This window comes from Stenotrophomonas sp. 99219_Sma, from assembly GCF_056480785.1.
Window position 1 is genome coordinate 955,925 of sequence record NZ_CM151117.1, and the last position, 55,448, is coordinate 1,011,372.

General features: G+C 63.4%; 53 protein-coding genes, 2 tRNA genes and 1 pseudogene (2 of these 56 running past the window's edge). 34 read left to right on the forward strand and 22 right to left on the reverse strand.

What is annotated here, in order from left to right:
• Positions 1–2,282, forward strand: a pseudogene (locus ACZK13_RS04380) (autotransporter-associated beta strand repeat-containing protein) (it extends 8,598 nt beyond the left edge of the window).
• A gap of 57 nt (positions 2,283–2,339) precedes the next feature.
• Here ACZK13_RS04380 and ACZK13_RS04385 read toward each other — a convergent pair.
• Both ACZK13_RS04385 and ACZK13_RS04390 read right to left on the reverse strand, forming a co-directional pair.
• Positions 2,340–2,783 (reverse strand): GNAT family N-acetyltransferase, encoded by a 444-nt coding sequence (locus ACZK13_RS04385; protein WP_329893391.1) that lies wholly within the window; start codon positions 2,781–2,783, stop codon positions 2,340–2,342.
• A gap of 75 nt (positions 2,784–2,858) precedes the next feature.
• Positions 2,859–4,046, reverse strand: coding sequence for a DUF3667 domain-containing protein (locus ACZK13_RS04390; protein WP_478482284.1), 1,188 nt, complete (start codon positions 4,044–4,046; stop codon positions 2,859–2,861).
• Positions 4,047–4,787: 741 nt separating this feature from the next.
• On the opposite strand from ACZK13_RS04390, the gene ACZK13_RS04395 reads away from it, so the two are divergent.
• The 3 genes from ACZK13_RS04395 to ACZK13_RS04405 all read left to right on the forward strand — a co-directional run bounded on the left by ACZK13_RS04395 (position 4,788) and on the right by ACZK13_RS04405 (position 7,181).
• Complete coding sequence (locus ACZK13_RS04395) at positions 4,788–5,372, forward strand: hypothetical protein (protein ID WP_478482285.1); 585 nt, start codon at positions 4,788–4,790, stop codon at positions 5,370–5,372.
• A complete protein-coding gene (locus ACZK13_RS04400) occupies positions 5,369–6,289 on the forward strand; it encodes a Kiwa anti-phage protein KwaB-like domain-containing protein (RefSeq protein WP_478482286.1) in 921 nt (306 codons plus the stop codon). Before ACZK13_RS04395 ends, ACZK13_RS04400 begins: the two co-directional genes overlap by 4 nt.
• A gap of 625 nt (positions 6,290–6,914) precedes the next feature.
• A complete protein-coding gene (locus ACZK13_RS04405) occupies positions 6,915–7,181 on the forward strand; it encodes a hypothetical protein (RefSeq protein WP_478482287.1) in 267 nt (88 codons plus the stop codon).
• Between the two features lie 67 nt (positions 7,182–7,248).
• Here the strand turns inward: ACZK13_RS04405 and ACZK13_RS04410 are convergent, their stop codons facing one another.
• From ACZK13_RS04410 to ACZK13_RS04425, 4 genes are all read right to left on the reverse strand, one after another.
• Positions 7,249–7,986 (reverse strand): NYN domain-containing protein, encoded by a 738-nt coding sequence (locus ACZK13_RS04410; RefSeq protein ID WP_478482508.1) that lies wholly within the window; start codon positions 7,984–7,986, stop codon positions 7,249–7,251.
• 84 nt (positions 7,987–8,070) lie between these two features.
• Positions 8,071–9,636 carry a hypothetical protein gene (locus tag ACZK13_RS04415; protein ID WP_478482288.1) on the reverse strand — a complete coding sequence of 522 codons (1,566 nt, stop codon included), beginning with the start codon at positions 9,634–9,636 and terminating at the stop codon, positions 8,071–8,073.
• Positions 9,637–9,693: 57 nt separating this feature from the next.
• Entirely contained in the window at positions 9,694–11,091 is a 1,398-nt protein-coding gene (locus tag ACZK13_RS04420; protein WP_478482289.1) for a site-specific integrase, read from the reverse strand.
• A gap of 1,466 nt (positions 11,092–12,557) precedes the next feature.
• Positions 12,558–13,127: a helix-turn-helix domain-containing protein gene (locus ACZK13_RS04425; RefSeq protein ID WP_478482290.1), complete on the reverse strand. Its 570-nt coding sequence runs from the start codon at positions 13,125–13,127 to the stop codon at positions 12,558–12,560.
• On the opposite strand from ACZK13_RS04425, the gene ACZK13_RS04430 reads away from it, so the two are divergent.
• From ACZK13_RS04430 to ACZK13_RS04440, 3 genes are read left to right on the forward strand one after another with little or no spacing between them, the layout of a single operon-like run.
• Positions 13,009–13,467, forward strand: coding sequence for a hypothetical protein (locus ACZK13_RS04430; protein ID WP_478482291.1), 459 nt, complete (start codon positions 13,009–13,011; stop codon positions 13,465–13,467). The two genes, ACZK13_RS04425 and ACZK13_RS04430, sit on opposite strands and share 119 nt — an antisense overlap.
• 13 nt (positions 13,468–13,480) lie before the next feature.
• The gene (locus ACZK13_RS04435) at positions 13,481–13,780 is read left to right on the forward strand and encodes a hypothetical protein (RefSeq protein WP_478482292.1); all 300 of its coding nucleotides are present in this window, start codon (positions 13,481–13,483) and stop codon (positions 13,778–13,780) included.
• A 38-nt stretch (positions 13,781–13,818) separates the two neighbouring features.
• Complete coding sequence (locus ACZK13_RS04440; RefSeq protein ID WP_461291588.1) at positions 13,819–14,037, forward strand: hypothetical protein; 219 nt, start codon at positions 13,819–13,821, stop codon at positions 14,035–14,037.
• A 160-nt stretch (positions 14,038–14,197) separates the two neighbouring features.
• Here the strand turns inward: ACZK13_RS04440 and ACZK13_RS04445 are convergent, their stop codons facing one another.
• Together ACZK13_RS04445 and ACZK13_RS04450 are read right to left on the reverse strand one after the other, a co-directional pair.
• Positions 14,198–16,165: an ATP-dependent nuclease gene (locus ACZK13_RS04445; protein WP_478482293.1), complete on the reverse strand. Its 1,968-nt coding sequence runs from the start codon at positions 16,163–16,165 to the stop codon at positions 14,198–14,200.
• A 62-nt stretch (positions 16,166–16,227) separates the two neighbouring features.
• The gene (locus tag ACZK13_RS04450; protein ID WP_478441296.1) at positions 16,228–16,524 is read right to left on the reverse strand and encodes a hypothetical protein; all 297 of its coding nucleotides are present in this window, start codon (positions 16,522–16,524) and stop codon (positions 16,228–16,230) included.
• A 469-nt stretch (positions 16,525–16,993) separates the two neighbouring features.
• Here ACZK13_RS04450 and ACZK13_RS04455 point away from each other — a divergent pair, with 469 nt between their 5' ends.
• Positions 16,994–17,749 (forward strand): reverse transcriptase domain-containing protein, encoded by a 756-nt coding sequence (locus ACZK13_RS04455; RefSeq protein WP_478482294.1) that lies wholly within the window; start codon positions 16,994–16,996, stop codon positions 17,747–17,749.
• A gap of 44 nt (positions 17,750–17,793) precedes the next feature.
• Here ACZK13_RS04455 and ACZK13_RS04460 read toward each other — a convergent pair whose 3' ends face one another.
• Positions 17,794–18,084 carry a hypothetical protein gene (locus tag ACZK13_RS04460; RefSeq protein ID WP_478482295.1) on the reverse strand — a complete coding sequence of 97 codons (291 nt, stop codon included), beginning with the start codon at positions 18,082–18,084 and terminating at the stop codon, positions 17,794–17,796.
• Between the two features lie 312 nt (positions 18,085–18,396).
• Between ACZK13_RS04460 and ACZK13_RS04465 the strand changes: the two genes are divergently transcribed.
• Positions 18,397–19,965 (forward strand): MobA/MobL family protein, encoded by a 1,569-nt coding sequence (locus tag ACZK13_RS04465; protein ID WP_478482296.1) that lies wholly within the window; start codon positions 18,397–18,399, stop codon positions 19,963–19,965.
• A gap of 495 nt (positions 19,966–20,460) precedes the next feature.
• Here ACZK13_RS04465 and ACZK13_RS04470 read toward each other — a convergent pair whose 3' ends face one another.
• Together ACZK13_RS04470 and ACZK13_RS04475 are read right to left on the reverse strand one after the other, a co-directional pair.
• Positions 20,461–21,882, reverse strand: coding sequence for a DUF6538 domain-containing protein (locus tag ACZK13_RS04470; RefSeq protein WP_478482297.1), 1,422 nt, complete (start codon positions 21,880–21,882; stop codon positions 20,461–20,463).
• Between the two features lie 82 nt (positions 21,883–21,964).
• Positions 21,965–22,057 (reverse strand) — tRNA-Ser (locus ACZK13_RS04475).
• A gap of 162 nt (positions 22,058–22,219) precedes the next feature.
• Between ACZK13_RS04475 and dnaX the strand changes: the two genes are divergently transcribed.
• The 4 genes from dnaX (at position 22,220) to ACZK13_RS04495 (ending at position 25,750) form a co-directional block, all read left to right on the forward strand.
• Complete coding sequence (gene dnaX / locus ACZK13_RS04480) at positions 22,220–24,256, forward strand: DNA polymerase III subunit gamma/tau (RefSeq protein WP_183080197.1); 2,037 nt, start codon at positions 22,220–22,222, stop codon at positions 24,254–24,256.
• Positions 24,257–24,262: 6 nt separating this feature from the next.
• Positions 24,263–24,583, forward strand: coding sequence for a YbaB/EbfC family nucleoid-associated protein (locus tag ACZK13_RS04485; RefSeq protein ID WP_004154630.1), 321 nt, complete (start codon positions 24,263–24,265; stop codon positions 24,581–24,583).
• A gap of 141 nt (positions 24,584–24,724) precedes the next feature.
• Entirely contained in the window at positions 24,725–25,324 is a 600-nt protein-coding gene (recR, locus tag ACZK13_RS04490; protein WP_121504037.1) for a recombination mediator RecR, read from the forward strand.
• A gap of 66 nt (positions 25,325–25,390) precedes the next feature.
• Positions 25,391–25,750 carry a histidine triad nucleotide-binding protein gene (locus tag ACZK13_RS04495; protein WP_014646179.1) on the forward strand — a complete coding sequence of 120 codons (360 nt, stop codon included), beginning with the start codon at positions 25,391–25,393 and terminating at the stop codon, positions 25,748–25,750.
• 98 nt (positions 25,751–25,848) lie between these two features.
• Here the strand turns inward: ACZK13_RS04495 and ACZK13_RS04500 are convergent, their stop codons facing one another.
• The 4 genes from ACZK13_RS04500 to ACZK13_RS04515 are packed head-to-tail and all read right to left on the reverse strand — an operon-like array spanning position 25,849 to position 30,215.
• Positions 25,849–26,376: a Slp family lipoprotein gene (locus ACZK13_RS04500; RefSeq protein WP_032127773.1), complete on the reverse strand. Its 528-nt coding sequence runs from the start codon at positions 26,374–26,376 to the stop codon at positions 25,849–25,851.
• Positions 26,373–28,322: a transglutaminase TgpA family protein gene (locus ACZK13_RS04505; protein WP_253143541.1), complete on the reverse strand. Its 1,950-nt coding sequence runs from the start codon at positions 28,320–28,322 to the stop codon at positions 26,373–26,375. The genes ACZK13_RS04500 and ACZK13_RS04505 overlap by 4 nt, the downstream gene beginning before the upstream one ends.
• Positions 28,315–29,238 (reverse strand): DUF58 domain-containing protein, encoded by a 924-nt coding sequence (locus ACZK13_RS04510; protein WP_185749964.1) that lies wholly within the window; start codon positions 29,236–29,238, stop codon positions 28,315–28,317. Before ACZK13_RS04510 ends, ACZK13_RS04505 begins: the two co-directional genes overlap by 8 nt.
• Before the next feature lie 23 nt (positions 29,239–29,261).
• Positions 29,262–30,215, reverse strand: a complete 954-nt coding sequence (locus ACZK13_RS04515) for an AAA family ATPase (RefSeq protein WP_032127770.1) — start codon at positions 30,213–30,215, stop codon at positions 29,262–29,264.
• 42 nt (positions 30,216–30,257) lie between these two features.
• Between ACZK13_RS04515 and ACZK13_RS04520 the strand changes: the two genes are divergently transcribed.
• Entirely contained in the window at positions 30,258–32,093 is a 1,836-nt protein-coding gene (locus tag ACZK13_RS04520) for a glycosyltransferase family 39 protein (protein WP_253143542.1), read from the forward strand.
• Positions 32,094–32,211: 118 nt separating this feature from the next.
• Here the strand turns inward: ACZK13_RS04520 and ACZK13_RS04525 are convergent, their stop codons facing one another.
• Positions 32,212–32,781, reverse strand: a complete 570-nt coding sequence (locus ACZK13_RS04525; protein ID WP_180838179.1) for a Maf family protein — start codon at positions 32,779–32,781, stop codon at positions 32,212–32,214.
• 113 nt (positions 32,782–32,894) lie between these two features.
• Here ACZK13_RS04525 and ACZK13_RS04530 point away from each other — a divergent pair, with 113 nt between their 5' ends.
• The 14 genes from ACZK13_RS04530 to ACZK13_RS04595 all read left to right on the forward strand — a co-directional run bounded on the left by ACZK13_RS04530 (position 32,895) and on the right by ACZK13_RS04595 (position 44,308).
• Positions 32,895–33,404 carry a YceD family protein gene (locus ACZK13_RS04530; protein ID WP_032127767.1) on the forward strand — a complete coding sequence of 170 codons (510 nt, stop codon included), beginning with the start codon at positions 32,895–32,897 and terminating at the stop codon, positions 33,402–33,404.
• A 107-nt stretch (positions 33,405–33,511) separates the two neighbouring features.
• On the forward strand, positions 33,512–33,706 hold the full coding sequence (gene rpmF / locus ACZK13_RS04535; protein ID WP_004154640.1) for a 50S ribosomal protein L32: 195 nt from the start codon (positions 33,512–33,514) through the stop codon (positions 33,704–33,706).
• Positions 33,707–33,797: 91 nt separating this feature from the next.
• Positions 33,798–34,775 carry a beta-ketoacyl-ACP synthase III gene (locus tag ACZK13_RS04540; protein WP_032127766.1) on the forward strand — a complete coding sequence of 326 codons (978 nt, stop codon included), beginning with the start codon at positions 33,798–33,800 and terminating at the stop codon, positions 34,773–34,775.
• 77 nt (positions 34,776–34,852) lie between these two features.
• Positions 34,853–35,635 carry a BUD32 family EKC/KEOPS complex subunit gene (locus tag ACZK13_RS04545; protein ID WP_125895270.1) on the forward strand — a complete coding sequence of 261 codons (783 nt, stop codon included), beginning with the start codon at positions 34,853–34,855 and terminating at the stop codon, positions 35,633–35,635.
• Between the two features lie 135 nt (positions 35,636–35,770).
• On the forward strand, positions 35,771–36,715 hold the full coding sequence (gene fabD / locus ACZK13_RS04550; protein WP_032127764.1) for an ACP S-malonyltransferase: 945 nt from the start codon (positions 35,771–35,773) through the stop codon (positions 36,713–36,715).
• 82 nt (positions 36,716–36,797) lie between these two features.
• Complete coding sequence (fabG, locus tag ACZK13_RS04555; RefSeq protein ID WP_004146899.1) at positions 36,798–37,541, forward strand: 3-oxoacyl-ACP reductase FabG; 744 nt, start codon at positions 36,798–36,800, stop codon at positions 37,539–37,541.
• A 152-nt stretch (positions 37,542–37,693) separates the two neighbouring features.
• Positions 37,694–37,933 carry an acyl carrier protein gene (gene acpP, locus ACZK13_RS04560; protein WP_005415509.1) on the forward strand — a complete coding sequence of 80 codons (240 nt, stop codon included), beginning with the start codon at positions 37,694–37,696 and terminating at the stop codon, positions 37,931–37,933.
• A gap of 143 nt (positions 37,934–38,076) precedes the next feature.
• Positions 38,077–39,339: a beta-ketoacyl-ACP synthase II gene (gene fabF, locus ACZK13_RS04565; RefSeq protein ID WP_049463472.1), complete on the forward strand. Its 1,263-nt coding sequence runs from the start codon at positions 38,077–38,079 to the stop codon at positions 39,337–39,339.
• A gap of 156 nt (positions 39,340–39,495) precedes the next feature.
• Complete coding sequence (locus ACZK13_RS04570) at positions 39,496–40,860, forward strand: aminodeoxychorismate synthase component I (protein ID WP_253143543.1); 1,365 nt, start codon at positions 39,496–39,498, stop codon at positions 40,858–40,860.
• Between the two features lie 211 nt (positions 40,861–41,071).
• Positions 41,072–42,133 carry an endolytic transglycosylase MltG gene (mltG, locus tag ACZK13_RS04575; RefSeq protein ID WP_049400647.1) on the forward strand — a complete coding sequence of 354 codons (1,062 nt, stop codon included), beginning with the start codon at positions 41,072–41,074 and terminating at the stop codon, positions 42,131–42,133.
• Positions 42,130–42,795, forward strand: coding sequence for a dTMP kinase (tmk, locus tag ACZK13_RS04580; RefSeq protein WP_197655865.1), 666 nt, complete (start codon positions 42,130–42,132; stop codon positions 42,793–42,795). The genes mltG and tmk overlap by 4 nt, the downstream gene beginning before the upstream one ends.
• A complete protein-coding gene (locus ACZK13_RS04585; protein ID WP_121504033.1) occupies positions 42,792–43,748 on the forward strand; it encodes a DNA polymerase III subunit delta' in 957 nt (318 codons plus the stop codon). The genes tmk and ACZK13_RS04585 overlap by 4 nt, the downstream gene beginning before the upstream one ends.
• Positions 43,745–44,098 carry a PilZ domain-containing protein gene (locus tag ACZK13_RS04590; protein WP_005412452.1) on the forward strand — a complete coding sequence of 118 codons (354 nt, stop codon included), beginning with the start codon at positions 43,745–43,747 and terminating at the stop codon, positions 44,096–44,098. Before ACZK13_RS04585 ends, ACZK13_RS04590 begins: the two co-directional genes overlap by 4 nt.
• A 135-nt stretch (positions 44,099–44,233) precedes the next feature.
• Positions 44,234–44,308 (forward strand) — tRNA-Val (locus ACZK13_RS04595).
• A gap of 84 nt (positions 44,309–44,392) precedes the next feature.
• Here ACZK13_RS04595 and ACZK13_RS04600 read toward each other — a convergent pair.
• Positions 44,393–44,956, reverse strand: a complete 564-nt coding sequence (locus ACZK13_RS04600; protein ID WP_478482298.1) for a hypothetical protein — start codon at positions 44,954–44,956, stop codon at positions 44,393–44,395.
• A gap of 288 nt (positions 44,957–45,244) precedes the next feature.
• On the opposite strand from ACZK13_RS04600, the gene ACZK13_RS04605 reads away from it, so the two are divergent.
• The 4 genes from ACZK13_RS04605 to ACZK13_RS04620 all read left to right on the forward strand — a co-directional run bounded on the left by ACZK13_RS04605 (position 45,245) and on the right by ACZK13_RS04620 (position 50,023).
• Positions 45,245–45,625: a tautomerase family protein gene (locus ACZK13_RS04605; RefSeq protein ID WP_253143544.1), complete on the forward strand. Its 381-nt coding sequence runs from the start codon at positions 45,245–45,247 to the stop codon at positions 45,623–45,625.
• 216 nt (positions 45,626–45,841) lie between these two features.
• Positions 45,842–46,237: a DUF2946 family protein gene (locus ACZK13_RS04610; RefSeq protein ID WP_478482509.1), complete on the forward strand. Its 396-nt coding sequence runs from the start codon at positions 45,842–45,844 to the stop codon at positions 46,235–46,237.
• Between the two features lie 130 nt (positions 46,238–46,367).
• Positions 46,368–48,506 (forward strand): TonB-dependent receptor, encoded by a 2,139-nt coding sequence (locus ACZK13_RS04615; RefSeq protein ID WP_478482299.1) that lies wholly within the window; start codon positions 46,368–46,370, stop codon positions 48,504–48,506.
• An 11-nt stretch (positions 48,507–48,517) separates the two neighbouring features.
• Entirely contained in the window at positions 48,518–50,023 is a 1,506-nt protein-coding gene (locus ACZK13_RS04620) for a PepSY domain-containing protein (RefSeq protein WP_285302773.1), read from the forward strand.
• 9 nt (positions 50,024–50,032) lie between these two features.
• Here ACZK13_RS04620 and ACZK13_RS04625 read toward each other — a convergent pair whose 3' ends face one another.
• Positions 50,033–51,166 carry an MFS transporter gene (locus ACZK13_RS04625; protein WP_285302774.1) on the reverse strand — a complete coding sequence of 378 codons (1,134 nt, stop codon included), beginning with the start codon at positions 51,164–51,166 and terminating at the stop codon, positions 50,033–50,035.
• An 11-nt stretch (positions 51,167–51,177) separates the two neighbouring features.
• Positions 51,178–51,954, reverse strand: coding sequence for a DeoR/GlpR family DNA-binding transcription regulator (locus tag ACZK13_RS04630; RefSeq protein WP_423163216.1), 777 nt, complete (start codon positions 51,952–51,954; stop codon positions 51,178–51,180).
• A gap of 159 nt (positions 51,955–52,113) precedes the next feature.
• On the opposite strand from ACZK13_RS04630, the gene smqnr reads away from it, so the two are divergent.
• Positions 52,114–52,761: a SmQnr family pentapeptide repeat protein gene (smqnr, locus tag ACZK13_RS04635; protein WP_032127748.1), complete on the forward strand. Its 648-nt coding sequence runs from the start codon at positions 52,114–52,116 to the stop codon at positions 52,759–52,761.
• 3 nt (positions 52,762–52,764) lie between these two features.
• Here the strand turns inward: smqnr and ACZK13_RS04640 are convergent, their stop codons facing one another.
• Both ACZK13_RS04640 and ACZK13_RS04645 read right to left on the reverse strand, forming a co-directional pair.
• Positions 52,765–53,439 (reverse strand): class I SAM-dependent methyltransferase, encoded by a 675-nt coding sequence (locus ACZK13_RS04640; RefSeq protein WP_478482300.1) that lies wholly within the window; start codon positions 53,437–53,439, stop codon positions 52,765–52,767.
• A gap of 87 nt (positions 53,440–53,526) precedes the next feature.
• Entirely contained in the window at positions 53,527–54,225 is a 699-nt protein-coding gene (locus ACZK13_RS04645) for a glutathione S-transferase family protein (protein WP_100437431.1), read from the reverse strand.
• Between the two features lie 100 nt (positions 54,226–54,325).
• Here ACZK13_RS04645 and ACZK13_RS04650 point away from each other — a divergent pair, with 100 nt between their 5' ends.
• Positions 54,326–55,285, forward strand: a complete 960-nt coding sequence (locus ACZK13_RS04650; RefSeq protein ID WP_478482301.1) for a LysR substrate-binding domain-containing protein — start codon at positions 54,326–54,328, stop codon at positions 55,283–55,285.
• On the opposite strand, the gene ACZK13_RS04655 is transcribed toward ACZK13_RS04650, so the two are convergent.
• On the reverse strand, positions 55,224–55,448 hold the 3' end of the coding sequence (locus ACZK13_RS04655) for an aminotransferase-like domain-containing protein (protein WP_478482302.1). The gene runs 1,155 nt beyond the window's last position; 225 of the gene's 1,380 nt are visible here — the last part of the coding sequence; its start codon lies beyond the right edge, outside the window; the stop codon is at positions 55,224–55,226. The two genes, ACZK13_RS04650 and ACZK13_RS04655, sit on opposite strands and share 62 nt — an antisense overlap.

The window sequence follows — 55,448 nt, forward strand, 5'->3', positions numbered from 1 at the left end:
ACCATCAGCGGCAGCGGTGGCCTGACCCAGGCCGGCAGCGGCACACTGACCGTGACCGGCGACAACACCTACTCCGGCCCGACCACCATCACTGCCGGTGGCACCCTGCAGGTGGGCAATGGCGGCGCGACCGGTGCGATTGGCGGCAGCGTCACCAACAACGGCAGCCTGATCTTCAACGTGGGTGGCAACACCACCGTCGGCGGCGCCATCAGCGGCAGCGGTGGCCTGACCCAGGCCGGCAGCGGCACGCTGATCCTGGGCGGCAACAACACCTATAGCGGCGGCACCACCATCAACACCGGCGGCACGCTGCAGGTCGGGAACGGCGGCGCGAGCGGATCGATTGCCGGCAACGTCAGCAACAACGGCAGCCTGGTGTTCAACGTCGGTGGCAATACCACCGTTGGCGGCACCATCAGCGGCAGCGGTGGCCTGACCCAGGCCGGCGCTGGCACCATCACCCTGACCGGCAACAACACCTACACCGGCGGCACCACCATCAACGCCGGTGGCACCGTGCAGGTTGGCAATGGCGGCGCCAGTGGCTCGATCACCGGCAACATCACCAACAACGGTGGGCTGATCATCAACACCGGTGGCAGCACCACGCTGGGCGGCAGCATCAGCGGTGGCGGCAGCATCGTGCAGGCCGGTCCGGGGGGCTGAACCTTGGCGGCAACAGCGGTGGTTTCAGCGGTACCGGCCAGGTCACCGGCGGTGGCCTGAATGTCACCGGCAACATCGGCGGCCAGTGGACCATCGGCAGCGGTACCACGCTGTCCGGCACCGGCACCATCGGGGGTACCGGTGGTGGCGTGACGGTATCCAGTGGCGGCGTGCTGTCGCCGGGTAATGGCCCAGGCAATGGCAGCGGTGCGGGCAATGGCACCGGCACGATCACGGTGGGTGGCAACCTGACCTTGTCGCCGGGCAGCACGCTGGGCATCGATCTGGGTGCCACCGGCAGCGACACGGTGCAGGTGGGTGGCAGTGCCAACGTGGGTGGCAGCAGCGTGCAGGTGAATACCATCTCGCCGAGCACCAGCTACCAGCAGGGCCAGCAGTACACCGTGGTCAATGCGGGCGGTGGCGTGAGCGGGCAGTTCGCTTCGGCGAAGACGCCGTCGGCCTTCCTGACCATCACCCCGGTCTACACGGCGAACACGGCCAATCTGCAGATCGATGTGGCGCAGACCGCAGCCTTCACCACGGCGGCGAAGACGCGCAACCAGTACAACACCGCCGCAGCGCTGGACAGCCTGCCGCAGAGTGGTCCGGCACTGGGCCTGTACAACACGCTGCTGATGTATGACGCGGGTACCGCGCGCGCGGCCTTCGACCAGCTGTCCGGTGAAGTGCATGCGGCCAGCCGTGCGGTGCTGTTGTACGACAATTACCTGGAAGAGGGTATCCGCCAGCGCCTGGGCAGTGAGCTGCCGACCGTGCGCGGTGAGCGTGCCTCGGCCTGGCTGGCCGGCAGCGGCAAGGTGTTCAGGCAGGATGGTGATGGCAACGGCGACGACATCCGCTCCAACCGCAATGCGCTGATGGCCGGCGTGGACTGGCAGCTGGGCGAGCACGTGGTGCTGGGTGCAGCGGCCGGCAACGAACGGCTGGATACGCGCCTGTACGATCGCAGCTCGCGCGCCCGCCTGCGTGGCAACACCTTCGGCCTGTATGCGCAGGGCCAGTGGAACAACGGCTTTGCGGTCGGTGGCAGCGTGTCGCGCGGCGACTACCGCACGCGCACCACACGTGAGGTGCCGCTGCTGGGCCAGACCCTGTACAGCCGCCAGGACTCGGATGTGACCATCGCCCAGGTGGAAGGCAGCTGGACCTGGACCCACGGCAGGACCCAGCTGCAGCCGTATGTGCAGTTCACCAAGCACTGGGTCGACAGTGATCGCGCGGTGGAGCAGGGCGGCACTGCTGCGCTGGAGCTGGAAGGCGGCAAGGACACGCTCAATGTCAGCACCGTGGGCGTGCGGGGCCGCTGGGACGTGGGCAGCGGCGAGCGCTTCCCTGCACAGCTGACGGTCGGCCTCGGCTGGCAGCATGCTTCGGGTGACACCGACGTGGCCAGCCGCAACCGCTTCGCGGTCGGCGGCAATGCGTTCGATGTGTACAGCGCGGTGATGGCACGCAACGCGCTGGTCAGCCAGCTGGGCGTGGCGGTTGGGCTCGGCCGCAACAGCCAGCTGTCGATGTTCGTGCAGGGCCAGCACGGCGACGGTCGCCGCGATGTCGGCGGGCAGATCAACCTGCGCGTGGGCTTCTGAGGGGAGCGGGCCAGCGGTAGAACCACGGCGGGCGTGGATGGGACCGGGGCGGGAGCGCTAGAGCTCCCGCTCCATTTCCACAGCGTCGATCCCGGCGCCGTGGCCATCGGGCACCACACGTATCACCTGGAAGCCCAGGCCGGCGTAGAAGCCCTGGGTGTGCTGGCTGGTGCTGAGCGTGACGCGATTGATCGAGGGATCCGCTTCGGCCTGGCGCAGGCGCGCCAGCGCCAGTTCGCGTCCCAATCCATGCCGGTGCAGCGCGTGCTGCACCATGCCCCAGCAGAAACCGGCACTGCCATCACCGCGTCGCGACAGGCCGCCACAGGCCACGATGCGGTGGTCGCGCTCGATCACCTGGAAGGCGCAGTCCATGGCCTGCTCACGCAGGAAGCGTTCAAGGTCGCTGCGCTCTTCGGGCGCGAAGTAGGTGGGCACGTTGCTGTCGAAAATCGACAGGCAGGCGCTGGCATCTGCGGGTCGGTAGAGGCGGAGGTTCATGGGCCCACGATAGACGATCGTCAGTAGATCCACGCTACACGTGGATTCATGGGCCGGATGCCGTGCGTGTATCCCTCAGGCCGAGATTCCCGCCAGCACCGCATACATCACCACGAAGCTCACCAGGAACAGGTAGACGCCGCCGATGGCAAGGTAGCGCAACACGGTCAGCGCCTTGTTGCCGCCATACACGCGTTGCTGCATCCACAGCAGATAGACCGGGACCGCCAGCCACAGCAGGGCATACAGCCATTGGCTGGCGGCGGCGAAGGCGGGGGATGCGAGCGCGCTGCTGATGCCGGCGATGAGGAAGGTTGCCAGCAGCACCATCATCAGCCAGCAGTGGCTGTACAGCGCCACCACCAGATGTTCCAGATACCCCATCTGCCGTGGCACGTAGGCGATGCGCAGTACCAGCGCGAACACCGGCATCAGGAAGAACAGGGCACCGGGCAATGCGGTCAGGATCGCCTGCATGTACAGATCGGTCTTGCCCCCCATGCGCTGGATGTTGGCGTTGCCGTTGTGCAGGCGCTTGTTGAGCCAGTTGTTGGCGAACCGGGGCCAGCCTGCCACCACGATGGGGTTGGTGTCAGCGTCCCACGGTTTGCCGTTGACGGTGTGGTTGAAGAAGGTGCCGGGCTCGGTCGTGGCGACCTCCTTGCTGGTGCCGGTGAGCTCGCCTTTGCGCTGTGCGGCTGCCGCATTCACCGCCGCTCTGGCCATGGCGAAGCCGGCGTTGCCGGTAGCAGGTGAGCTGGCCTGCTGTTGATCGATCATCGTCAGCTGTTTCGCGCGTGCGGCCTCGACCTGTTCAACGGTGATGGACTTGGCATACAGCGAATTGCCTCCGCCCATGCGGATGTCGTCGACGTGCACGAACAGTTTGCCGATGAAGAACGTAAACAGGGTGAGGATGACGAACAGCCGCAAAGGCTGCACGTATCCGACCCGGCGGCCCTTGAGGTAGTTCTGCGTGATGCGGCCGGGAACCCAAAGATCGCGCAGCGTGCGGAAGATGCGCCCGTCCAGGTGCCAGAAGGATTCGAACACTTCTTCGATGGCATGGCCCACGTGCTTGAGCGGGTTGTGCGCCGATTGCCCGCAGCGATGGCAGTAGTGGCCCTGCAGGGCGGTGTTGCAGTTCTCGCAGTCGGCGTGAGCGCTGTCGGTCGAACTCATGGGCAATGGGCCAGGCGTCGGATGAAGGCGTCTACGATAGCGAATTTTCAGGTTTCGTTCAGCTTTGTTTTGGAGTGCCAACGAGCGTGCGTAAGGCGATCAAAAGCATCCACGCGTGGCGTGGATCTACTGATGGATCTGGAGGAACAAGTCCCTCTGTTGAGGGGCTGCCCCGACAGGGGCGGGGAGAGGCAGGCGAAGGGAGGGGCCCAATGGTTGCACAGCAACGTTTGGGGCGAAGCGCGCGCAGCGCACTTCGCGTCCCGCGCCAGATAACTGAAAAAGGCCGCCCCTGGGGGCAGCCTTTTTCAGTTATCTGGCGGAGAGAGGGGGATTGTCGTGTGCATCCATGCACCCGATCCCGATGCGCGTTGCGCCTCGGGACCCGCCTGCGGCGGTCCGGTTCTGCTCCTGCAGAACCGTCGAACCCCGGCGTGGCTTCTCACCACCCATCCCATCCGCCAGACAAACGCAAAAGGGCCACCCTGTGGGCGGCCCTTTTGCGTTTGTCTGGCGGAGAGAGGGGGAAGCAGTACCTTGACCGTCCCGCTTAGCTCCGGAGGCGTCCACAAACCGGATTTGTGTCCTGTGGTGTGTCCCGGATGCTACCCAAGTTCGCACCATGATGCGAGCAGGGGTACGGCCTGGAGTTCGTCGGATTGGGCCGTCCTAAAGATCCCCGCAGGCGAGCCGCTATCTGTGAGGGCCTCTAATCAATGGGCATCTTTAGCTGGCGTCCTTGACCCGGCGGAGTTCTCGGTCGATGAGACGAGGCCGGTCTATGCTTGGCAACAGAGGGGTGAACTAGAGGGAAATACCGGAATGCAATTTCGGATTTGGTCAGCAGGAGTGCTTTTTCTAGGGTCGTATGCCCCGCTGGCCTTTGTACTGGCGGCGCAAGACATCAAAAAAGAGCTGTGGGGAGAGCCCGTATGTGGTTGGAGAGGACAGTTTGATTGCGAACTTCAGATCTTTGAGCACCCTTGGGCATCCTTGGCCGCAATAGTGGTTACATCAGCCGCACTGTGGCTGACGATGTATTCCATAAAGGCTGTCCGATTGAAGAGCGAAGCTGAAGTTCTGTCCGCGAAACCCGTTCCGAATGACCTGATTAATTATGTTTTCCCCTACGTTGTATCATTCATGGGGTTGAGTTACGGAGATCCACAGAAGTTGGCGGGATTCTTCGTTTTTCTTGTGCTCTTGTTTTTGATTACGTATAGGTCGGGGCAGATTCTGATGAACCCCGTATTGATTGCTTTCGGCTGGCGACTGTATGAGGTTGATATTGCTGTCGGTGGGAAACAGGTCCGTAAGACCGTGCGCGCGCTGAAGCAAGGAAAGCTGTTGCCTGGCAAGCAGCTTATTGAGGATGTTCAGGAAGTATACTTGATGGGGGACCCATGAGCGATTTGGCATTGAAAAGCCTCAAGGCATTTGACCTCGCCGGGTCAAACGTGTTCCTTTGGGTGTTTAAGAGGAGCGCTGGCACCAAGAAATTCAAGGCGTTCTACATCAAGACGGATCCAGTCCTGGATAACGCTCTCAAGGGTTTTGCGGAAAATGAGAGGGCCCGAATTAACGAGTGGATTCCATATGGGCATCTCTCTCAGCCCACCGATGATGGATGCCTGACTATTGCTGTGGGTGATACCGACTTTCAGGTTCTAAAGGATCTCGTTGACGAGCCGGAGTCTGACCATGCGACTAATGATCTTAAGAAGCTCAAGGGCGCTGTCGGCTACCTGGTGAAGTTTGTAAAGGATGGGAAGACCCTCTACGCCACGCGGCGCACTCCGATGACGTGGAAGCCGGTATATATAAAGAAGAATGTAATTAATGCAATTTTTAAGAACGGTCAGCTGTCGGCCGTAGCGGGTGATGAGTTCACTCTTGAGCCCCGGTTTGACATATTTGCCTTGGATGGTGTTCTTTTGGTGTCGAACAAGAAGGGCTTTGAGTCAATGATGCAGTATCGAGCCGGTTACGCCCAGGCGTTCGAAAAGCTGAAGTTGGAGCCTGCCTTCTCCGCTCTCTTTACTAACATGCAACCCCTGTTGGACTATGTTGGCGAGAACGGAACGCATCTGAAGAGGATGACGGTGATTCAGGACAAGAATCTGTATTCCAATCCCAAATATTTGAAGGCGCTCAAGACTGTTGCGACGAAGCGGAAGTGGGGTGTCTCTTTCGATAAGGCGGGGAAAATTATCCCGACCGCTGAGACCGCCAAGGTCATCATGACATTGCTGTTGGATCACCGTCTTGTTAGTGAAATCACCGATATCATGTATGACGTTCCTGATGGGGTGAGGGTCGTCTAAAGTCATTGGGCTTTCAAGCTGGCCTGGAGAGACGCAATGGACTGTAAAATATGTAGAAGATTGGCAGGATGCGTTAAGAGTATATTTTTATGGGTCGCCAAGTTGCCTGAACGATTCGAGGCAAAATTGGCTGCCTATTTGGACGTAATTCCACGAGTGGCTTTTGTTGCGAGTGCATTTTTTTCTTCTTCTGTCTCTTGCTCTGATAACTCTCTTCTGGGAGAGGTTTGACTCGACAGGTCGATTTTCTGCTGCAAATATTTTCCTGCTATTTTTTGTTATATTTTTTACGGTTGTAGGATTGTGTCCGAAATTGAATGCGCGATTCTGGACAATTTTTGGTGGCGTGATTGGTGTCATTCTGTGGTATGCCTCTTCTGGCTGAGAGGCGTGAGATCATGGAGTTCTTAGTATTATTGATGTCACGATGCCCATTGCACCACCCGAAATTAATCCGAAAGTGAAAGCGATAAGCATGGATATCGATGTTTTTCTTTCTGAATTCTTATTCATGCTCATCGCCCCCATTTTTTCTTAAACTTAAATCGACTATTAATCTTGTCAAGTGCGCCTGTTGGGTATTTGACGGTTGATAAGGGGGAGCGCTGTGTCTGTCCTTTGTGTTATGTCTGATGAGTCTTTGGATAATATCCTTAATTCCGAAATTAAAGATTTGAATGCAATTCAAATTGCTATCAGGCGGGCCTTGGAAGCTGGTAATCCTCCGGATGAACTCGCGGCTTTGGCTCAGCGAGCTCGCATCAATGTGGAGATTGCAGAAGCGGCCAAAAAAGCCTCGAATGGCTTGCATAGTCCGAGCGCCGGTGATGGTGAGCATCCCCAAACTGAAAAATACGAGATTGGTGAAAATGGCCGTGTGCGTCTGATCTAATGGCCTAAGCCCCGCAGATGCGGGGCCTTTTTTTGGGCAATACGCCAAACGGCAGTGGTGGCCAGCCTCAGGCTGCCTCTGGCTTAGGCGCCAAGCTTACAGACCACTGCCCATTGTCTTCCTGCTTGAGCGACAGGAGATCGTAGGTCTTCACCATGTTGAGAAGACCGGAATGTCCATATATGCCAGGGGAGAACCCGGAATTCGCTCGCTTTAGATAGGAGCCCAAGGAGTTGAGGCTTACCTTTCCCTCTGGCGTGCTACCGGCGAGCAGTGAGACGGCCTCGATGACGAACCGAGGACGGCGCTTTGGGAGCGGAGCGCTGCCGGTGGTCTTGGCTTCGCTACTGTGGTCAGCAGGATGTGGCGGGTCCTGAAGATCGGGCGGCTCTGGCGATGAGGCATCTTGTGCGGACCACTCGAAGAACTGATCACAGGCATTACGCAGAGCGTCGGGGGTCTTTGCTTCGCCTACGATCAGAACCGTGGCGCCGCGCTCTCGGAGCTTCCTGCAGAGGTAGGCGAAGTCAGAGTCGCTGGTCACCAGGCAGAAGATGTCGGCACGCTGATCGAAGAGCGCTTCCAGGGCATCCAAGGCCAGGGCGATATCGGAGGTGTTCTTCTTCGCTGCGTATTGAAACTGAAGGCATGGAGTGAATGCCTGGCGAACCAGCGCCTCTTGCCAAGAGTTGCCTAAGGTAGTGCGATTGCCATAGCCGCGCCGAAGCGTTACGCGCCCGGCCTGTGCAGCCATGAGGAGCGCGAAATCCACGATTTCGGGAGCAACGTTGTCGCAGTCAATCATTACGGCAACGGTCGATTCTTGCGGTTGAGCCATGTTGATTTCCTTATCGCGTAGAGCATATATGGTGCGACAGCTTGCCGATGACTACGTCTTCCGTCGAACGATATGGTCCCCGGCTGCATCATGTTTCTTGTAGCTAACCCAAGCTTGCCCGTTGCTACCTTTGACAATCCTGAGCTTATCGGGGTCTGCGGTGCTTTCAAAAGCATAGCCAGTCATATGGATCTCGACCGGGAAGTGACCGAGCGCCTTTCCAGCCACATCCAGTTGCCAATGTGTCTGAATGAGAAATTCGCCAGGCGCCTTCATTGCCGCTCGTGCATCTGGGGTGACTGAATCGACCTCGAACCTATGAATGGAGATTGGGCGTTGGGCGCCCCTCAGAAGGTCGAAGCCAAAGTCAATGTCTTCAAAGTTCTCGTCAGAAAGGTAGTCTGACGATTCTAAGGTAAAGTCGGATTTGAGCGCGCGCGCGACCATGTGCAGCCTGCTCAAGCTTCTAATGTGTTGAAATACAGGGAGCATCTTTTTAATGGGTGAAACCGGGGGCGTCAGGGTCTGACGGGCATCGTTGAATTCTATAGTCAGCAGCATTGCGTCCTCGGCGGCGATCTGGTCCGCCCAAGTTGCCAAAGGGGCGAGATAATTCACCTCTTTTAAAGGCACTCCGTATATCTCGTTTCCCCTGATGCCCAAGCTGATCTCTGTCTCCAATGTCGAGCCAGCAACGGTCCCACGGATTATTATGTTAAGTGCGGATGGGAGAAGTTCATTGGTGATGCCTATCCCGGCGGCGCCGTTGAACAGCTGGGCAGCTAGGCTTAGCTCCTGCGCCAGGACCGAGTATTCTTGGCCGGGGCAAATGATGACGTGGCCTTGGACGTAAGTGTTTGACCTCATGGTCACCTTGCCATGAGCAAGTATTGGCTTCGTTTGATCCTCGAAGCCGGGGAGGGGGCCGAGTTTGAAGTCCTTCACATCAAATGTGCGTGGGAGGCCATACAGATATGCGTCCCGGACAAGGGCGGTGTTCTCGGCGGTTCCGACCGAGGTGAAGGATAGTTCCAACAGAGAAAGCCTCTTCGAGAGCTCCTGCACTTTCTGAGTCTTGTTCTCGCCGGAGCCGGGGGGCGCTCTTCGGGCGCTGTGCTTTGCTAGATCAATAGCTGGCTGATGCCCGATGGATAACGGATCTCGGGTTTGAAGAATAGGCTCTACGATGTCCCACAGATAGCGTTCAAAGCCTTCACGGTCACTGAGGACCTTTGAATGGTCGAACGTGACCACGCCTTTGCCATCGCCGATCAGCTTTTCTTGATTGCCCTTCGCCCACTCTTGAGCGTGAATCCAATAGATGGAACGGTCGGGGGTCACCCTCAAAATGAAGACTGGGAGCACATTGTTCGCATACTGCCGTAATCTGCTTTTGGAAACTTGAGCGGTGAGGCGGCCTTTTCTGGGCTCGACAGAGGTCCCTTTCACTTGTGCTAGAAAGTGAATGCCGTGGTAGACCGTGTGATCGGGGGTGATGCAGAGGTCGTAACCAATGTCTATCTGATCGTGCCCAACATTCCAGTTCCAATCTACGAAGGCTTGTTCTACTACAAGCTCTGCTTGTCGACCAGTCTTCTGAGATTTAGGGAAGTTCATCGGCCAGAACGATAAAGGGTTGCAAGGATGACAGCCTACCACTGACTTTCGGACACATCATGGATAGAACTTCCTCTTGTCCTTCAAGCATCGCTTGAACTGCCCCTTGGCATAGACCGGAAGCGCGACTGCAGGTAGGTATTTCTCCAAGGTCTCTATCTGCTTCCTGCGCATCACGGCGGGCTTCTTGTGGAAGTAGGCCTCGTGAAGCACGGGCACGCGCTTGCTGACAGAGTGGCCGGTGATCAGAGCAATGTCTTCGTCAGGGACGTTCTGATGGTGGAGCTCTGTGGCGATGGTGTGGCGGAAGGCATGGAACCCAACACCTCTAGGGAATCCAAGGTCCTTCATGTAGCGGCTGAACTGGCTAAGCGCTGCCAGGCTGTAGCGAGCATTGGTCTCGCCAGTCTTACGGTTCACACCAGCGGATAGGTGTGGGAAGAGGCGAGGGTGGCCGCATTCTCTAATGTCATCCATGAAGTCCAGGAAGCCTGCGTCCAACAGGGGCTTCGGGATGGGGATCGTTCGGATAGATGCCTTGCCTTTTAGGCTTTGTCGACTCCGTAGCCGGTTCCGGTGCGCTAGGTCAGGGTCTACTGTCTTCTGGATGCGGATACACCAGACATCACTCTCCTGGACGATGTCGGCGACCTTCAGCTGAGCGACTTCGTTGATGCGGGCACCCGTATACAGACCGATCATAGGAAGCCACCATCGATGCGGATACTTGCTCGCCCAAGGAATGAAGGTCTTTGGGTCGAAGATACGCCTTAGGTCTTCCTCATCAAAGAGGCGCTCAGGCTTGTTGGGATCGGTGACCAGGTCTTTCTTGATCTCCGCGAACGCGGCCATGGGGGACGCTTCAATGGCTTTCGTCTTGACCAGCTGATTGAAGAAGGAGACCAGGAAGCGTCGATGTCGTTCGAGCGTCGCAGGGGCAAGCTGAGGAACATCTAGCTCCTTGCCGCAGGCAATGGCTTCGTCATAGCTGATCCCTCGATAGGCGGGGTCAGAAAAGAGGCCCGGAGGTGACCAGCGCATGAGGTCCCAGAGGCGATAAATGTGGGGGTGGTCAATGCGTGAGACGGGGATGTCGCCGCAGGTCATCTGGAGAAGCCGCAGGGTTCGGGCTGTGGAGTCGATGGTCTCTTGTGCGAGGCAGCGGCGCTCTCTATCTCCCAGATAGTCCTTGATCTCTACGGAAAGAAGCCGGGCGGGGTGGCCTGCGGATAGGGGCTCAAGGTAGCGCGTGCCTGCGGCATTGATGCGAGAGCGTCGAGAGCGCTCCATAGCCGCGTTGAGGATCTCTTGCGCATGGATGGCCGCTTCGCGTCCGGTGATGACCAGTTCATCAATCCGGAAGCGCCCGATCCTGATGCCCTTAAGTTGCAGCGTGTCATCGGCGTCGGGATTGAAAGGGAAGTCTTGAAGGAAGTTCTTTACTGTTTTTGGCATTGCGCTGTCTCCGTAGATGATGGGAGCAGTGCTAAGGCCTAGTGATGATTCGTCAAACGAGATCTAGAGGGTTGCCGCGTTGCTTAGGCATTCGCCGGAACGTTGGAATTAGCGCGAAAACTTTTAGAGGAGATTAGTGGGATGTGCGTTGCCAAGCGCTGTGGCGCAAGGGTTTGCCTTTGGTGACCGCTTCTATCTTGCAGTCATTTTTGTACTGTACGATTTTGAGTGTACTTACGCCTAAGCGTGCTTTCTTACACTAATGGCATTTAGGCATTGCGACCGGCATCACATTATTTAAGCGCTGGCTAATTTTGCTGAACGTGTGTCGCAACACCAGCTCGCGGTCATGAGTCTGACGACCTCTTCTCATTGATCCGTATTGCGGACAAATCCAACATGATGAACTGAGTTTACGTCTGCAGTGAAGCGGCCTGACGCAGATTCGCGAGCACGGTCGAAGAGCAAGAGATAGTGGCCAACCAGGTCATGAATGCTGTCTAGCCGATACCTTTGCACGATGGCGTCGGCGTGGCTCTGGTGAATCGAGATGCGGAAGCTGCTGTTTTCGGCGCCAAAGTTTGAGTAGTAGCTACTGCCAAGGGGCCAAAAGCTAAAAGAGCGCACTATTCCCCAGAATCCAAGCCAACGCTCCGTATGTAGATCGACTCGGGCGTCCTCAAACCGTACAAAGGCGTCATGGACCGGCACCTCCGTCTGAGCAGGATCTGGGAGCCGTATCCGAACTGGACTGGTTTTGAAGCTTGGCCAGTGAACTAATTGTTCAAGTAGCCGTTGCGGCCCGCGAGATATAGTCGTCGACCGGCGTGTTCGGGAGGCCGAGCCTCCGCCAGCTCTGCTGCCTTCGTCAGCATCTTCGCCTTCTTCAGAATTCACCTCCGAAGATTCGACTGGCGTCTGAATTCTGACAATCAGAGTCTGATTGCGTTCCACCCATTGAGCGACAGTCGCATCACTCTCATTTGTTTCCCATGGATCTGCGTTGCGCTGGATGAGGCTGCAGTTGGGCGCATGCGGACGACAATAGAAGTGCGCAATTCTCCCATTCCTTCCAGGACTTGGATCAGTCTTTCGGCGAAAGTGCGCGGTAGATTCACAGCCTAAACACTTTAAGTGGCCCCTCAAGGGCTCCCGCTGGGCCTCCGTGAGCAGTGAAATCTCTAAAGCGGTGTATTCGTGATTAGTTCTTCGATCCAGAGCTTCTTGCATCCTTCAAGTCCCCTGTGACTCGTTCCCGATGCTCTTAGATTAACTCCTGCTTGGTCAACCGCGCCAGACCTATGCTTGTTCTAATCGGTGTTCCGGCTGAAAAGCACTAATGGATCCGCTTCGCGTCTGGTCTTTAAAGAGAGTACCACTGTCATTCGCTTGAAAAATCGCGGAAGCTGGTTCTTTCTGCAAGGTGATCCCCGACAACATTCCGGCTCAAGACATGCGATGAAAGGCTAGGGCGCAGCAAGCTGCTTTAGCAGTGCTAGTGCTTCTTTCTGCTTCCTAGCATCAAGCTGCGATAGCACCAGGATGGCTTCAGCCATTGTGTCGGAGGCAGCAAGAAAGTAAGCCGCTGGAAGATCCAGCAGTTCCGCAAGTCTCTCGATGGTCGCCAGATCGGGCTTGTGCATGCCTCGTTCGTAACGGCTGATGCGGGGAGCCACCGTGTTCGGGTCGTCCACGCCCAAAAGCAATTCCCCAAGCTGCGCCTGCGTCCACCCCTTAGCCACACGGGCGGCGCGAAGACGTTGGCCAAGAACAGTAGGCGTAGGTTGAGGGGCGGGCATCCAAGAACAACAAAGACGTTGACTCCCAGAAGTGTGCCCATCTAAGCTTAGCTGGTCATTTGCGTTCAACGCAAATATTCGTCGGAGAGCTAATCGTATGGATATGAGGTGCTGGGCAGTGGTGGGTCTCCTGTCGTTCGCTGCTTCTGCCGAGGCTGCGAACAGCCTGTCGTGCCAACTGCAGAGCGGCCAGTTTCGGGTGGATGGGGGAGGGCGTCCTAAAGTCTCTGAGTTCATCTGGGCCACCGGACACGCCTCCGTTCCCCCCACCGGCCCCATCCGAACGCGGATCGGCCGGATCGACCCTGCAGATGGGCCGGACTACAAACGGATGCTCAAGCTGGACGGCAAGCCCGTTCTGCTGCCTCCCGAAGCGCATAGCGTCATTGGCTTCGGCAAGGTCTATGACTTCAAGGACGCCATCGCTCTGGCTTACCTCGGCGAGCGTGAGGAGGACTCCTCTGCGCGGCCTAGTCAGATCGTGATCGTCATCAATAAGGCCGGGTCAGTGATCGATAGCGAAGTCCTGCCTGGCACTGCAACGAATCCGGGCAGTCACTGCCTACTCATCGACTGATCAAGGAGCTGACATGAAGAAGCTTTGGACGCTTTCCGCCGCAGTGCTGCTGGCCGCCTGCTCGGGTGGCCCTGGTAGTGGCGATGTTGAGAAGGCCTTGACCGTTTATTTCAAGGAAGCAACGGGAACGACGATGACCTTCGAACGTCTCAAGGTGGGCGAGTGTGTGCGAGGAGACAGTCCGGGCTACGCGTGCAGTGTCACTGGAACGGCCCGCTACCAGATCGGCACCCGCACCGAGCAACAACAGCTTGTCGGCACTTTCGTCATCGACAAAGTTGGCGGCAACTGGACTGTTGTAGACCGTCGCTGAATTCAAGCCCGCCGCCAACCCCTAGCTAGGAGGTTCAGATGTGGACGTTTTTCAACGTAGTGCGTTGGCTCATCACGGGTGCGGCCTTGTGGTGGCTGTGCAGCGTGGTGTTTGAGGAGGGCACCACCGCTGAAGGAGCAGTATTCGGGCTGATGCTCTTCGGCCAAGTTGTCTTCTGGCCTCTCTTGCTGCTGTGGGGACTGCCGTGGCTGGTCCGCCGTCGCTTCGCTCGAAGCAAGCGCCAATCAATATTCTGATTGCAGGCGCTTTCGAGCCGTCTATCGATTGAAGGGAGGGCAAATGCCCTCCCACGCCTATCGCGTTTGAAGCGTCGGGATTAAGGCTCAGCTTGCTTAGCTAGCTATGGCGATGCTGCGCCCGTTGGGAGGGCATCAGCTGAGGTGGCTGAGGCCCGGCTCAAGCCTCAGTGTCCTCGGGGGCCAGGTGCGACCAAATCGCTTGGACAAGGTTTTCCAGCGTGGGTGAGCTAACTCCTTTGCCTTTCGCACATGCCAACACCTGATGCATCACTTCCGGAATCTTGTGTGTGTCCTTGCTGGGGGTGAGCCCAAACGGCTCACATGCCTCTGCCAAACACTGCTGATGCAGCTCGGTGCCGAGCTCTGAGATCAGCACTGTTTCAAGCGTGTCATCAAAGTAGGCATAGTTCTTGGCTATCCGGGTTGAGAGCGGCTCATCGTAAGTGGCGTTAGCGTCCGCTAGATGAAGCAGCGCTGGGTTAGCACCTGCTTCCTTCTTGTTCAGGTCGCAGTCCCATAGGATGAAGGTCGGAATTCCCAGCTCGGTGAATACAGCGTAGGGCCGATCAAGATTGAGCTTTCCCTCAACAGGAAGAATTGCTATGCCAGCAGCATGGAAGTCAAGGCCGAGCAGCCGCGCGCATGCTTGAAGCGCAGAACGGTCGCTTCTTCCTTCAACCAGGACGACGCCGTTCGCAAAGAAGCCCTCTGAAAGCTCAGTCCCAAGGATGTGCAATCTCGGGGTGAGAGTTGCAGCCGTCCAAGACCCAGCGGGCTTGTTGTTTGCTCTCTCAAGTCGGGTAGCGACATTGTCTAGACTCAGCGATGTGAGCTGCGCATGCTTAAACTTGCTGTCCGTGGACTTTGCTCGCCGGGTAAGCCGCACTTCGTTAGCTCGCTCCATTGCAACGAACATCGGTGAGTGAGAGCCAAAGATAATCTGTGTGGGGCCGGTCGCACCAGGTAGGCTCCCGGTGCTCAAACCTCTCAAAACGCTTGCTAAGTGACGCTGCTTAGTCGGATGTTGGTATAGCTCCGGTTCCTCAATTGCCAAGATGAGGCTCGGGGCCGCTGGCGGCGTTGTCCCTGGAACTTCCTCGTCCGATTTCCCTTCAGCAGTAGGAGTTTGATGGCTAGTCTTGGCCAAGTGCTGGAGAAGCGTGAAGACAAATGCGCGCTGAAGACCGTGACCTTGGCGATCCACGGGGCCGCCGAAGCCTTCATCACTCAATGAGACATCTGCGGCAGGCAAGGGCACAGCGATGTCAGCGACTTCGCGCCACTTTAGCCCCACCGCAGCGTCCCGATACAGGCTTTTAAGGTCGCCAGTTAAGCGGGTTGCAAGCTCCCCAAGTTCAGGCATGTTTGCAGGTTCAACTAGAGCGCGATAGCGCGTCGTCACCTCTTCCTGGAAAGCTCGCACATCCTGTCTTTGAAGGATTGCACTGCGAACAACGATCTCCAGTAGCCTTCCAATGGCGCTTGCTTTACCGTCAGCGGCGTCAAGCGAGGCCTCTCGAACTGCCGGAACAAAGACGAAGCTGGTATGACGCTGAAGCGCACCTCGCCCCGCGTTCTGGAACCCGAAGAACTGACCATCGTCCCTCAACAGGGTCAAGGCATCGGGATGTTCTTGCTCCCATTGGAGGAGATACCCCTCAATCTGTGCGGCATTGGTCGCGCTGGGAAGGCTGGTGTAAGTGGCGTTCTCTTCCTTGAGAGCCTTGTAAGCGGCCCGCTTTTCAGTCGCACCACTGATGGCGCGGATGGGAGAGAAGTCCGGATTTTGGAGCGTTGAGCCATAGTAGCGACCTGACGAGGACGTTCCATCGAAGATCCTGGATACAGTCAACGTGCCCTCCCGAACTCTACTCTCGAAAGTCTCCTGTTCGGCGCTACTCAGTTCCCCGAAGGTCAACTCGATCTCTACTGGCAAGGTAGTGTCACGGCCGAAGTAGTCATCCGGATCCAGCGCTTTGCTGGTCGAGTAGAACTTCTCAAGGGCTTTCAGGATGCTGGATTTTCCGGCGCCATTGCCACCGATCAGAGCCGTGTGCGCCTCAAAGCTGATGGAGATGTCGCGCAGAGACCGGAAATTCTTGATACGTGCATTTAGCAGTTGCATAGCGCTGGGCATCCTATCCGTGTGTGATTTCGCCCTATCGGGCCCTAGGGGCGACCGCGCGACTAAAGTTCGCTGTAGATCGTCAGCATGTCCCGGTCCCCTCTCTTGTAGCCAGTTCTGGGGGCGTCTGACCGGATTGTTGAGACATGTGCCGAGAAGCTCTTGTCGATGAGCATCAGCTTCCAGCCTGCTCTTTCGCCGCTTACCGAGCCGCCGCTCACTTGGTAGACACGCATGCAGAGTTGACCGGTCTTGCTCGTGCCTACCGCATGGACTTCTACCAATCGCGAGAATCCGTCATATCGAAGCTCAAGACAAAGCCCTTGCTCGATTGCCAACAGTGCGGCGTTCTTAGACATGGTTCCTTCCCCCCCCATTTATGCTTCGGACCGTGGGGCGAGAGTTGCGGCCGTCAAAATACCGACAGTCATCTTGGTTCTTTCAGATGCCCCTTGGTCAATTGCACCACATTTGCCCTTGGCAAGGGCACGTATCGAGTCTTAGCCTTAGGTAGTAGGGTTGGCCTATTCCTTGTGCAGTGAGCTCGGGATACAATTGGGGCGCTCTGGCGATAGGAACTCAGCCTATCCCTCTATTCGTCACCAAGTGACTTACGCGATACCGGTGTGCGCCATTTGGCTCACCCTGTTGGTTAATGTCCATGCGCCTTGCGCTAGGTAAGCCAGAGCTATGAATAGAGGAGCGATCTTATGAAGAAATTTCTCCGTAAGACCCGCCTAGTTCATGCGTGCTTGTCGTTCCTTGGCGGATTGTTCCGCCTGGTCGCGGCGCTCGTGAACATGGCATCTAACTACTGTCGAGCCAGGGATGAAAAGGTGGGAGCATCGCTTTCAAGTAAAGTCAGGGCGTTGGGTCTTTGTCCCCACACCTGCTAGCAGGGCTGTTGGCGAACAAATCCGGGCCAGAGTGGCAAAGGCTTGGTCGCCTCCTGCGTTCTACTATCATTTGCGAAAGGGAGGGCACGTTGCAGCACTTCGGGCGCATGCCGACAGCACCTATTTTTTTAGATGCGACCTGAAGAACTTCTTCGGAAGCATCAACCTATCGCGTGTAACCAGATGCCTTAAGCGCTACTTCTCTTACGTTGAAGCGAGGGGAATGGCCAGCGCCAGCGTTGTCATCGCTCCAGGGGCAACGAAGACCATGCTCCCTTATGGCTTTGTCCAATCGCCTCTACTTGCTTCGCTCGCGCTTGACCAGAGTAGAGTCGGTGCGTATCTCCGGAAGCTGTCAGCGCAGGAAGGAATCACGCTGAGTGTCTACATGGACGACATCGTTATTTCTTCGTTGGACATCGGCCTGCTGGATAAGATCAAGGCCGAGTTAGGCGATAAAGCAGAAAAAGCGGGAATTGCCCTAAATCAAGAGAAGACGGAGGGACCTTCAACGCTTGTGACGGTCTTCAATGTCGAGCTTTCTCACAATTCGCTTGTCATCTCAGAGGAGCGAATGGCTGAATTTCGCGAGGCGCTCATGGTTGCTAGCTGCGATGCGGTAGCCATGGGAATTCTTGGCTACGTCGCTTCCGTCAACGATGCGCAATTGAGCAAACTCTTCCCCTGATCTTCTAGCTTTCTTCGCAAGGACGAAGGGCCTCTGCGTTGCGCTCAGTCGTCGCGCCACTTGGCGCAACTTCCGCACTCGTCATTGGCGAGCTCTTCAACAGCCTGCTTGATGTAGTCGGTCATTTCAGTGCGACTTTCAAATTCACCTGCGATATCGCCCCTGGTGAACTTGGTGTTTCCTAGCTTGTATGCTTCCTGGACGTCCCGGTCCCCTTCCATATACGTGTCATCGTGAAATTCGCATGTCTTCAGGACGCCAGCCTCGACTGCAATCTGACTTGCTATGCCCAGCTTCTTTTCATGCTCTTCAAGCATTCTCTTTGCACCACCCATGACATTCTCCTAAGGCTGTTGCTGCTCTATTCGGGACGAAGGCTGGTTTACTCCAAATGTCTGGTATTGGGCCGCTGCCCCCTTGCGCTGCTCTTTTGCGGAGCGTAGCGCTGCCCATTTGAGAAAACAACTGGCCAGGGCTTCTTCGTTGAATCGCACGCCCTGACTTAAACGCAAGAGCGCACTTAGGCATTGCCCTTCGGGCAATGCGTGCGCAAGAGGCTGTGCCCCTTGACCCCCTAGAAAAGCGCTTGCCAAAGCCTAAATCGTAGGCATAAAGGCAAGGGCGGGGGCCAAGAATAGGGAGCATCAATGGCCATTTATCACACCAGAGTAAAGACATTTAGCCGTACCCAGGGGCACGCATCCACCGCCGCCGCTGCCTACAGGGCGGGGCTGCTCATCATCGATGAGCGAACGGGGCTTCGACACGATTACCGAAAGCGCGGCGGGGTCGTTGAGACCCGTTGCCTCGCTCCCGACGACGCTCCCGACTGGGCTTTCGACCCCCGACAACTCTGGCCTGCAGCCGAGGCTTCGGAGCGCCGAAAAGATGCCACGGTCGCTAGAGAGTTCGAGGTGGCCTTGCCACACGAATTGAGCAATGAGCAGCGTTCAGACCTGGCAGCCGAAATATCGCGCTGTCTGGTCCAGCGTTACAGGTTCGCTGTCCAATCCAGCATCCATGAGCCGCAAACGGCAGATGGCCTTAACTATCACGTCCACATCTTGGCTACGACTAGGCGGGTGGACGCAGAGGGGCTGAAGGACAAGACCAGAGAATTAGACGGCGGCCCTTCGGGTCGAGGAGAAGTCGAATGGATCCGCGCGATGGTGGGTGAAGCCATCAATGCTCACCTGGCCGCAGCCGGTGTCTCGGCACGTGTCGATCACCGCAGCTTAAAAGATCAGGCCGCTGAGGCTGCAGAGCAAGGGGATGAGCTTACGGCAGCGGAGCTTTCCCGTGCTCCAGGACTTCACATGGGCAAAGACGCCACTGCCTTGCATCGGCGAGGTATGGATACCGATCTTAAGCAGGGCAATGACGGGATCCATCTGGCCAACAGCGCTGCTTGGGATCGCGCCATGGCCCAGATGGCAGGAGAGGGCAGGTTGATGGACCCCGTATCCGATCAGGCCGTTCCGGTTGGCTCGCGCCAGGTTGCCCTAGGCCCCGCCATGGGACCAATGCTGTCTTCCGATCTGGTGAGCCCTGTGGTTGAAGCAGTGGAGGGAAGCCTGCCAGTTGAAGCGATTGCCGACGACGGGGCGCGGCAGCCGCAGGCCACTGCATCCAAGCAGGCGTTGAAGGCTGTGCTAGAAATTTGGGCCGAGGCGTGGATTGAGGCGCTGCGAGATCGGCTTAGATTTACGCGCAGGTTGCTGCGCAACAGTGCCACCTTGATATCCGCTCATCTCGCAGCGCCCAGGCTCCGTGGCGACTTGGAAGAGTTGCTCGTAAGACTGAAGAAGTTGAAGCGGGACGCTCTACGCTTCAAGCGTAGGCTGAAAGCTGAAGACCGTGCCCAGCACGTATTGGCCCAGGCAGAATTTGCCTTGGAGAACTTCGAAAGCCAAAACCCAAGGCCAGGCCTGTTGAATCGGTCGGATTGGTCGCGTCGCCGAGCGCGCCGGGTTCGGGCTTTCGAACTGGGGCGCCTGGAGTATCAACGCGCTCACGAAGCCACCGGACCCAAGGCCCAGGAAGACTACAACCGTCGAACAGGCGAGTCGTTGTCGCAGCTGGAGAATTGGAGTGAAGTGCTGCTGCGTAGATATCCGGTGGAGGATGCCCCCATTGACGCTCCTGAAGCCCCTATTCCAGCGGATCACTTGCTCGTAATGAATCCTGTCAGAGATCCTGGAGCGCGGTTGCACTGATAGACAAGCGAAGGCCCCGGCGAACCGGGGCTTTAGCCAACTCTGCTTTCGCTGCCATCAGTGGTAGGTAGGTCCCCGATTGGGCTTGGACACTGCGCCTCGGCGCTCTGAGATCATGTCGCTCAGCTGCACCTGGTCGCGTTCTACCACAGCTTCTCTGACCCTAACGGCAGGTTTTAGAGTGTGGTCGTCAGCCGGAGGCTTAGGGTGCATGCATCGGTTGATCAGTTCGTCGGCGATTTCGAGAGCATGGATGATGTCCTCGATCCGCTCCTGAGTGTCTCGGGTCCGGTCTTGGGCAATCAAAGGGCATAGCACTCTACTAGCGATAGCCAGCTTTCTTTCTAACGGCATATGGAGCTCCTAACGTTTGGGAGCTCTCATAAAAGCACTATTTGCGTTGATCGCAATAGTTGCGGCGTTTGTCAGTGCCAATGTTGGCCCGTTAGAGATACTCCTAGACGTTTCATGTAATTTTCCTGGCGCGGAGATCCGCTATCCCAGCAACTCCTTCAGTGCAGCGAGCTCAAGATTGAAGCTCAAGGATGAGAGCCCTGCTGTTTTGAATTCAGGAGTGATCAGCCCATTGAGCTTTTCTGCCGGGGTGAATTCGCGGCTATAGACGGGATGGTGCTCATCATCAAGCTCGTGACCGACGATCTGGGCGCGCATTTCTGAGGCGACACCGAAGCCCTGCATCTGCTGAATGACAGTCTTGCGCAGGGAATGGAAGCCGCGCTTGGCCTTGGGCCACGTCTTTCCGTGCTCAGCGAGGTGGCGGGTAAAGGCCTTGGAGATCCAGTTCCCCGCGCCATTGACGGCATTGGCCTTCGCTTGAGGGAAGAGACGGCTTGAGGTGGGCAAGCTGGCAACATAGTCGCCGAAGCCCAGGGCCATCAAGTCAGCGTGGATCGGGACAGTACGAATACTGGCCTCGCTCTTGAGGCGCTGGTGCTCGCCGTCGTCATTAATATGGATGTAGGCCACGCCTCCTTCCGTTTGCACATCGCTCACCAGCAGCTGCCCGACTTCAGAGGCACGGGCACCGGTATAAAGGCCCAACAAGGCTGCCCAGCGCGCGGCAGGCGACAATGTGGCAAAGGCCGATGGAGCAAAGAGGAGGCTGATCTGTTTCAGGTCGAAGGCCTTGAAGCCCAGCTTGCGCCGCTTTCGCTTCGCGCTATTGCCGTATGAGACATGGCTTCGGGCCGGGTTGCTGTCTGTGTAGTAGCCAGCGGCAATCAACCAGTCGAAGAAGCCGCCCAGGTAGGACTGTTTGTTCACTCGGGTCGGGGTTGAGATGCCAGCATCGGCGAGTGACTGATAGAAGTTCGACAGGTCGATCCGGTTGATGCTCGGCAAGGGATAGTCAGGGCCGGTGGTGCGCACGAACCCGTCAATCGCCGACTTCTTGATGCTGTAGGTCTTGGGGATGGTGTCGGGGGCAATGGCTTTGAGCCAAAGATCACGCGCTTCCATCAGCGACAGGACCTTGCTGGGCTGGGGCTTGGAGGGAACTGCCGGGGCGGCTGCCGCGCCGAAGAACGCGGGATTGACCCGTCCGATGCTCTCGATGGCGCGAGTCAGCGCCTCGGTGTCTTCGCCTGGCTCCGCTTGGATACGCAGGGAGCCGTTGGCGTCTCGCTCCAGGGTGTAGTCCTGGAGCCGTTGTCCCCGAAGCTCCTGGAGCCATTGCTCTGCCGTCTTCTCGCCCATGCCGTTCTTCCTGATGGCGCTGAAGACTTCAGCATAGCGGGCGGCTAGGACCAAGGCGCAAGCTTGGGCGCTGCGCATTTCGCGTGTTCGAAGGCTTCGCTTGAGAATTCGGCAGCCCAGAAGGGGCTGGAGGTCGACGGGCACGCGCTGGCGGAACGAAAAGCCCGCTGGCGTCTTGATCAAGTGATGGGGAACTCTCATCGGGATGTGTCCCGATTTGTGTCCTGCCCCTTGCTAGGCCCAGAAAAGCAAAACCCCTGATTTCTCAGGGGTTTGCAGAGTCTGGCGGAGAGAGGGGGATTCGAACCCCCGAAGCGCGGTTTAGACGCTTACACACTTTCCAGGCGTGCTCCTTCAACCACTCGGACACCTCTCCGGATCCCTGCCATCGGCAAACGCCTCAGCAGGGGCGCAGATTCTAGCGGGCCGCGCGGCACTTCACAAGCACCCCGGTCAGGAACCTGCGAAGGACGTGCCGGAGGCGAGGGGGCTGGACAGGCATGGCACAATGGAACATCCGATGGAAAACGGTGGCCTGATGTCCTATCTCGTCCTTGCCCGCAAGTGGCGTCCGAAGCGTTTTGCCGAGCTGGTGGGCCAGGAACACGTGGTCCGTGCGCTCAGCAACGCGCTGGACAGCGGCCGGGTCCACCATGCGTTCCTGTTCACCGGTACCCGCGGCGTGGGCAAGACCACCATCGCGCGCATCTTCGCCAAGTCGCTGAACTGCGAGCAGGGCACCAGCGCAGACCCATGCGGCCAGTGTGCGGCCTGCCTGGACATCGACGCCGGCCGCTACATCGACCTGCTGGAAATCGACGCCGCGTCCAACACCGGTGTGGATGACGTGCGCGAGGTGATCGAGAACGCGCAGTACATGCCCTCGCGTGGCAAGTACAAGGTCTACCTGATCGACGAAGTGCACATGCTGTCCAAGGCGGCGTTCAACGCGCTGCTGAAGACGCTGGAAGAGCCGCCGGAGCACGTGAAGTTCCTGCTGGCCACCACCGACCCGCAGAAGCTGCCGGTCACCGTGCTCAGCCGCTGCCTGCAGTTCAACCTCAAGCGCCTGGACGAGGATCAGATCCAGGGCCAGATGACCCGCATCCTGGCGGCTGAGGAAATCGAGGCCGACGGCAGCGCGATCGTGCAGCTGGCCAAGGCCGCCGACGGCAGCCTGCGTGACGGCCTGTCGCTGCTGGACCAGGCGATCGCCTACGCCGGCGGCGCGCTGCGCGAGGACGTGGTGCGCACCATGCTGGGCACGGTCGACCGCACCCAGGTGGCAGCGATGCTCGATGCGCTGGCCGAAGGCGATGGTCCGCGCCTGTTGCAGGTGGTGGCTGCGCTGGCGGAGTTCTCGCCGGACTGGAGCGGCGTACTGGAAGCGCTGGCCGAAGGCCTGCATCGCATCCAGGTGCAGCAGCTGGTACCGGGTGCCGCAGCGGCTGCCGAAGGCCTGGATGCGACGGTGTTCGCCGAACGCCTGCGTCCGGAAGTGGTGCAGCTCTGGTATCAGATGGCCTTGAACGGCCGTCGTGACCTGCCGCTGGCGCCTAGCCCGCGCGCGGGCTTTGAAATGGCTGTGCTGCGCATGCTGGCGTTCCGCCCGGCCGCGGCGGTCCCGCCGGTGCCGAAGTCGGTGGACGGTGCAGGCAATGCGCCGGGTGGCAATGCTGCCGGTGGTGGCAGCGGTACGGGTACCCATGAAGCGACACCGGTTGCTGCCGCCACTTCGGCAAGCCCGGCCGTAGTAGCGCAGGTGGCCGCTCCGGCGCAGGCCGCGCCGCGCGAACCTGAACCCGAACCTGAGCCGGCCCCACGACCCGAACCGGACCCGACCCCGGAGCCCGAGCCGGTTCCGGTGGAAGAGCCCGTGTCACCGCCGCCGGTGAAGGCCGAAGCAGCGGCACCGGCATCCGTTGAAGCCGAAGCGGGCGACGACCTGCCGCCGTGGGCCACCGACGAAGCCGAGGCGCGTGACGAGGCGCTGGCGGCCGAGATGGCTGGGCCGGACGCCGCCATGGTGGCGCCCTGGCATGAACCGCCAGCTCCCGTCGCGGCTCCCAGCGAGCCTGCGCCGCCCGAGCGCCCGTTCCGCACTGAAGGCATTGCCATCGCGCCGGCTGAGCCGGCCCCGGCACGTGATGCCGTGCCGCAGGAAGGTGTCAGCGATCTGGCCAGCGCCGAGGATTGGCTGGATCTGGTCGCCAACAGTGGCCTGAGCGGCCCGTCGCGGCAGTTGGCCGCCAACGCCGCCTTCATCAGTTGCCAGCACGGGACCTTGAAACTGGGTCTTTCGCCCGGATTTGAATATCTGCGCTCGGAGCGCGCGCTGGCCGCCCTGGGCGAGATGCTGGAGAAGGCCCTCGGCCAGGCGCCGAAGATCGTGGTCGAGACCGTGGAAACCGAACACGTTCCGGCCGAGACCCTGCACCAGCGTGCCGATCGCCAGCGTGGCGAGCGGCAGCAGGTGGCAGAGGCTGTTTTCATGGACGATCCGGAAGTGCAGGTGCTGATCCAACAGCACGGCGCCCGGGTTGTTTCCGATTCCATCCGTTCTTTTGACGAGTAAGACACTATGCGCGGCAACATCGCCCAACTGATGCAGCAGGCCCAGAAGATGCAGGAAAACCTGCAGAAGGCCCAGGAAGAAATCGCCAAGATCGAAGTGACCGGCAGCGCCGGTGGCGGCATGGTCAGCGTGACTCTGACCGGCGCCAAGGAATGCCGCAAGGTGCGCATCGACCCGTCGCTGGCCAGCGACCCGGAGATGCTGGAAGACCTGATCGCCGCCGCCTTCAACGATGCCTCGAACAAGATCGATGCCGAGTCGAAGTCGAAGATGGGTTCGGCCACCGCCGGCATGCAGCTGCCGCCGGGCATGAAGCTGCCGTTCTGATTTTCAGCGTGGCACCCGTGTAACCGGGTGCCACGGATCCCGTAGAGTCGAGCTTGCTCGACTGTTCCAACCTTCAGTCGAGCATGGCTCGACTCTACAAACAGCCGTCGAGCCTGCTCGACGCAATGAAAGCCTGCCGCCGTGTCCGCACCCCTGCTTGAACAATTGATCGACGCACTGCGGGTGCTGCCTGGCGTGGGCCAGAAGACGGCGCAGCGCATGGCCTACCACCTGCTCGAGCGCGAGCGCGAAGGTGGCCAGCGCCTGGCCGAAACCCTGGCGCTGGCGGTGGAGCGCATTGGCCACTGCTCGCAATGTCGCGACTTCAGCGAAACCGAGTTGTGCCCGACCTGTGCCAACAGCAGCCGCGAACGCAGCCAGCTGTGCGTGGTCGAATCGCCGGCCGACCGCCTGGCCATCGAAAACGCCACAGGTTTCCGCGGTGTCTACTTCGTGCTGCAGGGGCGGCTGTCGCCGCTCGATGGCATCGGCCCGCGCGAGCTGGGCCTGGAGCAATTGGAGCGGCGGCTGGCCGAAGGCGAGGTGCAGGAGCTGATCATCGCCACCAGCGCCACTGTGGAGGGGGAGGCCACCGCGCATTACCTGGCGCAGCTGGCGCGCGCACGCAAGGTGCAGCCCAGCCGCCTGGCGCAGGGCCTGCCGCTGGGCGGTGAACTGGAATACGTCGATCGTGGCACGCTGTCGCACGCGTTCGGGACGCGCAGCGAATTCCGCGATTGAGCAACGGCCGGCATGGCCGGGCGCGGGCGGCCTACAATGCGGACGACATACCCGCCGAGGCCGATCATGAGCAACGAAACCCTCTTCAGCAAGATCATCCGTCGCGAGATCCCGGCCACCATCGTCTACGAGGATGACGAGGTGCTGGGCTTCAAGGACATCGCACCGCAGGCGCCGGTGCACGTGCTGTTCATTCCGAAGAACGAGATCATTCCGACCCTGGATGACCTGCAGCCGTCGCAGGCGCACCTGATCGGCAAGCTGGCGCTGGCTGCCGCCGAGTACGCGCGCCGCGAGGGCTTTGCTCAGGACGGCTACCGCATCGTGATGAACTGCCGCGAGGATGCCGGGCAGACCGTGTTCCATATCCACATGCACCTGCTGGCCGGTGCGCCGCTGGGGCACTTCGGTACCCCGGGGCGTTGAAGCCCCTATCCACGCATGGCGTGGATCTACCGTATCCCGGCGTGGATGGAAAAGGCCGCCCGAGGGCGGCCTTTTCCGTCATGCCTGTGCGGTGATGATCACCACCAGCCCCAGCGACCATAGCCGCCCCAGTACGGGCCATACGGGCTCGGGCCCCACGGGCCATAGGGATAGGGCACCACGTCGACCTGACGCTGTTCCGGCCACAGGTAGATCACATCGGCCGACAGCTTCGGCAGGCGGTAGTCGTATTCGCCGATGCGGGTGTTCTGGTAGCCGTCGATCTTGCCGATGAAGGTCACGTCACGACCGGCTTCGAACACCGCCGGGTCGTAGAAGCCGGCACGGCAGGCGATGAAACGACCGTCGCTGGCATCGGACGAAGTGGTGTTCGGGCGGCCACTGCCATTGAGCGGGCGCGAGATGATCTGGAAGCAGGTCTCGCCCTGGCCGGGCTTGGTTTCGATGATGCGACCGCCCCAACGGACCGGCGTGCCGACCTGCTGGGTAGCGACTGAATCGCGAGGGGAGACCAGGCTGAACTGTCCCTGCAGCGGCTTGGGGGCCGTGGCGCAGGCCGACAGGGCCAGCGTGGCCACAGCGGTGAGAAGGAACTTGGTGTTCATGGGGAGGCTCCGGAAGTCGGGCGATGCCTGCGCAGGTCCCGCAATAATGAAGCGAGGTCGGTGCAAGTTCCAGCGTAACGCGCATCAGCGAAACGCTGGCTGAGCGCGAGCAGGGCCGGGTCAGGACGCTGCCGGTGTACGCGCTGTGCCCAGTCCTGGGCGGTTTCGTGCGGTTCACGGGCCAGGCCGAGGCGGGCGTAGCGCCGTCCGAGCCGGTGCCAGGCGCGCAGCAGCGGGTCGCGTTCGCGCTCGCCACGGGCCAGCAGCCAGGCCATCCACGCCAGCGCCAGCAGTGCGGCCACCACGAAGCCAGCGACCAGCTGCCCGGGGCCCAGATCGTCCAGCCCGAACGGCTTGAGCAGCTGTTGCTGGCGGCGCGCATCGAATGACAGCACCAGGTCGTTCCAGCCGCGGCGCAGCCAGTCGCCCAGCTCGCCCAGCTGCAGCCAACGCTGCTGCAGTGGCGTGTCCGTGCCGGCCTGCAGGCGGTCATCCAGTGTGTCCAGGATGCGTTCCGGTGCCACGGCTGCGGTCGGGTCGACCCGGACCCAGCCGCGCTGCGGCAGCCACACCTCGGCCCAGGCGTGGGCATCCATTCGCCGCACTACCCAGTAGTCGCCGATGCGGTTGCGGGTGCCGCCGGCGAAACCGGTCACCACCCGCGCCGGGACGCCGGCGTTGCGCATCAGCACCACGAAGGCCGAGCTGAAGTGTTCACAGAAGCCGGCCTTGTAGCCGAACAGGAACTCGTCGATCGGGTCGCGTCCCGCCGCAGGGGTGTCCAGCGTGTACGAGAAGTCGGTGGTGATCCACTGCAGCGCGCGGCGCACGATGGCCTCGTCATCGCTGCCAGCCTCCTGTCGCCATTGCTGCGCCAACGTGGCGGTGCGCGGGTTGAAGCCGGTCGGCAGCTGCAGCGTCGCGCGGCGCAGATAGGGCGACAGCGTGCTGTCGAAACGCAGTGGAGGGGCTGAATGCAACCGCCAGCGGCTGAGCGAGGCCAGCGGGCGTTCGCTGCTCAGGCTCATGTCCGCATCCAGCATGCTGCCTGCAGGCGCGCGGCTGGGCAGGTCCAGCGCCACCAGCTGGCGGCGTTCGGTCGGCTCGTAGTCGATCTGGTAATCCCAGCCCTGTGTACTTGCTTCAACCACCGCAGCAGGCCGCCGCGCGCTGGCGCGGTCGCGTGTCCAGCGCCGTCCATCGAAGGCGGTCAGTACAGGGCCGCGCCAGTAACGCTGCGCCGGCTCGGGTGGAATGCCGAAGAACTGCACGCGCAGCGCCGGGCTGTCGTCGGCCATCAGGTCCAACCACTGGCCGGGCTCCATGCTGTCGGACAACCCCGGCGTACCCACGGCGCGCTCGGGAACACCCCACAGTGGCGTGGCCAGGCGCGGGAACAGCCAGAAACAGGCCAATGCCAGCGGCAGGCCGATCGCCAACAGGCGGCCGACACCATGCAGCTGCCCGCGCAGTGGCAGGCGGCCGGCATGACCTTCATCCTGGGCCAGGCGTTGCAGCGCGATCAGTGCGCTGCCCCCGGCCAGCGCGGCCAGCGCGGTTGTCAGCGGCCCCTGGTCGAGCAGGAATGCTGCAAAGGGCGAGAACAGCGCGAAGCCGAGCAGGCTGCGGGCATCACGCAGGCTGCGCAGCTCGCTGGACTTGATCGCCAGCATCGCGGCCAGCAGTGCGCAACCGGTATCGCGCCCGGGGCGCACCATGCCCATCTGCCAGACGATGGCGCCGAGCATGCCCAGCACCAGCAGCAGGCGTACCGGCATCGGCAACACTGTCCGCCACGACAGGGCGGCGGTGATGATCGCCGCCAGCGCGATCACACCAGCCAGCAGTGGCGGCAGCTGCAGCAGCAACGGCAACAAGGCCAGCGCCGCGCTGGCCAGGGTCCAGTTGCGGGCATTGCGGTCGAGCAGGGCCGGGGTCTCAGTCATGCGGCATCAGCGCCAGCGCGCGCAGGCACAGGTGATGGTGGCTGGCGCCCTGACCGGGCCCGAACGGCGGGTGTGCAGGCAGCAGCAGGGTGTAGCGGCGGCCCTCGCGCTCTGCCACATCCACCCAGCGCGCCAATCGAGCGATGCGTGCTTCATGGCCCAACGGCGCCAACGAGCGCCAGTCGAGGATCACTTCGATGCCGACCGGCTTTTCGTACTCGCGCACCAGCAGGCTGTCGCGGCGTGCCGAGTGCTTCCAGGAAATGCTGCGCGGCGCATCGCCGGCCCGGTAGGGGCGTAGCTGATGCAGTTCCTCGCCGCTGGCATGGGCGCGGGTGTGCAGCGGATCGCTGCCGCTCTCCGGCAGTGCAGGCGCCACGGCTTCGGCCAGCGGGTAGACCAGCAGCGGCTGTTCCGGCCACACCCACGACCACGCCCGCACCAGGCCCAGCGGCTGGGTGGTGGACAGTCGGATGCGCGGCAGTTCCAGCCAGCCACGGCGTTCGCTGGGAACGTCCAGTTCCACTTCGCCACGGCCGTGCGCAGGCAGCGAGGTCCAGGCGTTGCTGTCACCCAGCTGCAGATGCAGGCCGTGCCGCGCACGCGGGTCACGCAGTGAGAGGTCCACGCGCAGACGCAACGGTTGCCCGGCCGCTACCGGCTCGGCGGAGATCGCATCGATCTGCACGCCGGACAACTGGAGATGCGCGGCAATGGCACTGGCGATTGCTGCTGCCGCGAGCAGCAGGGCCAGCAGCAGCGCCGGGTTGTTGTTGTAGTTCAGTGCGCCCAGCAGCATGGCCGTCAGCAGGGTGGCAACGAACAGGCCGAAGCGGGTGGGCAGCACATAGATGCGATGGCGGTCCAGCCGCCTCGGCAAGGCTTCGGGCCTGCGTGGCCGAGCCAGCAGCTGCATGCGTGCCCAGCGTGTGGCCACGCTCAGTCCACCGCGACGGTCTGCAGGATCGCGCGCGCCAGTGCCGGACCCGAACTGGATTCGGCTTCCGCCACCAGTCGGTGACCGGCCACCGCCACGAACAGGGTCTGCACGTCTTCGGGCACCACATGGCCGCGCCCCAGCAGCAGGGCATGTGCCTTGGCCGCGCGCAGCAGCGCCAGGCCCGCACGTGGCGACAGGCCCACGCGCACACCGGCATGCTGGCGGCTGCGGGTCAGCAGCGCCTGCACATAGTCGATCAGCGCGTCGCTGGCATGCACCTGGTTCACTGCGTCGCGCAGCGCGCGCACCTGGGTGTCATCCAGTTTCGGTACGGCACGCGCGATCAGGTCGCGGCGATCGCTGCCGCGCAGCAGCTCGCGCTCGGCCTGCGCGCTGGGGTAACCCATCGCCAGCCGCAACAGGAAGCGGTCCAGCTGCGAATCCGGCAGCGGGAACGTGCCGGACAGATCCACCGGGTTCTGCGTAGCGATCACGAAGAAAGGATCGGGCAGGGCATGGGTCTGTCCATCCAGGGTGACCTGTTGCTCGGCCATCGCTTCCAGCAACGCGCTCTGCGTGCGCGGTGGTGCGCGGTTGATCTCGTCGGCCAGCAGTACGTGGGTGAACACCGGGCCGGGGTGGAACTGGAACTGACGGCTGCCGGCTTCATACACCGACACGCCCAGCACATCGGCGGGCAACAGATCGGAGGTGAACTGCACGCGCTGGAAGCTGAGGCCGAGGCTGCTGGCCAGCGCATGCGCCAGCGTGGTCTTGCCCAGGCCGGGCAGATCTTCAATCAGCAGGTGACCGCCGGACAGCAATGCGACGAACGCCAGCCTGACTTCCGGCACCTTGCCCAGTACCAGTGCGTTCACCTGATCCTGTGCCTCCCGCAGGGCCTGACGCAATTGATCGGTTAGCATGCTGGGGTTGGGGGACGAAGCTGGCATGATCGTCTCAGATCTGGAATCCACTCGATTATCCATAGAGCAATGCAAGGCGAACAGCGCGCACGGACGATATTTCTCTGGTTATGGACGCTGGTCACAGCGGCCAAGCTGATCGTTGCCGCGCGCTTGCCGCTGTTCGTCGACGAAGCGTTCTATTGGCAGGAAGGCCAGCATCTGGCCGCGGCCTATTCGGATCTGCCCGGGTTGACCGCCTGGCTGGCCCGCCTGGGCGTGGAGCTCGGCGGTCATCACGTGCTTGCGCTGCGCCTGCCGTTCCTGGCCATCGGTGCGCTGTTGCCGCTGCTGGTGGTGCGCACGGCCACGCGCTGGTTCGGCAATGTGGCGGGTTGGCAGGCGGGCAGCCTCACGCTGTTGATGCCGTTGTCGGCGACGCTGGGCCTGCTGGCGGTACCCGACGTGCCGATGGCGCTGGCGGCGGTGATCTGCCTGCACGCCGGTGCGCGCCTGCTGCACAACGTGGATGCCTCCTCGGCGATGAAGCTGGCGCTGGGCCTGCTGATCGGTGCGCTCAGCCACTACCGTTTCATCGGTGTCATCGGCGTCGGTTTCATCGCGCTGCTGGCATTGCCGCAGGGGCGGCGCATGCTGGCCGATCCGCGCGTGTGGGTCGCACTGGCGGTGGGCGTGCTGGCATGGCTGCCACTGCTGGCGTGGAATGCGGACAACCACGATGCCGGTCTGAAATTCCAGGTGGTCGAGCGTCATCCCTGGGCCTTTGAATGGGGCGGGCTGTGGTTCCTGGTGATCCAGCCGATGCTGGTGACGCCGATCCTGTGCATGGCGATGTGGAAGGTGGCGCTGGCAGGAACCCGGAGCGGTGGCGGTGCGCGCGTGCAGTGGCGCTATTTCGGCCTGGTGGGCGGCGTATCCACGTTGGGCATTTTCGTGCTTGGCTTCTTCACTGACGTCGAGCGGATCAGTTTCCATTGGCCGCTGCCGGGCTACCTCGCACTGCTGGTGGCGGTGCCGGTAGTGCTCAACGGCTGGCCGCGCTGGCTGCGCCGCACCGGCTGGTGGCTGGCAGGCGCGGGCATGGTGCTGGCGTTCGGCTACTACCTGATGGCATCCACGCCGGCACTGCGCGAGCAGATGGCCGGCAGCAAGTACTACCCGCGCAATTTCGCTGGCTGGCAACCACTGGCCGTAGCGGTCCATGAAGAGCTTCGGCAGATGCCGGAAGGGACGCGCGTGCTGGCCGGCAACTTCAAGGTCGGCGCCGAACTGGGCTTCCAGCTGGGCAATGGCAACATCGAGGTGCTGCCGCATCCGCTCAATGACAAGCATGGCCGCACCGCGCAGCTGGCACAGTGGGGCCTGCTGCATGAGGGCGAGCGCACGGCGCCGATGCTGCTGGTGCTGTCACCCAGCGACCAGCGCTATCGCGAACTGCTGGAGCGCTATCACGCCATCTGCGATCAGGTGGGGCCGATGCCGGCGCCACGCGTGGTCAGCAGTGATCACGGGTTCCAGCGCTTCCTGTTGTTCCGCCTGCCGGTGCAGCGCGCGGAAGGGCCGTGCGTGACGCCGGCGATGGCGTGGCTGGATGCGCCTTCCAATGGCGAGAAGGTGTCCGGCACGTTCGCGATCAAGGGCTGGGCGTTCAAGGATGGCGTCGGCCTGGCACGCGTCGAAGTGCTGGTCGATGGCCGTTCCATCGGTGACGCCCGCTATGGGCGTGTGTTCGACGTGCGCCCCGTGTGGCCGGACAGCACCGATCCGCAGCACCCGGCGGTGGGCTTCGACGCATCGCTGGATACCACCACGCTGGCGCCGGGCAGGCATTGGCTGGGCCTGCGCCTGTATGGCCGCGATGGCAGCGTGGAAGAGTGGCAGGAGCAGCCGTTCGAAGTTCGTTGAGTCCTGCTTTTGTAGAGTCGAGCCATGCTCGACTGCTTCTCCAAAGACAGTCGAGCATGGCTCGACTCTACAAAGGGCAGCCGAGCATGGGCTCGGCTCTACAGGTTGGCGGAAGCCCTCAGGGCACCGCGTATCCCGCCCTGCGCAGCAATCCGCATACCGCAATCAGCGGCAGGCCGACCAGCGCGGTCGGGTCGCGGTTGTCGATGGCGTCGAACAGGCTGATGCCCAGGCCCTCGCATTTGAAGCTGCCGGCGCAGTCCAGTGGCTGCTCGGTGGTCACGTAGCGGGCGATCTCGTCCGGTTCCAGTGCGCGGAAGCAGACTTCGGTCAGATCGACGGCCGTGAATGATTCTCCATCACGGCTGAGACAGACGGCGGTGTGGAAGCGCACGGTCTGCCCGGACATCGCTGCCAGCTGCGCACAGGCGGCCTCGACCGTACCGGGTTTGCCCAGCGGCTGGCCGTTCAGGTCCGCGACCTGGTCCGAGCCGATTACCCAGGCGCCCGGATGGCGGGCAGCCACCTCGGCGGCCTTGGCCGCAGCCAGGCGCGTGGCCAGAGCCCGCGGCGCTTCGCCATTCAACGGGGTTTCATCCACCTCCGGGCGCGCGCAGTCGAAGGCAAGGCCCAATCGCTGCAGCAGCTCGCGGCGGTAGCGGGAGGTGGAGGCCAGGACCAGTGACATGCGAGAATACCGGGGCAGGGCGCGGCAGTCTGGCGTGTCCGCAGCGCCAGCGGCAAGTCCTGTATGGCGGGCATTTGACAGCCGCCGCCCCGATCCTTAGTATTCAGCGGCTTATGTCCGCGAACGTGCCCGAAACGCTGGATGCCTGGCGGATGGTTGTAGCGCGAAGGCGCTTCGACGGTCAGGTGTCCCTGGCTGAATTGACCCGCCTGCAGGGGTTGGTCGCAGATACCGACGGTGAGTGCAATTACTCGCTTGAATTCGGTCGCGACGACGTCTTGCGGGTATCCTATGTGGAATTGACCATCGACACCGCGTTGCCGCTGACCTGTCAGCGCAGCATGCAGCGATTCCTGTTGCCGGTGAAGATGACCCAGAGGCTTGGCCTGATCCGCGACGAGGACGAGGAATCGTCCCTGCCGGAGGAGTACGAGGCGTTGCTGGTGCCGGAAGACGGCCAGCTGCGTCCGCTGGACCTGGTCGAGGACGAGCTGGTGCTGGCAGTGCCTGTGGTGCCGCTGTCGCCCGACGGTGAAGCAGTCGACAAGGACTGGGCGCCGAGCGAAGAAGAAACAAAGCAGGCCAACCCGTTCGCGGCGTTGGCGGCACTGAAGAAACAATAGCAGCCGGATTGTCGTCGGCGGCTGCGGCGAAAGCGAAAGTGTGCTGGGCGCTGGCGTCCTGCGCGACGATACGACGAAGCAAAACGAACCGAGTTTGGAGCAATCCCATGGCTGTGCAGAAATCCCGTGTCACCCCGTCCCGCCGCGGCATGCGTCGTGCGCATGACGCCCTGAGCGCCAAGCAGCTGTCGACCGACCCGACCACCGGCGAAGTGCACCTGCGTCACCACATCACTGCCGATGGTTTCTACCGCGGCAAGAAGGTCATCCAGACCAAGACCTCGGCCGTCGAAGAAGATTGATGTGCCGGGAAGGCCGCTGCCCCCGGGCAGCGGCCTTTGCCTTCTTTCCCGGGTGTGCCGGTGATCGGCGGCCCGCGCAACAGGAAACATGATGAGCAAGCGGATCTACTCGAGGATCGCGGGCACCGGTAGCTATTTGCCGGAAAAAGTCCTGACCAACGCCGACCTGGAAAAAATGGTCGAAACCTCGGATGAGTGGATCCAGTCGCGCACCGGCATTCGTGAGCGGCACATCGCGGCCGAAGGCGAAACCACCAGCGACCTTGGTTACAACGCCGCCCTGCGCGCGCTTGAAGCCGCAGGCATCGACGCCTCGCAGCTCGACATGATCGTGGTCGGCACGACCACCCCTGATCTCATTTTCCCGTCCACCGCGTGCCTGATCCAGGCAAAGCTCGGTGTGGCCGGGTGCCCCGCCTTCGACGTCAACGCCGCCTGCTCGGGCTTCGTGTTCGCGTTGGGCGTGGCCGACAAGTTCATCCGCTCCGGCGACTGCAGGCACGTGCTGGTGATCGGCACCGAAACGCTGACCCGCATGGTCGACTGGAACGATCGCACCACCTGCGTGCTGTTCGGCGATGGCGCCGGCGCCGTCGTGCTCAAGGCCGACGAAGACACCGGCATCCTCAGCACCCACCTGCATGCCGATGGCAGCAAGAAGGAGCTGCTGTGGAACCCGGTTGGCGTTTCGACCGGCTTCAAGGACGGCGCCAATGGCGGCGGCACCATCAACATGAAGGGCAACGACGTGTTCAAGTACGCCGTCAAGGCGCTGGACTCGGTCGTGGACGAGACTCTGGCTGCCAACGGCCTGGACAAGTCCGACCTGGATTGGCTGATTCCGCACCAGGCCAACCTGCGCATCATCGAAGCCACCGCCAAGCGCCTGGACATGTCGATGGACCAGGTCGTGGTCACCGTCGACAAGCACGGCAATACCTCGTCCGGCTCGGTGCCGCTGGCGCTGGACGCCGCCGTGCGCTCGGGCAAGGTCGAACGTGGCCAGCTGCTGCTGCTGGAAGCCTTCGGCGGCGGCTTCACGTGGGGTTCGGCTCTGCTGCGCTATTGATAGTGCAAGTTACGACAACGTGAAGCTTTGTCGTTGCGGCCCCTCTGGGGCCGTAACGCGTTTAAGGAGGACCTGTCATGGTTGAGCCCATCGTCATCGAAGGGCAACGTGCCTGGCTGAAGCAGTACGGCAAGGGAAGCCGCGCGCTGGCCCTTGGCCTGCTCAATTTTGTTGCCCGTCGTTTTCATCTGGATGCCCTGCGCCCGCCGCCGCACCGTGGTGGTGACGCCGCGCGCGAAACCGAAGCCCGTCGCCTTGCAGAACTGCAGGCGCAGGGCGTGAACGTGCCCGATGTGCTGGGCACCGGCCATGCTGCGCTGGTGATCGGCGACAACGGCAGTTCGTTCAATACCTGCCTGCGCGAAGCCGACGAGGCCGGTCGCGACCGCCTGGTGATGGCGGCCATGCTGGCCATTGCCGCAGCGCATGCGCGCGGCGCCTATTTCGGCCAGCCGTTGCCGCGCAATCTCACCTGGGATGGCGAGAGGGTCGGTTTCATCGACTTCGAGGAAGATCCGCTGGAAGTGATGGATCTGTCCGAAGCGCAGGCCCGCGACTGGCTGATGTTCGGCTATGGCGTGGCCAAGTACTACGCCGACCGCCCCGAGCACCTGCAGGCGATGATGGCCGAGGCGATGGGCGATGCGCAGGCGCCGGTGCGCGAGCACGTGCACGCGGTCACTGGCCGCCTGCGCAGCCTGGCCCGGGTCTGCATGAAGCTGGGCCGCTCGGCGCGCGCGCTGGCCCACTCCATCTTCATCGCCCATGGCGCCAGCACCGCTGGCGTGCTGATGCTGGTGGGCCTGTGCGTGGATTTCCTCGCCGACGGCGATCTGGACGTCCTGCAGCTGTTCTGCTGACTGTGCGTCCGTCGGGCCATGCCCGGCGGCGTTCCGCGGCTGGCCCACCATACGCGTGCATACGCGCACGTACAGACGACACGGCATGTTCCCCCTTATCATGGCCCGCTTCGATTGCAACAAGCGGATGACCGCGTGACCGTATCCACCCTCGCTTTTGTCTTCCCCGGCCAGGGCTCGCAGTCTGTGGGCATGGTGGCCGAGCTGGCTGAACTGCACCCGCAGGTGCGTGAAGCCTTCACCGAGGCATCCGATGGTGCCGGCGTCGACCTGTGGGCGCTGTCCCAGGGTGGCCCGGAGGAAATGCTCAACCGCACCGAATACACCCAGCCGGCCCTGCTGGCCGCAAGCATCGGCGTGTGGCGCGCCTGGAACGCCGTGGGCGGTCCGCGCCCGTCGGTGCTGGCCGGTCACAGCCTGGGCGAGTACACCGCCCTGGTTGCCGCTGGCGCGCTGAGCCTGCATGACGGTGCGCACCTGGTGCGCCTGCGCGGCCAGCTGATGCAGGAAGCCGCACCGGCCGGCGTCGGTGCCATGGCCGCCGTGCTCGGCGCCGAAGACCAGCTGGTGCTGGACGTCTGCGCCGAAGCCGCAGGCAGCCAGGTGGTGGTGCCGGCCAACTTCAATTCACCGGGCCAGATCGTGATCGGTGGCGACGCCGACGCGGTCGACCGTGCGCTGGCGCTGCTGGCCGAGAAGGGCGTGCGCAAGGCGGTCAAGCTGGCCGTGAGCGTGCCCTCGCACACCCCGTTGATGCGCGAAGCCGCCAACCGCCTGGCCGAAGTGATGGCCGGCCTGGCCTGGCAGGCGCCGCAGCTGCCGGTGGTGCAGAACGTCGACGCGAAGGTGCATGACGGCATTGACGCGATCCGTACCGCGCTGGTCCAGCAGCTGTACCAGCCGGTGCAGTGGACCGGGTGCGTGCAGGCGCTGGCTGGCCGTGGCGTCACTCGGATCGCCGAGTGCGGCCCGGGCAAGGTGCTGACCGGTCTGGTCAAGCGCATCGACAAGGCCATCGACGGCCGTTCGCTGGCCACGCCAGGCGACTTCGAAGCCGCCCGCGAGGCATGGTCGGCCTGATCCCCCTTGTTCCTGCCGACCGTACCGGTGGCCGCTGCAAGCGGTACGGGTACGGCGGCCGTCCCAGCCTGAGGAAAACATCATGAGCAAGCCCCTGCAGGGTGAAATCGCACTGGTCACCGGCGCCAGCCGTGGCATTGGTGCCGCCATCGCCGATCTGCTGGCCGCCCAGGGCGCCACCGTCATCGGCACCGCCACCACCGAATCCGGCGCCGCCGCGATCGGTGAGCGCCTGGCCGCCCACGGTGGCCACGGCCGCGCGCTGAACGTCACCGACGCAGCTGCGCTGGACAGTGTGCTCGATGGCATCGCCAAGGAATTCGGCCCGATCTCGATCCTGGTGAACAATGCCGGCATCACCCGCGACAACCTGCTGATGCGCATGAAGGACGAGGACTGGGCGTCGATCATCGACACCAACCTGACCAGCGTGTTCCGCACCAGCAAGGCGGTGATGCGCGGCATGATGAAGGCGCGCAAGGGCCGCATCATCAACATCGCATCGGTGGTGGGCGTGACCGGCAATGCCGGCCAGGCCAACTACGCTGCCGCCAAGGCCGGCATCATCGGCTTCAGCAAGTCGCTGGCCAAGGAAATCGGTTCGCGCGGTGTCACCGTCAATGTTGTCGCACCCGGCTTCATCGACACCGACATGACCAAGGCGTTGCCGGAAGAAGCGCGTACCGCGCTGATCAACGACATCGCCCTCGAACGCCTGGGTTCGCCGGAAGACATCGCCCATGCGGTGGCCTTCCTGGCCGGCCCGGCTGCCGGTTACATCACCGGCGAAACCCTCCATGTGAACGGTGGCATGTACATGCCGTAAGCAAGGGGCGCAGGGATTGCGCCGCAAGTGGTTGATCTGCGGAGGTTTTTGCTGCGATGCAAGGCCGCGCCGGTTTCCACTACACTATCCCACGGCCATCGCCTTTGATGGCGACCACTTTTGAACCACAACTCCATCTGGAGCGAGATCCCATGAGCACCATCGAAGAACGCGTCAAGAAAATCGTCGTCGAACAGCTTGGCGTCAAGGAAGAAGAAGTCACCAACAGCGCATCGTTCGTCGATGACCTGGGCGCTGACTCGCTGGACACCGTCGAGCTGGTGATGGCCCTGGAAGAAGAATTCGAGTGCGAGATCCCGGACGAAGAAGCCGAGAAGATCAGCACCGTGCAGGCCGCCATCGACTACATCAAGGCCCACGTCAAGGCCTGATGTCAGACGGCAGTGCGCGCGCGGGCCCATGCTCGCCGCGCACCGCACCCCATGGGGCCGCTGTTGCGGCCCCGTGTGTTTGAGCATCACACCGAAGCAAACCGAGTTGCCCGTTGAAATCATCCGGGCCAGGAGAATCAGCAATGAAGCGTCGCGTCGTCGTAACCGGCCTGGGTATCGTCTCGCCGTTGGGCAATGATCTGGCCAGCAGCTGGGAAGGCATCACCCAGGGTCGTTCGGGCATCGGTCCGCTGACCAACGTTTCTGATGCCTATCTGGATCGGTTCACCACCAAGATTGCAGGTGAGGTCAAGGGATTCGACATCACCGCCGACAATGAACTGTTCGGCAAGTTCCGGGTCAGCGGCAAGGATGCCAAGAAGATGGACCCGTTCATCCATTACGGCCTCGGTGCCTCGTTCATGGCCCTGCATGACTCGGGCCTTGAGATCACCGACGCCAATGCCGAGCGCATCGGCGCCATCGTCGGCGCCGGCATCGGCGGCCTGCTCGGCATCGAAGAGCAGACCATCGAGTTCCATGAGGGCAAGAAGATCTCGCCCTTCTACGTGCCCAAGACCATCATCAACATGCTGCCGGGCCAGCTGAGCATCATCACCGGCCTGAAGGGCCCGTCGTTCTCGGCGGTGTCTGCGTGCGCGACCTCGAACCATTCGATCGGCACCGCCATGCGCATGATCCAGTACGGCGATGCCGACGTGATGGTGGTCGGTGGTGCCGAGCGTGGCTCGTCGCCGACCGCACTGGGCGGCTTCTGCGCGATGAAGGCCATGAGCACCCGCAACGACGCCCCGGAACAGGCCTCGCGCCCGTGGGACAAGGACCGTGACGGCTTCGTGCTGGGCGACGGCGCCGGCATCCTGATCCTGGAAGAGTACGAGCACGCCAAGGCACGTGGCGCGAAGATCTACTGCGAACTGGCCGGCTTCGGCGCCAGCTCCGACGCGTACCACATGACCGCACCGAGCGAGAACGGCGAAGGCGCCGCGCGCTGCATGGTCATGGCCATGAAGGACGCCGGCGTGACCCCGGAACAGGTGGGCTACCTCAACGCGCACGGCACCTCCACGCCGCTGGGCGACCTGGGCGAGACCATGGCGATGAAGACCGCCTTCGGCGACCACGCCTACAAGATGATGGTCAGCTCCACCAAGTCGATGACCGGCCACCTGCTCGGCGCTGCCGGTGGCGTGGAAGCGATCTTCTCGGTGATGGCGCTGCAGGACAACGTCATCCCGCCGACCATCAACCTGCAGCAGCCGGGCGAAGGCTGCGACCTGGACTACGTGCCCAATGAAGCACGCCAGGCCAAGGTCGACGTGGTGATGTCCAATGGCTTTGGCTTCGGCGGCACCAACGGCACGCTGATCTTCAAGCGCGTCTGACCGACGTTGTAGAGTCGAGCTTGCTCGACTCCGCCCTTGTGTAGAGTCGAGCCATGCTCGACTGAACGTGCAACACAGTCGAGCAAGCTCGACTCTACGCACGAGGAGGCCGCCGCAAGGCGGCTTCCGTGCATCTGAATCCCCGAACTGGCCGCCATGACCCACGCACCGCTGATCCACCCGCTGCCGCACCCGATCGATCTGCTGGCCCTGCAGCAGCACGACCCGTCGCGCTTCCCGCTGCTGATGGAATCCACCGCCTCGGGCACTGCCCAGGGCCGCTGGAGCCTGCTGCTGGCGGCGCAGGGCGATAGCCTGCGGCTGGATGCCGATGGCCAGGTGCGCGACCAGCACGACGCGGTGCAGGCCGGCAGCTTCCTGCAGGTGCTCGACCGCGCCTGGCAGCAGGAACGCCTGCCGCATGACGGCAGCCACAGCCTGCCGTTCCGCGGCGGTTGGGCGTTGATGCTGGACTACGAAGTGGCCAGCCAGATAGAACCGGTGCTGCCGGCGCGCGCACGCGAGGACGGCCGCCCGACCGCGCTGGCGCTGCGCTGCCCGGCCGCGGTGCTGCACGACCACCACAACGAGGCCAGCTTCGTCATCGCCGAAGCCGGTGAGCAGGCGTTGCTGGATGCGCTGGTGGCACTGGCCTCGGCCGTGCTGCCCGAAGCCGGGCAGGGCTGGCAGCCGCCGCAGTCGGTGGGCGAGGATGCGCCGCAGCGCTTCACCGACGGTGTGCGCCGGGTGATCGAGTACCTGCGTGCCGGCGATGTGTTCCAGGTGAACCTGTCGCGGCGCTGGAGCGCGCAGTTCGCCGCGCCGGTCAGTCCGCAGGCGCTGTACGCGCAGCTGCGCCGTGCCAACCCGGCACCGTTCGCCGGCCTGTTCAGCGCGCACGGCCGCCATGTGGTCAGTTCCTCGCCGGAACGGCTGGTGTCGGTGCATGCCGGCCACGCGCAGACCCGCCCGATTGCCGGCACGCGTCCGCGCTTCGAGGGGGATGATGATGCCGCGCGCATCCAGGAGCTGGTCGGTCACCCCAAGGAGCGTGCCGAGCACGTGATGCTGATCGACCTGGAACGCAACGACCTGGGCCGCATCTGCCTGCCCGGCACCGTGGTGGTCGATGAGCTGATGACCGTGGAGAGCTACGCGCACGTGCATCACATCGTCAGCAACGTCAGCGGCCATCTGCGCCCGGAGGTCACCCCCGGCGAGGTGATCGCCGCCACCTTCCCCGGCGGCACCATCACCGGCTGCCCGAAGGTGCGCTGCATGCAGATCATCAGCGAGCTGGAGCAGGTGCCGCGTGGTGCCTACACCGGCGCGTTCGGCTGGCTGAACCGCGATGGCGACCTGGACCTGAACATCCTGATCCGCACCGCCGAAGTGGATGGCCACGAGGTGAGCTTCCGCACCGGCGCCGGCATCGTGGTCGACTCGGACCCGGACAAGGAACTGGACGAGACCTGCGCCAAGGCCCGCGGCCTGCTACGCGCGCTGGGCCAGCAGGGGTAGGCGTATTCCGGTAGTGCCGGCCGCTGGCCGGCAACCTCATGCACCCATGATCCGCGCGATTGCCGGCCAGCGGCCGGCACTACCGGTACCGGTGGGTGCCATTGTTCGGGTGGGTGCCGACCGTCGGTCGGCACAGGCGCATGCCCCCGGTCATGACCCCAATCCACCGGCACGGTATCCTGCACGACGGAATCGAGTTCAGAGGTAGTCCATGGCGGGAGCCAAGCGCGGGTGTCTGTTCGTGGTAACGCTGGTGGTGGTGCTGGCCGCCGTCGTGGCCGGCGCGGGCGCATGGTTCTTCTACCAGCAGACCCGGTTCGCCGACGCCCCGATCACCCCGTCCGCCGAGAGCGTGGTCATCGCCAGCGGCGATGGCATGAACAGCGTGCTGCGCAAGCTGCGCGACGCCGGCGTGGACGAGGGCCAGGACGCGCAGTGGCAGCTGCTGGCGCGCCAGCTCGATGCAGCCGGCAAGCTGAAGGTGGGTGAGTACGCGCTCAGCAGCGACCTGACCCCGCGTGATCTGCTGCTGCGCATGCGCGCCGGCAAGGTGCTGCAGCACCGCGTCACGATCATTGAAGGCTGGAACATCCGCCAGTTGCGTGCCGCGCTCAAGCGCGCCGAGCCGCTGCTGCACACCACCGACAACCTCGATGACGCCGCGTTGATGCAGCGCCTCGGTTTCGGTGGCCAGCATCCGGAAGGCCGCTTCCTGCCGGAGACCTACGTCTACCAGCGTGGCGACAGCGATCTGGATGTGCTCAAGCGTGCTCACGCTGCAATGCAGGACGCACTGGATGAAGCCTGGGAAAGCCGCGCGCCGGACCTGCCGATCAACACGCCCTACGAACTGCTGACGATGGCCTCGATCATCGAGAAGGAAACCGCGCTGGCCAGCGAGCGTCCGCAGATTGCCGGCGTGTTCATGCGCCGCCTGAAGATCGGCATGCGCCTGCAGACCGACCCGACCGTGATCTACGGCATCGGTGCTGCGTATGACGGCAACATCCGCCGCCGCGACCTGACCACCGATACGCCCTACAACACCTACACCCGCGCTGGCCTGACCCCGACCCCGATCGCCATGCCCAGCCGCGATGCGCTGATGGCAGCCGCGCAACCCGCAGCGGGCGACGCGCTGTACTTCGTCGCCGTCGGCGATGGTAGTGGTGCGCACGTGTTCTCGCCCAGCCTGGACCAGCACAACGCCGCAGTGGCCCGCTACCTGCAGCAGCTGCGCCAGCAACGTACCAAGGAGACCCCGGCGCAATGAGTCCCGCGCTGCTTCGCCACCCGCGTTTCGTCAGCCTGGAAGGCGGCGAGGGCGCAGGCAAGACCACCGCCATCAATGCCATCCGTGACTGCCTGCGCAGCCACGGCCACGAGGTGGTGCTGACCCGCGAGCCGGGCGGTACGCCGCTGGCCGAGCGCATCCGTGGCCTGGTGCTGAAACCCGATGCCGAGATCGCCGCCGAGCCGCTCAGCGCCGAAGCCGAGCTGCTGCTGGTGTTCGCTGCACGCGCGCAGCATGTGCGCCAGGTGATCCATCCGGCACTGCAGCGCGGCGCCTATGTGCTGAGCGATCGCTTCACCGATTCCAGCTATGCCTACCAGGGCGGTGGCCGTGGCCTCGACCCGCAGTGGATTGCCGATCTGGAACGACGCGCGGTGGGCCTGCTGCCGGGCCTGACCCTGCTGCTGGACGTGGACGTGGCAGTAGGCCGCGCACGCGCCAATGGCCGCGACCTGTGGCCGGACCGCATCGAGAGCGAACAGGATGATTTCTTCCAGCGCGTGCGCGAAGTGTTCCGCAGCCGCGCGCAGCAGGACCCGCAGCGCTTCGCGCTGATCGACGCCGGCCAGGTGCAGGCGCGTGTAGCGGCCGATGTGGTCGCGCAGGTCGAGCGCTGGCTGCAGGACGGGGAGGGCGCATGAGCACATTCTCGCCGTGGCAGCAGCGCGCGTTCGAACAGACTGTTGCCGCGCTCGATGCCGACCGCCTTGGTCATGGCCTGCTGATCTGTGGGCCGGCCGGGTTGGGCAAGCGCGAGGTGGCACTGGCGCTGGCCGACCACGTGCTGGCGCGCGGCGATGCCGCGCATGCCATGCGCACGCGCCAGCTGATCGCCGCCGGCACCCATCCTGACCTGCAGCTGGTCAGCTTCATTCCGAACAAGAGCGGCGACAAGCTGCGCACCGAGATCGTCATCGAGCAGGTGCGCGAGATCACCGACAAGCTGGCGCTGACCCCGCAGTACGGCGTGGCGCAGGTGGTGATCGTCGACCCCGCCGATGCGATCAACCGCTCGGCGGCCAACGCGCTGCTGAAGACGCTGGAAGAGCCGCAGCCCGGCCGCTACCTGTGGCTGATCAGCAGCGACCCGGCGCGCCTGCCGCAGACCATCCGCAGCCGTTGCCAGCGTCTGGAATTCAAGTTGCCGCCGCAGCACGAAGCGCTGGCCTGGCTGCAGCAGCAGGGCCACAGCGAAGCATCGGCGCGCGAAGCGCTGGACGCGGCGCGCGGCCACCCCGGCCAGGCCGACAACTGGCTGCGCGAAGATGGCCTGAGCCTGCGCCGCGAAGTGGGCCGCGAGCTGGAACAGCTGGCCGCCGGCAAGACCGGCGCGGTGGAGCTGGCGCAGAAGTGGTGCGGTGATGACAACGCGGCGCTGCGCCTGCGCTTCGCCGCCGACCTGGCGCTGGCCCAGGCCAGCACCGATGCCTTGACCACGCCGGAGCGATTGCACAAGCTTGCAGCCTGGTTCGATGCGGCCAACCGCACCCGCGACCTGCTGCGCACCACGGTGCGTGCAGACCTTGCCGTGGTCGAGTTGCTGCTGGCCTGGAACAAGGTGAACGAGCGGCCTGCCGCAAGGGGAAATCGATGAGTGCCAGCAACGCCCGCCAGGGCATCCTGTCCCTGGCCGTGAAGGACAAAGCCGCGCTGTACAGCGCGTACATGCCATTCGTGAAGAACGGCGGCATCTTCGTGCCCACGCCCAAGCGCTACTTCCTGGGTGACGAAGTGTTCCTGTTGCTGACCCTGCCCGATTCCAGCGAGCGCCTGCCGGTGGCCGGCAAGGTGATCTGGGTGACCCCGGCCGGCGCGCAGGGTAACCGCACCGCCGGCATCGGCGTGCAGCTGGCCGACGGTGCCGAAGGCGAGGGCGTGCGCCACAAGATCGAGACCCTGCTGGCCGGCCTGACCGGCTCGGACAAGCCGACCCATACGATGTAACGGCGCGCGGATTGCCGCCCTCGGTAGCGCCGGGCCATGCCCGGCGGCGTCCCTCGAAATGCCTGTGAACACGAATGTGAAAAACGGTTGACGGCCTCTGAAAAGCCCCTATAATGAGCGGCTCAGCAACACACCGGGCGGTTAGCTCAGCGGTAGAGCATTGCCTTCACACGGCAAGGGTCACAGGTTCGATCCCTGTACCGCCCACCATGTTGCAGAACGAAAGAAGCCTCCAGCAATGGGGGCTTTTTTGTTGCCTGTGATTCCGTAGTACCCGCCGAAGCGATCACCGTTTCAGCCGAGGTCCTCCAGCAGCTCGCGCGCGATCATCGCGGTTGCATCCAGCAGGTCGTGACCGCTGCCGGCCCGCACCACCACCGCCAGCAGGCTACGGCCCACATCGGCATTGCCGCCGCTCAGTTCCATCTCGCCTTCAAAGCACAGATCGGCCAACCATTCATGGGCCTGCTGCAGTCCGCGCTTGCGGACGCGGCGGAACTCCGCGAGCAGCTTCGCCTGGCCGGCCTCCTGCTCACCATCGGCAAGCAGGCCGATGGCACCGCCGTGCGCCGCGCGCCAGATGGCCGGTAGCGGGCGACCGTTCGCGTCCACCACGTCCGCCGAGAACTGCGCGCAGTACATTTCGTAGCGCTTGCCCGCTGTGCTGCAGGGCACGATGCCGGTCTCGGCCAGCAGGCGTTCGGCTTCATCCAGTTTGCTGAACTTCAAGCGCAGCAGTGCAGGACGGCTCAGGTGTTGTGCCAGCGCCTGCTGGTTGGCGGTGAACCAGACGTTCCAGCCCACGCTTGCGCGGCCTTCCAGTGCGGCCTTGAAGTACTCCAGGTGTTCGGCGTCCATTGCGGCCTCCTGCGCTCCCTGCTCGATTGTAGCGGGCGCAAATCCGGGCCGGTCAGGCGTCGTCGCCGGAGAGGCAATGATGTGCCTCGCGTACCAGCTGTCGCGCGGCCACGATCAGCCCGTCGGTGTGGAAGGCGCCCAACTGTTCGTCCGGGTCGCCTTCGTTACGCACGTGGGCGGGCCCGTGCCACGAATGGAAGCAGAGGGTTCCATCCCTGCGCTGTCCCGCCGCCCCGGGCAGGCGTAGTCTCAGCCCGTCGCCGTGCCCATCCACTCTGGAGTGCCACCATGCCGCTCGCCCGCATTGATCTTCGCAAAGGTAAATCCGCCGACTACCTGCAACGCGTCGGCGAAACCATCTACCAGGCCATGCGCTCGGTGGGCGTGCCGGAGAACGATCGCTTCCAGATCTTCCAGCAACATGAGCCGGGCACGTTGATCTATGACCCCGGCTACCTGGGCGTGGACCGCACCGACGATTTCATCTGCATCCAGATCACCTGGAACGAAGGGCGCACGCTGGAGCAGAAGAAGGCGCTGTACGCCGGCATCGCCGAGGGCCTGCACGCGGCGGTGGGTATCCGCCGCGAGGATGTGTTCATCAACCTGGTGGAAGTGAAGCGGGAAAACTGGTCGTTCGGGAACGGGCAGGCGCAGTACGTGAGTTGATGCGCGAAGCGCATCCACGCATGGCGTGGTTCCACAGCGTGGTGGGCGTGCGCAGGGAGGGCGTGCCCATCGCTGTGGCCGGCAGCACAGCCCTGCGTCACCGTGTCGCAGGGGGCAAACCCTGAACCGGGTCCAAGGTTGGTCAGGGCCCCGTAGAATGGCGGCGTGCGTCGTTCTGTCCTCCACCGCCGGTTCCAGGCCCTGGCATGGCTTGCCATGCTGCTGGTGCTGCTCGCCCCGCTGGTGAGCCGCTGGCTGGCGCACGGTCACGTGGCTGCTGCAGTGCCCGTGGCGGCGATGGACCACGCGATGCACGCAGAGCATGCGCAGCACGCGATGGACGGGCACCACGACCATCACGCGATGGCGATGCCGCATGGCGACGCCGCAAAGAAGCCGCCCGCCGACCCACATGCCGATCATGAAATGGGCGTGGACTGCGATTACTGCCTGATCGCTGCACGGCTGATCACGCTGCTGGTGGCGGCAGTGCTGCTGTTGGCGCCGATGGCACCGGTGTGCCGCGCGCTGCGCGGTGCGGTGCGGTCGTTGCCGCAACGGATCAGCGGCACATTGGGAGCGCGTGGGCCGCCAGCCATGATGGCCGCCTGAGCCGCACGCGCGTTGCATTGAACATATTTCCATGAGGTTGCCGGCCACGGCCGGTGCCCGCACGCGCGTGTTTGCCCCTTTCTGATTGCTGCCCTGCCATTGCGGGGTGGCCTTGCATGCCGTGAAAAAAATGAAAACGAACCCCAACTCCGCGCACCTGCGCCGGGCGACGCTGCCTGTCCTGTGCGCGTTGCTCCTGCACGCCGCGCCCCTGCTTGCCGCCGATGCGGCACCACCGACCACGCTGGATACCGTGCGGGTGGTCGATACCCGCAGCGGTGAGCTGTCTTCCACCGCCAGCGCAGGCTCTGCGTTGGGCCTGAGCGTGCTGCAGACACCGGCCAGCCTGACGGTGATTTCGCGCGAGCAGCTGGAGCAGCGCGGCGACAGCAACCTCAACGATGCGATCAGCCGGGCAGGTGCGATCAGTGCCATGCCGCACCCGGGCAATGGCCTGAGCGCGCTGTCCAGCCGCGGCTTCACCGACGGTGCCTCGGTGATGCGCCTGTACGACGGGCTGCGTCAGTACGGCGGCGTGGGCATCACCTTCCCGTTCGATACCTGGTCGATCGAGCGCATCGAAGTGCTGCGCGGGCCGGCGTCGGTCATCCATGGCGACGGTGCGATCGGCGGCGTGATCAACATCGTGCCGAAGAAGCCCTCGCGCGGTGCGATCGAGAACGAGATCAGCGTGACTGTGGGCAGCGAGGACACCGCGCGGCTGAGCTTCGGCAGCGGTGGCGCGCTGACGCCCGAGCTGGCCTACCGGCTGGACGTGAGTGGCAACTACAGCGGTGGCTGGGTTGATCGTGGGCGCAGCAGTGACGCGACGTTCTCCGGTGCATTGCTGTGGCAACCGCGTGCGGATCTGCAGCTGACGCTCACACATGCGCAGGGCTACCAGCAACCGATGCGTTACTTCGGCACGCCGCTGGTCGAGGGCCGCCAGCTGGAGGCGTTGCGCCACCGCAACTACAACGTGGACGACAGCCAGATCCGCTATCGCGACCGCTGGACCCAGCTTGATGCGCTGTGGACACCGAACGCGAACGTGGAATGGCGCACGCGCCTCTACCAGATCGACAGCCAGCGCGATTGGCGCAATGCCGAGGCCTATGTCTACAACCGCGCTACCGGCTTGATCGATCGATCTGGCAATACCGAGATCACCCACAACCAGGACCAGACCGGACTGACCTCGACGCTGCGCGTGCAGGGAACGGCGGGGGGCCTGCAGAACAACTTCGCGGTGGGCCTGGACGCCAACCGCGCGCACTTCAAGCACACCAACAACACCTATGCCGGCAGCTCGGGCCCGGTCGATCCGTTCGATCCGGTGCCGGGCCAGTTCGCCAGCGACGCGCCGAACCTGCCGCGCTACCGCAACCGTGCCGAGCAGTACGCGCTGTTCGTGGAGGACCGGCTGGCGCTGAGCGAGCGCTGGTCGGTGCTGGGTGGCCTGCGCCACGACCGCGCGCGCATTGATCGCACCGATCTGATCAGCGGCCAGAATGCGTTCTCGAAGACCTACAGCAGCACCGGCTGGCGTGCAGGCACGGTATTCGCGCTGCAGCCGACGCTGAGCCTGTATGCGCAGTACTCGCAGGCGGCGGACCCGGTCAGTGGCCTGCTGATGATCAGCCCGGCCAACGGTGCCTTCGACCTGGCCAAGGGGCGGCAGATCGAGGTGGGCCTGAAGCAGGCCTTCGATGGCGGCGAGTGGACGCTGGCGGCGTATCGCATCCGCAAGACCGGGCTGCTCAGCCGCGATCCGCTGGTGCCGGACCGCCGCGTGCAGGTGGGCGCGCAGACCTCGCGTGGTATCGAGGCGTCGTTGAACTGGAACGTCGCGCCGCACTGGACGTTGGATGCCAACGCCACGGTGCTGAAGGCCGAGTTCGAGGACTTCCTGGAGACCACAGGTTCGCCGCCGATGCTGGTCTCGCGCGATGGCAACGTGCCGCCGAACGTGGCCGAACGCCTGGCCAATGTGTGGTTGAGCTGGCAGTTCGCACCGGACTGGAGCGCGGCGGGTGGCGTTCGCTATGTCGGCAAGCGCTACGCAGACAATGCCAACACGCTGGAGTTGCCCAGCTACAGCACCACTGATCTGGCGCTGACCTGGCAGGCAGCACCGCGCACGCGATTGTCAGCGCGCCTGTTCAACGTATTCGACAAGGCGTACTACGCCACCGCGTACTACACCAGCACGCAGTGGCTGCTGGGCGCGGATCGCCGCGTCGAGTTCACCGTCGACCATCGCTTCTGAGGACGCGCACCATGTCGCTGCGATCCACTGCCAAGCGCTGGACCTACCTGGTGCACCGTTGGCTCGGCATCGGCGGATGCCTGCTGATGCTGTTGTGGTTCGTCAGCGGCATGGTGATGTTGTTCATTGGCTACCCGAAGCTGACGCCCGGTGAACGTCTGGCGGCATTGCCGGTGCTGCTGGAGGCCCGCGATCTGCGCGGGCTGTCGGTGCTGCCTGCAGCCGTGCAGGCCGAGCCGGAGGCCGTGGCGCTGACCACGCTGCGTGGCGAGCCTGCGTATGTGGTGCGCACGGGAAGCAACGTGGGGGCGTGGTCAGCCGTCACCGGCCAGGCCCTGCTGCCAGTGTCGGCACAGCGCGCCGAAGCGTCAGCGGCACAGTTTGCTGGCGGCCCGGCCTTTGTCGGTGCAATGCGCGTGGAAGAGGACCGTTGGACGCATTCGCGCGCGCTGGACGCGCACCGGCCGCTGTACCGGGTGGAGGTGGGGGGCGCACAGCCCGGTGACCTGTATGTGTCCTCGCGCACCGGTGAAGTGGTGCTGGACGCACCGCATGTGCAGCAGCGCTGGAACTATGTGGGGGCCTGGCTGCACTGGCTGTATTTCCTGCGCATGCAGTCGGTGGATCCGGTCTGGACGTGGGTGGTGATCGTGCTGTCCGCGCTGTGCACGGTGGCGGCGGTCAGCGGCATCGTGGTGGGTGTGTGGCGCTGGCGTTTCCGCGGGCGCTACCGCTCCGGTGCGAAGACGCCGTACGTCGAACCGTGGATGCGCTGGCACCATCTGATCGGACTGATGGCTGCGGCCTTCGTGTTCACCTGGATCTTCAGCGGGCTGATGTCGATGAATCCATTGGGGGTCTTCAGCAGCACGCGCGAGGCGATCGATGTTGAACGCTATCGTGGCAGCGCGGTAACGGTGGATGGCGCGTTGGGTGAGCCGGCGAAGCTTCTGGCGGTGGCCGATGCTGAGCGCTTCCAACCAGTCGAGATCCAGTGGCGCCGCATCGGAGGCGAGCTGTTCGCAGTGCTGCTGGACGGGCGGGGCGAGACCCGCATCGTGTCCAGCGGCAATGGGCACTTGCAGGTTGCGCGGTTGCTGCCGGCAGCGTGGCTGCAGCAGAAGGTGCGTGCGCTGTCCGCTGCGCCGATGCAGGGCTTCGTGGTGCAGCGTGCAGCGGACGCCTACTTCTATCCGCGTGCACCGGAAGCCATGAATGGTGCAGCGGTACGCCGCTTCCCGGTGGCAGTGGTGGACTTCGGCGATGCCGAGGCGACGCGCGTCTATCTCGATCTGGCCACGGGCGATCCGTTGCTGACGATGGGGCATCGCGAGCGCGTGGGGCGCTGGTTGTTCTACTTCCTGCACAGCTGGGACCTACCGGCGATGCTGCGCCAGGAAGGTGCCCGGCTGGCGGTGTTGCTGCTGCTGAGCGCTGCTGGCACCGCGCTGTGTGCCACGGCGACGGTGATCGGCTATCGGCGATTGCGGATGAAGCTGCGGCACAGGCGGCGCTGAGGCCCTGGGCTACATCCGCAGCCAACGTGTGGACACGGCCACCAGCAACAAGGCCGTGGCCACGCCGATGAACGCAGCGATCAGGCCGAAGTGGTTGGCAGCAAAACCGATCAGTGCTGGGCCAGCAAGGATGCCGGCAAAGCCCAGCGTGGAAACGGCGGTGATTGCCAGTGCGCCGGGCATGCGGGTCTGGTGGCCGGCCAGCGAGAACAGTGCCGGTGCGATGTTGGCGCAACCGAGGCCGACCAGCACATAGCCCACCAGCGACGCCTGCCATGGGGTGACCAGGGTCAGCACCAGCACTCCCGCGGCGGCGAGCAGCGCACCGAACACGATCGCGCGCTCACGGCCTACGCGTGCCACCAGTGCGTCGCCGAACAGGCGCGCCACGGTCATGGTCAGGGTGAAGGTTACATAGCCGATACCGGCGAGGCTGGCATCGACGCGACGCACATCGCTGAGGAAGACCGCGCTCCAGTCCAGCATCGCGCCTTCACCGAGGAAGGCGACGAACGCCAGCACGCCGATGAACAGCACGATGCCGTGCGGCAGGGCCAACATCGGTGTGTCGTGCGGCATGCGTTCGCTGTGCCAGTACGCCGCCGACAGCAGCATCACCAGCAGCATGGCGCCAACGCCGATCAGCACCGATGCCAGTGGCGGCAGCTGTGCGGACAACAGTACGGTCATAGTGGCCGCGCCAAGGAAGCCGCCGATGCTGAAGAAGGCATGGAAGCCGGACATCATCACCCGCCGCGCTTCGCGCTCGACGATGACGGCCTGCACGTTCATCGTGCAGTCCATCGCGCCCACGGCGGCGCCGAACACGAACAGCACCAGCCCCAGTGACCAGGCCGAACCGGCCAGCGCCAGGCCGGGCACGGTCAGGCAGATCAGCAGGCTGCTGGCCACCATCACCCGCCGGCAGCCCAGGCGTGCGGCCAGTACACCGGACAGCGGCATGGCCAGCAGCGAACCGGCACCGAGGCAGAGCAGCACCAGGCCCAGCGTAGCGTCGTTGATGTCGGTGCGCGCTTTGGCGAATGGCACCAGCGTGGCCCACAGCGCAGTGGCGAAGCCGGGAATGAAGAACGCAGCGCGGGTCGCGTGCTGTTCGGCACGCGCGCGGTTGGCAAGGGACATGAGCGGTACGGTCAGGGCGGAGTGGGGTGTACCGCGATGCCTGCGGCGCAGAAGCGCGCCGCCAATGCGGGGGGCGCGGTGGTGGTCAGCACCAGGTCGTCGATCTCGTCGAGGCTGGCGATCTGCCAGTTACCGCGGGCACCGAGCTTTTCAGTGGTGGCGGCGACGATGACGCGGCTGCTGCAGGCCACCATCGCGCGTTTCAGCGTGGCTTCTTCCGAATCCATTGCCCACACGCCGGTGTCGCCGTCCACCGCGCAGGGGCCGGGCAGGTATACGTCGGCGCGCAGGCGCTGCACCTGCGCCAACGCTTCAGCGCCGACCGCACCGCCACCGCTGGCCAGGCGACCGCCGATCAGCTGCACCGAGGTGCCTTCAAGCATGCTGGCGGCGGTGGCGATCTGCGGGGCATTGGTGATCACCGTCAGGCCGAGAGCGGTCGGTAGCTGCTGGGCGATCGCCAGGTTGGTCGACCCGGCGTCGAGCAGTACGACCTGGCCGGGCTGCAGCAGCGCGCAGACGCGGGCGGCCAGCTCGGCCTTGTCGCCGCGGTCGCGGGTCAGTCGCTCGCGTAGCGGGCGTTCCTTGGGGGGCGGCAGCACGGCGCCGCCGTAGACACGCTGGCACAGGCCTTGGGCGGCCAGCTCGCGCAGGTCGCGGCGGATCGAATCTTCGGAGACGGCATAGCGGCGCGCCAGTTCGGCGGCGACCACGCGGCCCTGCTGGCGCAGTTCCTCGAGGATCTGCAGGGTGCGCTGGGCGGGGAGGGGGCTGGGATCGGAGCTCATGACGCAAGTCTGCACGTTCGTGCATTAACGTGCAACAACGTGCATTGGTCGGGCGTGGCCACAGATCGGCTGGACTGTCGGTGAACCCGACCGCGCCAGCGTCTATGGATCGCCCTCGCGGCCCGGCATCATGGCGGGGCACCTGGCATGGAATCCACGATGTCCCCCACCGTTCACCGCAAGCTGCGCATCGGCGCGGACCAGTACACCGGCCAGAAAGTGGTCGACCAGCAGTTCTACGAATGCGATTTCTCCGGCGCTGACCTGACCGCCACCGAGTTCATCAACTGCAGCTTCTATGACGCTGAAAACCGCGCCGGTTGCCGCTTCAACGGCGCCACATTGAAGGAAGCCAGCTTCCGTAGTTGCGACATCAGCATGTGCCACTTCAGTTTCATCAAGGCGCTGGGCCTGGAGATCAGTGAGTGCCGTGCGCAGGGCGCGGACTTCAGCAACGCCAGCTTCATGAACCAGATCACCACGCGCAGCTGGTTCTGCAGTGCCTTCATCAAGAAATCGAACCTGCGCTACGCCAATTTCTCGCGGGTGACGCTGGAAAAGTGCGAACTGTGGGAGAACCGCTGGGACGGCGCGAACGTGAGCGGTGCCAGCTTCGCGGGCTCAGACCTGTCCGGTGGCCAGTTCGAGGGGATCGACTGGAACAGTGCCAACTTCACCGACTGCAACCTGACCAACTCGGAGCTGGGCGAGCTGGACCTGCGCAGCACCAACCTGCGTGGCGCCACACTGGATGTGCAGCAGGTGGCGCTGTTGATGCAGCGTATCGGCATTACCGTGGTGCCGTAGGCATCATCCGGCGTACGCCACCCAGCCCTTGAAGCTGAAGCCGGCGTAGAACAGCTCCACGTTGTCGAAGCCGGCCTCCTGCAGTAGCACAACCTCCTGCTCCGGCGACAGCAACGGCAACCGTTCGGCAATGGCGTCGATCGCGCGCTGCGCATCGGCGTGGGCAACCCCCGAGGCTTCGGCGAACGCCGCGTAGCGCTGCAACCAGCGCAGCTTGCCGGCCGGGTCCTGTGGCACGCTGTGGTGCGCCACCACCAGCGGCGCGCCGGGTTGCAGGCGCCGGTGCAGTTCGCGCAGCGTGTGCAAGCGCTGCCCGGCATCGAGGAAGTGCAGGGTCAGCAGGCAGCTGGCACCGTCGAAGCGCGCATCGGGTGCATCGTCGATATAGCCTTCCAGCAGCTGCACGCGCGACTTCAGCGGACCCAGTGTCTGCTCGGCCAGGGCCAGCATCGGCGCGGCCGGGTCGACCCCCAGCAGCTGCCAGCCCGGCTGCGCCTCGGCGAAGGCCTTCAGTTCCAACCCGCCACCGGCACCCAGCACCAGCACGCGGCCCTGAGCGGGAACACGTTCGGCCAGCAGCAGCCGGCTCATCTGCTGCAGGGCGAGGAAGCCGGGCACCTGGCGCAGCGGTGCTTCGGCATAGCGGGCCACCGCCTGCGGATCGGAGAACGTGGACATGCGCGGATTCCTGCAGCGGGGGACATACCACTGTAGCGCGGCGCGCAAGAGGCATTGCGCGCCGCTGCCGCACGGGCAGGACAGGGCTCAGGCCGCTGCGGCCTCAAGCACGTCTTCCATCCGCACCTCGCCGAGGAATCCACCGCCGCTGGTTGCCGGCTGCTGCGCTTCGATGGCGTGGGCGAACTGCACGCCGGCGTCGTCCTGCAGGCGCTCGAACAGCTGCTGCACCCTTGGGAACTCGCGTCGATCGACCACCTGGTGATAGTCGTTCCAGCGCGCGATGCCTGCGAAGTAGGCGTCGGCAAAGCTGCGCTGTTCGCCCAGCAGCCACGGGCCCGTGCCGATCATCTGCTCCAGCGCCTGGTGGGCGTGGCGCACCTTGGTCGTGCCATAGGCACGCAGCGCCTCGCCTTCATCGCCTTCCGCATGCTCCAGTGCGTGCCAGAGCGGCGCGTAGGCACCGAAGAAACTGGTGTTGAGATAGGCCAGCCGATGGTTGAGGCGATCGAAGCCGGAGGTGCCCTGTGCGAAGCCCAGGCCCTGTGCGATGCCCTTCGCGGCCAGGTGGTTGAGGATGGCTAGGCTCTCGCTGAGCAGCTCGCCCTGTGTGGTTCGCAGGGTCGGGGTTTCGCCCAGTGGATTGAGGCGGCGGTAGTCTTCGCCCTGCACCTGGCCGGGCATCTCGATGCGGCACAGGTGATACGGCTGGCGCAGCCACTCCAGCGCGATGATGGAGCCGAACGAGCAGCCCGAGGGCACGCCGTAGAAGAGGATCGGGGTCATGGCAGGTTTCCGGTTCGAGCCGCGATGCGGCGGGTGAGGAAAGCGTGCCCGCGTGGACATTGCTCCGGAAGCCGTCCGAATGGCATCCTGAAGTCTACATATGTGGACGTTGCGCATGCTCAACCTCAACGATCTGGCCCTGTTCGTGACTGCGGTGGAGCAGGGCGGTTTCGCCGCAGGCGGGCGCCATCTGGGCCTGCCGCGCTCGACCCTGAGCAAGCGCGTGGCGCTGCTGGAAGAACAGCTCCAGGTACGGCTGCTGCAACGCAGTTCGCGCCGCTTCGCATTGACCGAGGTCGGCCAGGAGTTCTTCGAGCGCGCACGCGCAGCGTTGTCTGAGGTCGAGGCCGCCGAGGCCATCGTCCGCGACCGCCAGGCCGAACCCAGCGGCACCGTACGCATCAGCGCTTCGATTCCGGTGGTGCAGGGCGAGCTCGCCGCGTGCCTGCCTGCACTGGCCCGCCGCTATCCACGGCTGCGCATCGAAGTTGAAGTGAGTGATCGTTTCATCGATCTGGCTCAGGAGGGCATCGACATCGCTCTGCGCAGTCACTTCGGTCCGCTGCCGGATTCCGGGTTGGTGCAGCGAATGCTCGGCAGCGAGCGCATCGTGCTGGTGGCGTCCCCTGGCTATCTGGCAGCCGCGCCGGCAGTGGATACGCCCGAGCAGCTACGTGCGCATGCCGGCCTGCTGACCGCGCGTCATGCAACGCGCTGGACGCTGCACGGCCCCGACGCCCGCACCGTGCAGGTGGAGCCGCAGGTGGCGCTGGTCGGCAATGAATCGCAGCTGCTGATCGCGACGGCCGAAGCGGGTCTTGGCATCACCGTGTTGCCACACAGCCTGTGTGCCGCAGCCCTTGCCGCCGGCCGCCTGCAGCAGGTGCTGCCGGCGTGGCATGCCGGCGAAGTGACCACCAGTGTGCTGCTGCCGCATCGTCGCGGCCAGTTGCCGGGCGTGCGTGTGGTGGTGGATGCGCTGGCCGCGCATTACCAGCTCAACGCAGCGCGCGCGCCAGTACCTGCCAGATCCTCGGGTCCTGGCACTGCGAAACGTTGAAACGTACATAGTCAGCCGCGCGCTGCGACTGGCTGAACGCGTTGCCCGGTGCCAGCACGATGCCCTCGCGCAGGCATTGCCGGGCCAGTGCGGCGGCATCGCGGCCATCGGGCAGCTGGCACCACAGGAACAGCCCGGCTTCCGGCTGCAGCCACGGCGTGAT

Coding starts and splice junctions, on each gene's coding strand:
- ACZK13_RS04585 (WP_121504033.1), top strand. CDS start 42,792: ATGAGCACATTCTCGCCGTGGCAGCAGCGCGCGTTCGAACAGACTGTT.
- ACZK13_RS04605 (WP_253143544.1), top strand. CDS start 45,245: ATGCCGCTCGCCCGCATTGATCTTCGCAAAGGTAAATCCGCCGACTAC.
- ACZK13_RS04600 (WP_478482298.1), bottom strand. CDS start 44,956: ATGGACGCCGAACACCTGGAGTACTTCAAGGCCGCACTGGAAGGCCGC.
- ACZK13_RS04630 (WP_423163216.1), bottom strand. CDS start 51,954: ATGAGCTCCGATCCCAGCCCCCTCCCCGCCCAGCGCACCCTGCAGATC.
- ACZK13_RS04615 (WP_478482299.1), top strand. CDS start 46,368: ATGAAAACGAACCCCAACTCCGCGCACCTGCGCCGGGCGACGCTGCCT.
- ACZK13_RS04640 (WP_478482300.1), bottom strand. CDS start 53,439: ATGTCCACGTTCTCCGATCCGCAGGCGGTGGCCCGCTATGCCGAAGCA.
- ACZK13_RS04610 (WP_478482509.1), top strand. CDS start 45,842: ATGCTGCTGGTGCTGCTCGCCCCGCTGGTGAGCCGCTGGCTGGCGCAC.
- smqnr (WP_032127748.1), top strand. CDS start 52,114: ATGTCCCCCACCGTTCACCGCAAGCTGCGCATCGGCGCGGACCAGTAC.
- ACZK13_RS04590 (WP_005412452.1), top strand. CDS start 43,745: ATGAGTGCCAGCAACGCCCGCCAGGGCATCCTGTCCCTGGCCGTGAAG.
- ACZK13_RS04495 (WP_014646179.1), top strand. CDS start 25,391: ATGAGCAACGAAACCCTCTTCAGCAAGATCATCCGTCGCGAGATCCCG.
- ACZK13_RS04545 (WP_125895270.1), top strand. CDS start 34,853: ATGGTTGAGCCCATCGTCATCGAAGGGCAACGTGCCTGGCTGAAGCAG.
- ACZK13_RS04410 (WP_478482508.1), bottom strand. CDS start 7,986: ATGATTGACTGCGACAACGTTGCTCCCGAAATCGTGGATTTCGCGCTC.
- ACZK13_RS04505 (WP_253143541.1), bottom strand. CDS start 28,322: ATGACTGAGACCCCGGCCCTGCTCGACCGCAATGCCCGCAACTGGACC.
- ACZK13_RS04460 (WP_478482295.1), bottom strand. CDS start 18,084: ATGGGTGGTGCAAAGAGAATGCTTGAAGAGCATGAAAAGAAGCTGGGC.
- ACZK13_RS04570 (WP_253143543.1), top strand. CDS start 39,496: ATGACCCACGCACCGCTGATCCACCCGCTGCCGCACCCGATCGATCTG.
- fabG (WP_004146899.1), top strand. CDS start 36,798: ATGAGCAAGCCCCTGCAGGGTGAAATCGCACTGGTCACCGGCGCCAGC.
- ACZK13_RS04470 (WP_478482297.1), bottom strand. CDS start 21,882: ATGAGAGTTCCCCATCACTTGATCAAGACGCCAGCGGGCTTTTCGTTC.
- ACZK13_RS04435 (WP_478482292.1), top strand. CDS start 13,481: ATGAAGAAGCTTTGGACGCTTTCCGCCGCAGTGCTGCTGGCCGCCTGC.
- mltG (WP_049400647.1), top strand. CDS start 41,072: ATGGCGGGAGCCAAGCGCGGGTGTCTGTTCGTGGTAACGCTGGTGGTG.
- ACZK13_RS04520 (WP_253143542.1), top strand. CDS start 30,258: ATGCAAGGCGAACAGCGCGCACGGACGATATTTCTCTGGTTATGGACG.
- ACZK13_RS04625 (WP_285302774.1), bottom strand. CDS start 51,166: ATGTCCCTTGCCAACCGCGCGCGTGCCGAACAGCACGCGACCCGCGCT.
- ACZK13_RS04465 (WP_478482296.1), top strand. CDS start 18,397: ATGGCCATTTATCACACCAGAGTAAAGACATTTAGCCGTACCCAGGGG.
- ACZK13_RS04510 (WP_185749964.1), bottom strand. CDS start 29,238: ATGCAGCTGCTGGCTCGGCCACGCAGGCCCGAAGCCTTGCCGAGGCGG.
- ACZK13_RS04440 (WP_461291588.1), top strand. CDS start 13,819: ATGTGGACGTTTTTCAACGTAGTGCGTTGGCTCATCACGGGTGCGGCC.
- acpP (WP_005415509.1), top strand. CDS start 37,694: ATGAGCACCATCGAAGAACGCGTCAAGAAAATCGTCGTCGAACAGCTT.
- tmk (WP_197655865.1), top strand. CDS start 42,130: ATGAGTCCCGCGCTGCTTCGCCACCCGCGTTTCGTCAGCCTGGAAGGC.
- ACZK13_RS04500 (WP_032127773.1), bottom strand. CDS start 26,376: ATGAACACCAAGTTCCTTCTCACCGCTGTGGCCACGCTGGCCCTGTCG.
- ACZK13_RS04415 (WP_478482288.1), bottom strand. CDS start 9,636: ATGAACTTCCCTAAATCTCAGAAGACTGGTCGACAAGCAGAGCTTGTA.
- ACZK13_RS04425 (WP_478482290.1), bottom strand. CDS start 13,127: ATGAACTCAGAGACTTTAGGACGCCCTCCCCCATCCACCCGAAACTGG.
- ACZK13_RS04455 (WP_478482294.1), top strand. CDS start 16,994: ATGAAAAGGTGGGAGCATCGCTTTCAAGTAAAGTCAGGGCGTTGGGTC.
- ACZK13_RS04515 (WP_032127770.1), bottom strand. CDS start 30,215: ATGCCAGCTTCGTCCCCCAACCCCAGCATGCTAACCGATCAATTGCGT.
- ACZK13_RS04540 (WP_032127766.1), top strand. CDS start 33,798: ATGAGCAAGCGGATCTACTCGAGGATCGCGGGCACCGGTAGCTATTTG.
- ACZK13_RS04420 (WP_478482289.1), bottom strand. CDS start 11,091: ATGCCAAAAACAGTAAAGAACTTCCTTCAAGACTTCCCTTTCAATCCC.
- fabF (WP_049463472.1), top strand. CDS start 38,077: ATGAAGCGTCGCGTCGTCGTAACCGGCCTGGGTATCGTCTCGCCGTTG.
- ACZK13_RS04525 (WP_180838179.1), bottom strand. CDS start 32,781: ATGTCACTGGTCCTGGCCTCCACCTCCCGCTACCGCCGCGAGCTGCTG.
- rpmF (WP_004154640.1), top strand. CDS start 33,512: ATGGCTGTGCAGAAATCCCGTGTCACCCCGTCCCGCCGCGGCATGCGT.
- ACZK13_RS04405 (WP_478482287.1), top strand. CDS start 6,915: ATGTCTGATGAGTCTTTGGATAATATCCTTAATTCCGAAATTAAAGAT.
- ACZK13_RS04395 (WP_478482285.1), top strand. CDS start 4,788: ATGCAATTTCGGATTTGGTCAGCAGGAGTGCTTTTTCTAGGGTCGTAT.
- ACZK13_RS04620 (WP_285302773.1), top strand. CDS start 48,518: ATGTCGCTGCGATCCACTGCCAAGCGCTGGACCTACCTGGTGCACCGT.
- ACZK13_RS04385 (WP_329893391.1), bottom strand. CDS start 2,783: ATGAACCTCCGCCTCTACCGACCCGCAGATGCCAGCGCCTGCCTGTCG.
- ACZK13_RS04400 (WP_478482286.1), top strand. CDS start 5,369: ATGAGCGATTTGGCATTGAAAAGCCTCAAGGCATTTGACCTCGCCGGG.
- ACZK13_RS04530 (WP_032127767.1), top strand. CDS start 32,895: ATGTCCGCGAACGTGCCCGAAACGCTGGATGCCTGGCGGATGGTTGTA.
- ACZK13_RS04650 (WP_478482301.1), top strand. CDS start 54,326: ATGTGGACGTTGCGCATGCTCAACCTCAACGATCTGGCCCTGTTCGTG.
- ACZK13_RS04445 (WP_478482293.1), bottom strand. CDS start 16,165: ATGCAACTGCTAAATGCACGTATCAAGAATTTCCGGTCTCTGCGCGAC.
- ACZK13_RS04450 (WP_478441296.1), bottom strand. CDS start 16,524: ATGTCTAAGAACGCCGCACTGTTGGCAATCGAGCAAGGGCTTTGTCTT.
- ACZK13_RS04485 (WP_004154630.1), top strand. CDS start 24,263: ATGCGCGGCAACATCGCCCAACTGATGCAGCAGGCCCAGAAGATGCAG.
- dnaX (WP_183080197.1), top strand. CDS start 22,220: ATGTCCTATCTCGTCCTTGCCCGCAAGTGGCGTCCGAAGCGTTTTGCC.
- ACZK13_RS04645 (WP_100437431.1), bottom strand. CDS start 54,225: ATGACCCCGATCCTCTTCTACGGCGTGCCCTCGGGCTGCTCGTTCGGC.